General features: G+C 71.5%; 45 protein-coding genes and 3 pseudogenes. 23 read left to right on the top strand and 25 right to left on the bottom strand.

Features of this window, described 5'->3' with window-relative positions:
* Positions 1-62 precede the first annotated feature (62 nt).
* Complete coding sequence (locus AB0O67_RS09855; protein WP_365448076.1) at positions 63-266, top strand: hypothetical protein; 204 nt, start codon at positions 63-65, stop codon at positions 264-266.
* 97 nt (positions 267-363) lie between these two features.
* On the opposite strand, the gene AB0O67_RS09850 is transcribed toward AB0O67_RS09855, so the two are convergent.
* Positions 364-1,011 carry a biliverdin-producing heme oxygenase gene (locus AB0O67_RS09850; RefSeq protein WP_365448074.1) on the bottom strand — a complete coding sequence of 216 codons (648 nt, stop codon included), beginning with the start codon at positions 1,009-1,011 and terminating at the stop codon, positions 364-366.
* 153 nt (positions 1,012-1,164) lie between these two features.
* Positions 1,165-2,022, bottom strand: a complete 858-nt coding sequence (gene map, locus AB0O67_RS09845; protein WP_365448072.1) for a type I methionyl aminopeptidase — start codon at positions 2,020-2,022, stop codon at positions 1,165-1,167.
* Positions 2,023-2,081: 59 nt separating this feature from the next.
* On the opposite strand from map, the gene AB0O67_RS09840 reads away from it, so the two are divergent.
* Positions 2,082-2,315: a hypothetical protein gene (locus tag AB0O67_RS09840; protein WP_365448070.1), complete on the top strand. Its 234-nt coding sequence runs from the start codon at positions 2,082-2,084 to the stop codon at positions 2,313-2,315.
* Here AB0O67_RS09840 and AB0O67_RS09835 read toward each other — a convergent pair whose 3' ends face one another.
* Positions 2,316-3,623: an MFS transporter gene (locus AB0O67_RS09835; protein ID WP_365448068.1), complete on the bottom strand. Its 1,308-nt coding sequence runs from the start codon at positions 3,621-3,623 to the stop codon at positions 2,316-2,318.
* 111 nt (positions 3,624-3,734) lie between these two features.
* A complete protein-coding gene (locus AB0O67_RS09830) occupies positions 3,735-4,337 on the bottom strand; it encodes a hypothetical protein (RefSeq protein ID WP_365448066.1) in 603 nt (200 codons plus the stop codon).
* 176 nt (positions 4,338-4,513) lie between these two features.
* Here AB0O67_RS09830 and AB0O67_RS09825 point away from each other — a divergent pair, with 176 nt between their 5' ends.
* The 3 genes from AB0O67_RS09825 to AB0O67_RS09815 all read left to right on the top strand — a co-directional run bounded on the left by AB0O67_RS09825 (position 4,514) and on the right by AB0O67_RS09815 (position 6,638).
* Positions 4,514-5,587 carry a sialidase family protein gene (locus tag AB0O67_RS09825; protein WP_365448064.1) on the top strand — a complete coding sequence of 358 codons (1,074 nt, stop codon included), beginning with the start codon at positions 4,514-4,516 and terminating at the stop codon, positions 5,585-5,587.
* A 38-nt stretch (positions 5,588-5,625) separates the two neighbouring features.
* Positions 5,626-6,348: an NADPH-dependent F420 reductase gene (gene npdG / locus AB0O67_RS09820; RefSeq protein ID WP_365448062.1), complete on the top strand. Its 723-nt coding sequence runs from the start codon at positions 5,626-5,628 to the stop codon at positions 6,346-6,348.
* Positions 6,349-6,425: 77 nt separating this feature from the next.
* Positions 6,426-6,638 carry a hypothetical protein gene (locus AB0O67_RS09815; protein WP_365448060.1) on the top strand — a complete coding sequence of 71 codons (213 nt, stop codon included), beginning with the start codon at positions 6,426-6,428 and terminating at the stop codon, positions 6,636-6,638.
* On the opposite strand, the gene AB0O67_RS09810 is transcribed toward AB0O67_RS09815, so the two are convergent.
* A complete protein-coding gene (locus tag AB0O67_RS09810; RefSeq protein ID WP_365448058.1) occupies positions 6,628-7,428 on the bottom strand; it encodes a site-2 protease family protein in 801 nt (266 codons plus the stop codon). The two genes, AB0O67_RS09815 and AB0O67_RS09810, sit on opposite strands and share 11 nt — an antisense overlap.
* Before the next feature lie 164 nt (positions 7,429-7,592).
* Here AB0O67_RS09810 and AB0O67_RS09805 point away from each other — a divergent pair, with 164 nt between their 5' ends.
* Positions 7,593-11,129 carry a BTAD domain-containing putative transcriptional regulator gene (locus AB0O67_RS09805; protein WP_365448056.1) on the top strand — a complete coding sequence of 1,179 codons (3,537 nt, stop codon included), beginning with the start codon at positions 7,593-7,595 and terminating at the stop codon, positions 11,127-11,129.
* Positions 11,130-11,149: 20 nt separating this feature from the next.
* On the opposite strand, the gene AB0O67_RS09800 is transcribed toward AB0O67_RS09805, so the two are convergent.
* The 3 genes from AB0O67_RS09800 to AB0O67_RS09790 all read right to left on the bottom strand — a co-directional run bounded on the left by AB0O67_RS09800 (position 11,150) and on the right by AB0O67_RS09790 (position 14,474).
* Positions 11,150-11,995 carry an ABC transporter permease gene (locus tag AB0O67_RS09800; protein ID WP_365448054.1) on the bottom strand — a complete coding sequence of 282 codons (846 nt, stop codon included), beginning with the start codon at positions 11,993-11,995 and terminating at the stop codon, positions 11,150-11,152.
* The gene (locus AB0O67_RS09795; RefSeq protein WP_365448052.1) at positions 11,992-13,011 is read right to left on the bottom strand and encodes an ATP-binding cassette domain-containing protein; all 1,020 of its coding nucleotides are present in this window, start codon (positions 13,009-13,011) and stop codon (positions 11,992-11,994) included. The genes AB0O67_RS09800 and AB0O67_RS09795 overlap by 4 nt, the downstream gene beginning before the upstream one ends.
* A gap of 101 nt (positions 13,012-13,112) precedes the next feature.
* On the bottom strand, positions 13,113-14,474 hold the full coding sequence (locus tag AB0O67_RS09790) for a glutamine synthetase family protein (RefSeq protein WP_365448050.1): 1,362 nt from the start codon (positions 14,472-14,474) through the stop codon (positions 13,113-13,115).
* 301 nt (positions 14,475-14,775) lie between these two features.
* Here AB0O67_RS09790 and AB0O67_RS09785 point away from each other — a divergent pair, with 301 nt between their 5' ends.
* The 3 genes from AB0O67_RS09785 (at position 14,776) to AB0O67_RS09775 (ending at position 17,960) form a co-directional block, all read left to right on the top strand.
* Positions 14,776-15,438, top strand: a complete 663-nt coding sequence (locus tag AB0O67_RS09785) for a DUF3105 domain-containing protein (protein ID WP_365448048.1) — start codon at positions 14,776-14,778, stop codon at positions 15,436-15,438.
* Positions 15,439-15,460: 22 nt separating this feature from the next.
* A complete protein-coding gene (locus AB0O67_RS09780; protein WP_365448046.1) occupies positions 15,461-16,087 on the top strand; it encodes a DUF305 domain-containing protein in 627 nt (208 codons plus the stop codon).
* 118 nt (positions 16,088-16,205) lie between these two features.
* Positions 16,206-17,960: an NAD+ synthase gene (locus AB0O67_RS09775; protein ID WP_365448044.1), complete on the top strand. Its 1,755-nt coding sequence runs from the start codon at positions 16,206-16,208 to the stop codon at positions 17,958-17,960.
* Positions 17,961-18,164: 204 nt separating this feature from the next.
* Here AB0O67_RS09775 and AB0O67_RS09770 read toward each other — a convergent pair whose 3' ends face one another.
* From AB0O67_RS09770 to AB0O67_RS09755, 4 genes are all read right to left on the bottom strand, one after another.
* Positions 18,165-19,379: an MFS transporter gene (locus AB0O67_RS09770; protein WP_365448042.1), complete on the bottom strand. Its 1,215-nt coding sequence runs from the start codon at positions 19,377-19,379 to the stop codon at positions 18,165-18,167.
* 134 nt (positions 19,380-19,513) lie between these two features.
* Positions 19,514-20,566, bottom strand: a complete 1,053-nt coding sequence (locus tag AB0O67_RS09765; protein ID WP_365448040.1) for an endonuclease/exonuclease/phosphatase family protein — start codon at positions 20,564-20,566, stop codon at positions 19,514-19,516.
* A gap of 184 nt (positions 20,567-20,750) precedes the next feature.
* On the bottom strand, positions 20,751-21,383 hold the full coding sequence (locus AB0O67_RS09760) for a TetR/AcrR family transcriptional regulator (protein WP_365448038.1): 633 nt from the start codon (positions 21,381-21,383) through the stop codon (positions 20,751-20,753).
* 200 nt (positions 21,384-21,583) lie between these two features.
* On the bottom strand, positions 21,584-23,188 hold the full coding sequence (locus AB0O67_RS09755) for an MFS transporter (protein WP_365448036.1): 1,605 nt from the start codon (positions 23,186-23,188) through the stop codon (positions 21,584-21,586).
* A 198-nt stretch (positions 23,189-23,386) separates the two neighbouring features.
* Here AB0O67_RS09755 and panB point away from each other — a divergent pair, with 198 nt between their 5' ends.
* A complete protein-coding gene (gene panB, locus AB0O67_RS09750; RefSeq protein WP_365448034.1) occupies positions 23,387-24,262 on the top strand; it encodes a 3-methyl-2-oxobutanoate hydroxymethyltransferase in 876 nt (291 codons plus the stop codon).
* Between the two features lie 82 nt (positions 24,263-24,344).
* Here panB and AB0O67_RS09745 read toward each other — a convergent pair whose 3' ends face one another.
* Both AB0O67_RS09745 and AB0O67_RS09740 read right to left on the bottom strand, forming a co-directional pair.
* On the bottom strand, positions 24,345-24,794 hold the full coding sequence (locus AB0O67_RS09745) for a VOC family protein (protein ID WP_365448032.1): 450 nt from the start codon (positions 24,792-24,794) through the stop codon (positions 24,345-24,347).
* The gene (locus AB0O67_RS09740; RefSeq protein ID WP_365448030.1) at positions 24,794-25,318 is read right to left on the bottom strand and encodes a pyridoxamine 5'-phosphate oxidase family protein; all 525 of its coding nucleotides are present in this window, start codon (positions 25,316-25,318) and stop codon (positions 24,794-24,796) included. The genes AB0O67_RS09745 and AB0O67_RS09740 overlap by 1 nt, the downstream gene beginning before the upstream one ends.
* Before the next feature lie 132 nt (positions 25,319-25,450).
* On the opposite strand from AB0O67_RS09740, the gene AB0O67_RS09735 reads away from it, so the two are divergent.
* A complete protein-coding gene (locus tag AB0O67_RS09735) occupies positions 25,451-28,444 on the top strand; it encodes a bifunctional [glutamine synthetase] adenylyltransferase/[glutamine synthetase]-adenylyl-L-tyrosine phosphorylase (protein ID WP_365448028.1) in 2,994 nt (997 codons plus the stop codon).
* A 32-nt stretch (positions 28,445-28,476) separates the two neighbouring features.
* On the opposite strand, the gene AB0O67_RS09730 is transcribed toward AB0O67_RS09735, so the two are convergent.
* Together AB0O67_RS09730 and AB0O67_RS09725 are read right to left on the bottom strand one after the other, a co-directional pair.
* Positions 28,477-29,328 carry a phosphatase PAP2 family protein gene (locus AB0O67_RS09730; protein ID WP_365448026.1) on the bottom strand — a complete coding sequence of 284 codons (852 nt, stop codon included), beginning with the start codon at positions 29,326-29,328 and terminating at the stop codon, positions 28,477-28,479.
* A gap of 130 nt (positions 29,329-29,458) precedes the next feature.
* The gene (locus tag AB0O67_RS09725) at positions 29,459-30,493 is read right to left on the bottom strand and encodes a LacI family DNA-binding transcriptional regulator (protein WP_365448024.1); all 1,035 of its coding nucleotides are present in this window, start codon (positions 30,491-30,493) and stop codon (positions 29,459-29,461) included.
* A gap of 380 nt (positions 30,494-30,873) precedes the next feature.
* On the opposite strand from AB0O67_RS09725, the gene AB0O67_RS09720 reads away from it, so the two are divergent.
* From AB0O67_RS09720 to AB0O67_RS09670, 11 genes and pseudogenes are all read left to right on the top strand, one after another.
* Positions 30,874-32,142: an extracellular solute-binding protein gene (locus AB0O67_RS09720; RefSeq protein WP_365448022.1), complete on the top strand. Its 1,269-nt coding sequence runs from the start codon at positions 30,874-30,876 to the stop codon at positions 32,140-32,142.
* 123 nt (positions 32,143-32,265) lie between these two features.
* A pseudogene (locus AB0O67_RS09715) lies at positions 32,266-33,201 on the top strand (sugar ABC transporter permease); the annotation flags it as partial.
* A 13-nt stretch (positions 33,202-33,214) separates the two neighbouring features.
* The gene (locus AB0O67_RS09710; RefSeq protein ID WP_365448020.1) at positions 33,215-34,123 is read left to right on the top strand and encodes an ABC transporter permease subunit; all 909 of its coding nucleotides are present in this window, start codon (positions 33,215-33,217) and stop codon (positions 34,121-34,123) included.
* A gap of 165 nt (positions 34,124-34,288) precedes the next feature.
* The gene (locus tag AB0O67_RS09705; protein WP_365448018.1) at positions 34,289-35,971 is read left to right on the top strand and encodes a glycoside hydrolase family 13 protein; all 1,683 of its coding nucleotides are present in this window, start codon (positions 34,289-34,291) and stop codon (positions 35,969-35,971) included.
* Between the two features lie 152 nt (positions 35,972-36,123).
* Positions 36,124-37,509 carry an alpha-amylase family protein gene (locus AB0O67_RS09700; RefSeq protein WP_365448016.1) on the top strand — a complete coding sequence of 462 codons (1,386 nt, stop codon included), beginning with the start codon at positions 36,124-36,126 and terminating at the stop codon, positions 37,507-37,509.
* 200 nt (positions 37,510-37,709) lie between these two features.
* On the top strand, positions 37,710-37,988 hold the full coding sequence (locus tag AB0O67_RS09695; RefSeq protein WP_365448014.1) for a polyprenyl synthetase: 279 nt from the start codon (positions 37,710-37,712) through the stop codon (positions 37,986-37,988).
* The gene (locus tag AB0O67_RS09690; protein ID WP_365448012.1) at positions 37,978-39,033 is read left to right on the top strand and encodes a polyprenyl synthetase family protein; all 1,056 of its coding nucleotides are present in this window, start codon (positions 37,978-37,980) and stop codon (positions 39,031-39,033) included. The genes AB0O67_RS09695 and AB0O67_RS09690 overlap by 11 nt, the downstream gene beginning before the upstream one ends.
* Before the next feature lie 17 nt (positions 39,034-39,050).
* The gene (locus AB0O67_RS09685) at positions 39,051-40,214 is read left to right on the top strand and encodes an oxygenase MpaB family protein (protein WP_365448010.1); all 1,164 of its coding nucleotides are present in this window, start codon (positions 39,051-39,053) and stop codon (positions 40,212-40,214) included.
* Positions 40,215-40,231: 17 nt separating this feature from the next.
* Positions 40,232-40,546: pseudogene (locus AB0O67_RS09680) on the top strand (GNAT family N-acetyltransferase); the annotation flags it as partial.
* Positions 40,547-40,729: 183 nt separating this feature from the next.
* The gene (gene pulA, locus AB0O67_RS09675; protein ID WP_365448008.1) at positions 40,730-46,129 is read left to right on the top strand and encodes a pullulanase-type alpha-1,6-glucosidase; all 5,400 of its coding nucleotides are present in this window, start codon (positions 40,730-40,732) and stop codon (positions 46,127-46,129) included.
* Positions 46,130-46,179: 50 nt separating this feature from the next.
* Complete coding sequence (locus AB0O67_RS09670; protein ID WP_365448006.1) at positions 46,180-46,536, top strand: 5-carboxymethyl-2-hydroxymuconate Delta-isomerase; 357 nt, start codon at positions 46,180-46,182, stop codon at positions 46,534-46,536.
* On the opposite strand, the gene AB0O67_RS09665 is transcribed toward AB0O67_RS09670, so the two are convergent.
* The 3 genes and pseudogenes from AB0O67_RS09665 to AB0O67_RS09655 form a co-directional block, all read right to left on the bottom strand.
* Positions 46,533-47,222 carry a TetR/AcrR family transcriptional regulator gene (locus tag AB0O67_RS09665; protein ID WP_365448004.1) on the bottom strand — a complete coding sequence of 230 codons (690 nt, stop codon included), beginning with the start codon at positions 47,220-47,222 and terminating at the stop codon, positions 46,533-46,535. The two genes, AB0O67_RS09670 and AB0O67_RS09665, sit on opposite strands and share 4 nt — an antisense overlap.
* A gap of 173 nt (positions 47,223-47,395) precedes the next feature.
* Positions 47,396-47,643, bottom strand: a pseudogene (locus tag AB0O67_RS09660) (oxidoreductase); the annotation flags it as partial.
* A gap of 57 nt (positions 47,644-47,700) precedes the next feature.
* Positions 47,701-49,620, bottom strand: coding sequence for a hypothetical protein (locus tag AB0O67_RS09655; protein ID WP_365448002.1), 1,920 nt, complete (start codon positions 49,618-49,620; stop codon positions 47,701-47,703).
* A 163-nt stretch (positions 49,621-49,783) separates the two neighbouring features.
* On the opposite strand from AB0O67_RS09655, the gene AB0O67_RS09650 reads away from it, so the two are divergent.
* On the top strand, positions 49,784-50,212 hold the full coding sequence (locus tag AB0O67_RS09650) for a hypothetical protein (RefSeq protein WP_365448000.1): 429 nt from the start codon (positions 49,784-49,786) through the stop codon (positions 50,210-50,212).
* 74 nt (positions 50,213-50,286) lie between these two features.
* Here AB0O67_RS09650 and AB0O67_RS09645 read toward each other — a convergent pair whose 3' ends face one another.
* The 6 genes from AB0O67_RS09645 to glnII all read right to left on the bottom strand — a co-directional run bounded on the left by AB0O67_RS09645 (position 50,287) and on the right by glnII (position 57,206).
* Positions 50,287-51,837: a DUF1996 domain-containing protein gene (locus tag AB0O67_RS09645; protein ID WP_365447998.1), complete on the bottom strand. Its 1,551-nt coding sequence runs from the start codon at positions 51,835-51,837 to the stop codon at positions 50,287-50,289.
* A 203-nt stretch (positions 51,838-52,040) separates the two neighbouring features.
* Positions 52,041-52,694: a response regulator transcription factor gene (locus AB0O67_RS09640; RefSeq protein WP_365447996.1), complete on the bottom strand. Its 654-nt coding sequence runs from the start codon at positions 52,692-52,694 to the stop codon at positions 52,041-52,043.
* Positions 52,679-53,956, bottom strand: coding sequence for a sensor domain-containing protein (locus tag AB0O67_RS09635; RefSeq protein ID WP_365447994.1), 1,278 nt, complete (start codon positions 53,954-53,956; stop codon positions 52,679-52,681). The genes AB0O67_RS09640 and AB0O67_RS09635 overlap by 16 nt, the downstream gene beginning before the upstream one ends.
* Positions 53,957-54,057: 101 nt before the next feature.
* Positions 54,058-55,077, bottom strand: coding sequence for an NAD-dependent epimerase/dehydratase family protein (locus AB0O67_RS09630; protein WP_365447992.1), 1,020 nt, complete (start codon positions 55,075-55,077; stop codon positions 54,058-54,060).
* 78 nt (positions 55,078-55,155) lie between these two features.
* Positions 55,156-55,776: a winged helix-turn-helix domain-containing protein gene (locus AB0O67_RS09625; protein WP_365447990.1), complete on the bottom strand. Its 621-nt coding sequence runs from the start codon at positions 55,774-55,776 to the stop codon at positions 55,156-55,158.
* 392 nt (positions 55,777-56,168) lie between these two features.
* Positions 56,169-57,206, bottom strand: coding sequence for a glutamine synthetase (gene glnII / locus AB0O67_RS09620; RefSeq protein ID WP_365447988.1), 1,038 nt, complete (start codon positions 57,204-57,206; stop codon positions 56,169-56,171).
* Between the last annotated feature and the right edge of the window lie 252 nt (positions 57,207-57,458).

Here is a 57,458-nt window from a genome sequence, read left to right as displayed (position 1 = left end):
GTGCGCGGTGTGGTGAGCGGGGACCGATGGGCGTGACCACTCAGCATCGCGAGAGGAGCCCCATGCGCATCCGATCTGCCCTGGCCGCGACCTTCCTGGCCGCCGCCCTGACCGCCACCGGCGCCGCGACGGCCACCGCCCTCGACCCCCGGGTCGCGACCGACGAGACCGTTCCGTGCAGCCCGTACGCGGGCTCCGTCGACGCGGAGACCGCCGACATCGAGTTCGCGGGCGCGGTCTGCCACAACGGGGTCTTCGACTTCTGAGCGGCACACGCCAGGCACGCCGGGTTCCGTCCCGAGCCGGGCCCCGGGTCCCTCTCGCACGACGCGAGGGGGACCCGCTCCGTTGCCGCGGCCCCGCTCAGGCGGACAGCGGGAACTCCTCGCCCAGCGCCCGGAACACGGCGGTGTTCAGCGCGAAGGCCTCTTTGCACTCGGCCACGACCCGCTGCCGCTCCAGCTCGTCCGCGTCGATCGCGTCCAGCAGTTCGCGGTAACCCCGCTTGAACGCCGCCGGGTTGCCGATCTCCTCGAAGACGTAGAACCGGACGCCGTCGCCCTTCTTCGCGAAGCCCCACGTCCGCTCGGCCTTGTCGCGGATGATCTGACCGCCGGACAGGTCGCCGAGGTAGCGGGTGTAGTGGTGGGCCACGTAGCCCGCGGGCCACTCGCGCGCGCACCGCGCGACCCGGTCCGCGTACGCCCGCGTGGCGGGCAGGGCGGTGAGCGTCGCCCGCCAGCCGGCGCCCCGCAGATGTGCGAGGTCCCGCTCCAGGGCGGGCAGCCGGAACAGCCCCGGCTGGATGAAGGGGCCCGCCACCGGGTCCGAGGCCAGCCGGTCCGCGCCGGCCTCCAGGGCCTCGTACACGAACCACAGTTGCTCCGTGTAGCGCGCGTACGCGTCCACCCCCAACCGGCCGCCCAGCAGATCGCTCATGAACGTCGAGGTCTCCGCCTCCACGTGCTGCTCGTGGGAAGCGGTGCGGATGAGGGTCGAGAAGGAGTCCATGAGCCCAGTTTCTATGGTTAGGTTTACCTAAGTCAAAGCCCTTTCCGACATCCTGTCGGTAACTCTGTACCCCTCATCCTCACCGGCCGCACACCCGCCCGCACACGAAAGAGGCCCGCCCCCGGAAGAGGGCGGGCCTGGACAGGAGGGGGCCTACGGCAGCGTGAGGATCTCCGCGCCGGAGTCCGTCACGACCAGCGTGTGCTCGAACTGCGCCGTCCGCCTGCGGTCCTTCGTGACGACCGTCCAGCCGTCGTCCCACATGTCGTACTCGTGCGTCCCGAGCGTCAGCATCGGCTCGATGGTGAAGGTCATGCCGGGCTGCATCACGGTGGTCGCGTGCGGCGCGTCGTAGTGCGGGACGATCAGACCGGAGTGGAACGACGAGTTGATGCCGTGTCCGGTGAAGTCGCGGACCACGCCGTAGCCGAAGCGCTTGGCGTACGACTCGATGACCCGGCCGATGACGTTGATCTGCCGGCCCGGCCGGACGGCCTTGATCGCCCGGTTCAGCGACTCCCGGGTGCGCTCGACGAGCAGCCGGCTCTCCTCGTCCACGTCGCCGACCAGGTACGTGGCGTTGTTGTCGCCGTGCACCCCGCCGATGTACGCGGTCACGTCCAGGTTGACGATGTCGCCGTCCCGCAGGACCGTCGAGTCGGGGATGCCGTGACAGATCACCTCGTTGACGGAGGTGCACAGGGACTTCGGGAAGCCCCGGTAACCGAGCGTGGAGGGGTAGGCGCCGTGGTCGCACAGGAACTCGTGCGCGACCCGGTCCAGCTCGTCCGTCGTCACGCCCGGCGCGATGGCCTTCGCCGCCTCGGCCATCGCCCGCGCGGCGATCCGCCCCGCGGTCCGCATCGCCTCGACGGTCTCCGGCGTCTGCACCTCCGGCCCGGTGTACGGCGTCGGCGCGGGCCTGCCGACGTACTCGGGCCGCCGGATGTTTCCGGGCACGGAACGGGTGGGAGACAGCTCCCCTGGTACGAGCAGCGACTGGCCAGACATGCCAGCGAGTCTAACCAGCGGGCATACGAGACCATGTCCCCTGGCGAAAGGAGCCGGTCATGGCCCTGTTCAAGAAGCGCACCGTCGGCAAACCGGGCGAGTGGTACTACTGCCTGGAACACAAGAAGGTCGAGGAGGGGCCCGAGTGCCCCAACAAGGACCGCTTCGGCCCGTACACCAGCCGCGCGGAGGCCGAACACGCGATGGAGACGGCCCGCGAGCGGAACCTCGAATGGGAGAACGACCCGCGGTGGCACGACACCGTGGGGCGCGGGGAGCGCGACGAGGACTGATCAGGCCGCCGTCGACGCGGCTGCGCGCTGGTCGCGCAGTCGCGTCGCGTGCTCGTTCGTCCGCACGTCGTACGTCATCAGCTTCGGAAGGCAGAGCGCCAGCAGCCCCACCGCGCCCGCGCACAGCAGCCCGCCGGACCACACCGACGCCCGCACCCCCGCCCACGCCGCCATGCCACCCGCGCGGACCTGGCCGAGCTGCGGTCCCACCGAGTACGACAGCAGTTCGATGCCGGCCAGCCGGCCGCGCAGCGCGTCGGGGATCGTCTGGTTCCACATCGCCGCCCGGAAGATGCCGCTGACCATGTCGAAGGCGCCACCGAGCGCCAGGCACAACAGCACCAGCCACACGTTCCCGGCGATGCCCGCGGCGGCCATGGCGAGCCCCCAGCCGGCCGCCGCCAGCACCACCATCCGCCCGTGCCGGTGCACCCGTGACGTCCAGCCGCTGGTCAGGCTCACCACCAGGGAACCCGCCGGGATCGCCGCGTACATCAAACCCAGCGACCACTCGGCGCGCAGCTCGTCCGCGAGGAACGGCAGCACGGCGAGCGGCATCGCCAGGAACATCGCCGCGAGGTCGATCGTGTAGGTGCCGAGCAACTCCTTGCGGCTCCACGCGTACCGGGCGCCCTCCGCGATCGACGTCCAGGACGGCTTGGCCGCCTCGTGGGACGCGGGGGAGGCGGCGAGGCCGAGCGCCAGCGCCACCGAGACGGCGAAGGTGACGAGGTCCAGCGCGTAGGCCCAGCCCAGCCCGGCGTACGCCACGACGACGCCGGCCAGCGCCGGGCCCGCGATGCCGCCGACCTGCCAGCGCAGCGCGTTGAGCGAGGCGGCGGCCGGCAGGTGCTGGTGGGCCACGATCCGGGGCGTCAGCGCGTCCAGCGCGGGCCGCTGGACCGATATCAGCGCGGAGGACAGGGCGGCGACCACGTACAGCGGCCAGATCGCCGGGTTCGGCAGCAGCGCGTTCACCAGCAGCACCGCGCACAGCAGGCCGAGCCCGGCCTCCGTCCACAGGATCAGCTTCCGCTTGTCCCAGGCGTCGGCGAGCGCGCCGCCGTACAGCCCGAACACGACGAGCGGCACCAGCTCCACGGCCCCGATCGCGCCCACGGCCACGGCCGACCCGGTGAGCTCCTTGATCTGCACCGGCAGCGCCACGAAGGTCAGGAAGCTGCCGAAGTTGGTGATCAGACCCGCGACCCACAGCCTGCGGAAGTCGGGTGAGGTCCGCCACGGGGCGAGGTCGGGCAGGAGGGCGCGCGGGCCGGTGGGGGGCTGGGGTGGGGCGTCGTCGTTCACGACAGGCCATGTTCGGACGGGGCCGGGGCCTGGGGCAACTGCTTTACGCGGGGGTGGCCGCCGTCCCGTGCGGGACCGGGCAGGGGCCGGGCAGTGGCGGGCCCGGGCCGGTCACCAGCGGGGCGGCGGCGGGGAGGTCAGTTCGTCGGCCAGGCGCGACAGGCGGTCCCGGAACCGGCGCCGGCCGCGCACCGCCGGCAGCGCGTTCTCGCCCGCCGCCGCGCTCACCAGGTGCTGCACGGCTTCCAGGTCGAGCTCCGACCCCGCCCCGACGGCCAGCGCGTCGTGCGCCATCGTCGCGAGGTCCCCCTCGGCGGCGCCCAGCGCCAGCACCGTCGCCCCGGCCCGCCGCGCGTCGTGCACCCGCTCCAGCAGTGTGTCGCCGGGCCCCTCCGGCGACACCACCAGCAGCGTCTCGCCCCGCCGGGCCGCCTCGATCCGTCCCAGGCCGACCGCGAGGTGCGCCGGGTCCGAAGGGCGCGCGTCATGGCGTACGAGCGTCGGCGCCAGCTCCGGCGTGCCGGACCACGCCGCCTCGTCCACGAGGTGCGCGGCCAGATGCCACGGCTCGTACTCCCGGGTGCCGACCAGCAGCAGCCCGCCCCCGTGCGACACCACGGACCCCCGCAGCACCCCGGCGAACCTGCGCGTGGCCCCCAACCACTCGGTCCCGGCGAGCACTTCGCGCAGCAGCGCGACCCGTACGGCATCCATGCCACGGCATCCTGCCGTAACCCGCCACCCTTGGCCCTCAGTTCACCGCGAAATCCCCCAGGCGGGGCACGGGACCGCATGACCGCCCCGCACCGGAGATCACCGGCGGGGCGAACGGGGAAGCAGTAGGGCGAAGCGCACCGGCAGAGCAAGGCGAAGCAAAAGGAGAGCCGTCCATGTCCGCAGCCACCGTCCCCTTCCGCGCCGGCCAGGAGGGGTACGCCAGTTACCGGATCCCGGCCGTCGTCCGCACGCACGAAGGCACGCTCCTCGCCTTCTGCGAGGGCAGGGCCGACTCCGCGAAGGACTGGGGCCACATCGACATCGTGCTGAAGCGCTCCACCGACGGTGGCCGCACCTGGGGCCCGCTCCAGGTCGCCGCCGACAACGGCACCGACCTGGCCGGCAACCCCGCGCCCGTCGTCCTCGACACCGGCCGCGTCCTCCTCGTCCACGTCCGCTCCGCCGCGTCCGCCTCCGAACACCTCATCCTGCGCGGCGAGGTGAGCGAGGCCGACGGCAGAAGGGTGTGGGTGCAGCACAGCGACGACGACGGCCTGACGTGGTCGGCGCCCAGGGAGATCACCGAACAGGTCAAGCAACCCGGTTGGCGCTGGTACGCCACCACACCCGGCCACGGCCTCCAGCTCGGCACCGGGCGGGTCGTCGTCCCCGGCAACCACACCCTCCCGCCGACCGGCACCGACGTCGGTGACGAGGCGAAGTACAACAGCGGCCACTGCCTGCTCAGCGACGACCGCGGCGAGAGCTGGTACCTGGGCTACCTGGAGCAGAACACCAACGGCTACATCAACGCCAACGAGACCACCGCCGCCGAACTCCCCGACGGCCGCGTCTACTTCAACACCCGCAACGACTCGCCGTCCCCCGGCAACCGTGCCGACGCCCACTCCGAGGACGGCGGGAGGACGCTGCGGCGGCCCTTCCGCCCGCAGGCGGGCCTCGCCGGACCCGTCTGCCAGGCCGCTCTCCTGCACCTCGGCGAGCCCGACGTGCTGCTGTTCTCCGGCCCCGCCTTCCCCGGCGGCCGCGGCCTGATGACCCTCCGCGCCTCCACCGACCACGGCACCACCTGGCGCGACGCCCACACGATCGACGGACTCCCCGCCGCCTACTCCGACCTCGTCCGCGTCGACGACCACACGGTCGGACTCCTGTACGAGACAGGCGACTTCGGGGCGTACGAACGGATCGCCTTCCGGCGGCTGCCCGTGACGCGCCTCACCTGAGCCCGCGGGCCGGTGGAGGCGGACGTAGAGTCGGGCCCATGACCTCTACGGACAGTGCTGCTGCTGAGAAGCAGCCCGCGAAGGCCCCCGCCAAGGACCCCTGGGACCTGCCCGACGTCTCCGGGCTGGTCGTCGGTGTGCTCGGCGGGACCGGGCCGCAGGGCAAGGGCCTCGCCTACCGGCTCGCGCGGGCCGGCCAGAAGGTGATCATCGGCTCGCGCGCCGCCGAGCGCGCCCAGGCCGCCGCCGGGGAACTGGGGCACGGCGTCGAGGGCGCGGACAACGCCGAGTGCGCCCGGCGCAGCGACGTCGTGATCGTCGCGGTGCCGTGGGAGGGCCACGGCAAGACGCTCCAGGCGCTGCGCGCGGAACTGGCGGGCAAGCTCGTCGTCGACTGTGTCAACCCGCTCGGCTTCGACAAGCAGGGCGCCTACGCGCTGAAGCCCGAGGAGGGCAGCGCCGCCGAGCAGGCCGCCGCCCTGCTGCCGGACTCGCGGGTCGCCGCCGCCTTCCACCACCTGTCGGCCGTGCTGCTCCAGGACCCCGGGATCGCGGAGATCGACACCGACGTCATGGTCCTCGGCGAGGAGCGGGCGGACGTGGAGATCGTCCAGGCGCTGGCCGGCCGCATCCCCGGCATGCGCGGCATCTTCGCCGGACGGTTGCGCAACGCCCACCAGGTCGAGTCCCTCGTGGCCAACCTGATCTCCGTGAACCGCCGCTACAAGGCCCACGCGGGCCTGCGGGTCACGGACGTATGACCCCATGGGGGACACTGGTGGGCAGCACACACCGCACCACCGTGACCAGCAGTGTCCCCCGACAGGAGCCGACCACCATGCCTCCCGTGCCCCCACCCAGCCAGGCCCGGCGACTCGCCCTCTACGCCCTCGCCGTCTGCCTGCTCGCGGTCGCCGCTGCCGTGATCTCCTTCGCGCAGGGCAGCTGGCTGGGCATCGTGTGGGTGCTGCTGGCGGGCCTGTCGTCGAACATGGCCTGGTACTACGGGAAGCGCGGCAGGGCCGCCCGGGGCGACTCCGTCACGGGCTGACCGAGCAGTACTCGTTCGTCCCGAGCCAGAAGCGGTACAGCTCGTACCCGCAGTAGGTGTCCGCTTCGCTGACGCCGAGGCCTCGCAGCACCGCGTCGACGACGTCGAAGAACGCGCCGTTCAGCGCCGGGATCCACAGCAGCGCGAAGACGAACAGCAGCCCGAACGGCGCGAACGGCTCCACCTGCCGGCGGACGCCGTACGACAGCCAGGGCTCGACCACGCCGTAGCCGTCCAGGCCCGGCACCGGCAGGAAGTTCAGGATCGCGGCCGTCACCTGGAGCAGCGCGAGGAACGCCAGCGCGTACCGGAAGTCCCGCGGCACCCCGTCCAGCGCGTCCAGCCAGAACGGCGCCGTGCACACCATGGCGAAGAGCACGTTCGTCAGCGGCCCGGCCGCCGAGATCAGGCTGTGCTTCCAGCGGCCCCGGACCCGCCCCCGCTCGATGAACACCGCCCCGCCCGGCAGACCGATCCCGCCCATGATCACGAACAGTACGGGCAGCACGATGCTCAGCAGCGCGTGCGTGTACTTCAGCGGGTTGAGCGTGAGGTATCCCTTCGCGCCCACCGAGATGTCCCCGCCATGCAGCGCGGTCCGGGCGTGCGCGTACTCGTGCAGGCACAGCGACACGACCCACGCGCCGGTCACGAACAGGAACACGGCCACCCCGGGCTGCGCCGCGAACCCGGTCCAGGTGGCCCACCCGGTCACCGCCGTGACGGCCAGGATCCCGAGGAAGACGGGACTGATCCGCCGTTCGGCGCGACGGGAGGCGGCGGTGGTCATGGGAAGGCTCCTGGGGCGAGGCGGGCGGTGCGGGGTCGACCGTACCGGTGGTGCCGGAGGAACGGCACCGGGCGGTGGGAGGTTCCTGCGCGGCTCCCGGATCCGGCACGCGCGGTTCGTGCCCGCGTAAACCTGGAGGCGGTCCCTTGGCCGGAGCAGTGACAATGGGTTCCGTGCGCTATCGCATCCTCGGCACCACACAGGCGGTTCGCCCCGACGGTTCGGTCCTCTCGATCGGCGGGGCGCGCTTGCGTGCGCTGCTCACCGTGCTGGCGCTCAGGGCCGGACGGGCCGTGCCCGTGGGGCTGCTCGTCGAGGAGGTGTGGGACGGGGACCCGCCCGCCGACGCGGCCGGGGCACTCCAGGCGCTCGTCGGACGGCTGCGGCGGGCACTGGGGGCCGAGGCCGTGGCCTCGGCCGACGGCGGGTACCGGCTGGCCGCCGCGCCCGACGACGTCGACCTGCACCGGTTCGAGCGGCTCGCCGACGAGGGCGCGCGGGCGCTCGCCGACGGGGACCCCGCCAAGGCCGCCGTCCTCCTCGACGACGCCCTCGCCCTGTGGCACGGCCCCGCGCTCGCCGACCTGCCCGACCGCGCCGCCGAGGCGGCCCGCTGGGCCGCCCGCCGGCTCGACGCCAGGCGTGCCCGGCTCGCCACCGCCCTCGCGCTCGGCCATGCCGAGCAGGTGCTGCCCGAGCTGACCGCCCTGTGCGGGAACCACCCCCTCGACGAACCCCTCCAGGCCCTGCGCCTGCGCGCCCTGCGTGACGCGGGCCGCACCGCCGAGGCACTGGCCGCCTACGAGGACGTACGACGACTGCTCGCCGACCGGCTGGGGGCCGACCCGGGCCCTGAGCTGCGCGCCCTGCACGCGGACCTTCTTGTCCACCCGGGCGCGGACCCGTCAGTCCCCGTTTCCGGCGCGGACCCGACTTCCCCGGCGCCCGGCGTCGATCCGTCGGCCTCCGCCTCCGGTGCCCCGTTCGGTCCCGGGTCCGGCGCGGACCCCGCGACCCGCGTCCCGGGTGCCGCCGCATCGCCCCATGCCCCCCGCGTGAATCCGTCGGCCTCCGCCTCCGGTGCCGGCCAGTCGCCTCATGCTCCCGGTGCCGCCCGGTGGGGCTTCGTGCCCGGCGTGGACAACGCGGTCGTTGCGTCCGGGGCCGCCGCCGCGGTCGGTGACCGCACGTCGCCCCCGGGCAATCTGCGGGCCCGTCTCACCTCGTTCGTAGGGCGGGCCGACGACATCGAGGCCATCCGTGGTGATCTCGCCACCGCGCGGCTCGTCACGCTGCTCGGGCCCGGCGGGGCGGGCAAGACCCGGCTGTCGCAGGAGGCCGCCGAGAACGTACGGGACACGGCCCCCGACGGTGTGTGGCTGGCCGAGCTGGCGCCGGTCGAGGACCCCGCCGCCGTCCCCGAGGCCGTGCTCACCGCGATCGGCGCCCGCGAGACCGTGCTGCACGGCGCCGGCGCCGAGGAGTTCCGCGCCGCCGTCGCGGACCGGCACGACGACCCCGTCGCGCGTCTCGTCGAGCACTGCGCCCGGCGCCGCATGCTGCTCGTCCTCGACAACTGCGAGCACGTCGTCGACGCCGCCGCCCGCCTGGCGGAGGAACTGCTGGCGCGGTGCCCGCACCTCACGGTCCTCGCCACCAGCCGGGAACCCCTCGGCGTGCCGGGGGAGGTGCTGCGGCCCGTGGAGCCGCTGCCGGAGCCGTACGCCCTGCGGCTGCTCGCCGACCGCGGCTCCGCCGCCCGTCCCGGGTTCCGCGTCGGCGACGACCCCGAGGCCTGCGCCGAGATCTGCCGCCGCCTCGACGGCCTGCCCCTCGGCATCGAGCTCGCCGCCGCCCGGCTGCGGATGCTCACCCCCCGCCAGATCGCCGACCGGCTCGACGACCGCTTCCGCCTGCTCACCTCCGGCAGCCGGACCGTCCTGCCTCGCCAGCAGACGCTCCGTGCCGTCGTCGACTGGTCCTGGGACCTTCTCGACGAGGGCGAACGGGAGGTACTGCGCCGCCTTTCCGTGTTCGCCGGCGGCTGCGACCTCGCCGCCGCCGAGGCCGTGTGCGGGCCCGCCGCCCTGGACGCGCTCGGCTCCCTCGTCGACAAGTCGCTCGTCGTCGCCACCCCGACCGCGGACGGCGAGATGCGCTACCGGCTCCTGGAGACCGTCGCCGAGTACGCCGGCGAACGCCTGGACGAGGCCGGCCGGCGCCGCGCCACCGAGCGCGCCCACCTGACGCACTACCGCGAACTCGCCCGCACCACGGACCCGTTGCTGCGCGGCCCCGGCCAGCTCGCCGCCATCGAGCGGCTGGAGCGCGAGTACGAGAACCTGCGCACGGCGCTGCGGCACGCCGTCGCCGAACACGACGAGCAGGAGGCGTTGTGCCTGGTGCTGTCGCTGGTCTGGTACTGGCAGATGCGCGATCTGCGCATCGAGGCCCGCACCTGGTGCCGCGCGGCCATGGACCTCGGCCCCGACCCCTTCGCCGAACCGGTCTCCAAGGCCGCCCCGGTGCGGGAGCGCTGCACCGCCGAACCTCCCCCCATGACCGGGGAGGTCCTCGAGGAGGCCCGGCGCGGCGTCCACCTGGGGCACCTCGCCTGCATGGACACCGAACTGGACACCTGGCAGACCCCCGAGGCCCAGCGCAAGCTGCGGACCATCGCCGAGGTCTACGAACCGGGGCTGCCGCAGACCTGCCGCAGCCCCGGCATGCTGTCCTTCTACGCCGTGATGCTGACCGGCGACATGGAGCGGCTGGCCACGCTCATCGACGCCGCCGTCGACACCTGCCGCAGCACCCCCGACTTCGACTGGGAACTGGCCGCCAGCCTGCAGATCCGCGCCAACATCCTCGCCAACCGTCCCGACCGGGCGACCGAGGCCGGCCGGGACGCCGACGAGTCGCTGGCGATCTACGACCGCCTCGGCGACGCCTGGGGCAGCGCCGAGGCGTTGTCCGCGCGCGCCGAGACCCTCGAACGCAAGGGGCGCCATCTGGAGGCCGCCGCCGACTACGAGGCCGCCATGGAACACGCCCAGCGACTCGGCGCCCGTGCCCAGCACGCGATCCTCACCGCCCGGCTGGGCAGCGCGCTGCTGGAGGCGGGCGAGGCGGAGCGGGGCGAGCGGTTGCTGCGCGAGGTGCTCGCCGCCGGGAAGGGCGCGCACAACGAGGCGATGCCGTTCGGCCGGCTCATCCTCTCCGGGTGGCTCAGCATCACCGGTCGGACCGCCGAGGCGCGCGAGCACCTGCGGATGCTGCGCGAGGAGTTCGTCATCGCCCACTTCGTCGTCTTCGACGCGTTCATCCTCGGCCAGGAGGCCTGGGTGGACGCCGCGGAGGGGCACTACGAGGCGGCCAGGGAGAAGATCCGGGGCGCCCTCGCGCAGGCCGACGACCCGCTGTCGAAGGCGATGGCTCCGCACTTGTTCTCCTCGTACCTGGTCGTCGCCGCGCTGGTGCTGGCCGGCTCCGACGGCGGACGGGAGGCCCGCGACGCCGCCCGCTGCCTGGGTGCGGCCGACGCGCTGCTGCCCCCCGGCCATCTGTGCTCCTCCCTGGAGCGCCGGGCGCGTGAGCGCGCCACGGCCGCCGTACGCGAGGCCCTGTCTGCCGGGGAGTTCGCGGCGGCGTACGCCGAAGGCGGCGGCCTCTCCCCGCAGGAGGCCGCCGCCCTGGTGTGAACGGTCGTGGCGCGACCGGTTCAGTTCTTCGTCTTGAACTTGTGGATCGCGACCGGCGCCATCACCGCCGTGATCGCCGCCGACCAGCCCAGGGTCACCCACAGGTCCTGCGCGACCGGGCCGCCCACCATCAGGCCGCGGGCCGCGTCCGCCAGCGTGGACAGCGGGTTGTAGTCGGTGAACGCCTGGAGCCAGCCCGGCATCGACGCCGTCGGCGCGAAGATCGACGAGCCGAACTGGAGCGGGAACAGCACCAGGAAGCCCATCGCCTGCACGGACTGCGCGTTCTTCAGGATCACGCCCAGGGTGAGGAACACCCACATGATCGACGAGGCGAACGCCGTCGACAGACCGACGGCCGCGAACAGCCCGAGCCAACTGGTGATGTCGAACCCGACCAGAACGGCGACGATCATCAGCACGGTCGTCGCGAACAGCATCCGGACCAGCTCGACCGAGATCTTCGCGAACAGCACCGAGCCGCGCCCGATCGGCAGGGACCGGAAGCGGTCCATGACACCGGAGTTGAAGTCCTGGCTGAAGCCGGTGCCGACGCCCTGGGACAGCGTCATGCTCATCATCGCGATCATGCCGGGGATCACGTACTGCACGTACCCGTCCTGCCCGCCGCCCAGGGCCTGCCCGATCGAGCCGCCGAAGACGTAGACGAACAACAGGGTGAAGACGACCGGCATCAGCAGCGCGTCGAACATCGACTCGGGGTCCTGCCGGATCCACAGCAGGTTGCGGCGGACCAGGGCCCCGGTGTGCCGCAGATGCCCGCGCAGCGTGATCCGCGCGTCGTCCTTCAGGCCGGGGACGGCGGTGGTCGCGGTGGTGTCGGTGGCGGCTGTGGCGGCGCTCATACGGCGACCTCCTCGCGGTCGTCGGCGGGCACGGTGTCCTGCGGGGCACTGGCGCGATGGCCGGTGAGGGACAGGAACACCTCGTCGAGGCTGGGCAGTTCGGTGCTGATGCCGGCGAGCGTGATACCGCGCGCCGTGACGGCGCCGACCACGGCGGTCAGCTGCTCGTCGCTCAGGATCGGCACCAGCACGGTGCCGCCCTCGGTGTCCACGGTGGTCGTGGCCAGCCCGGTGATGCCCAGCTCGTCCAGGGCGCCGGCCAGCGGCCGCAGCTGCGCCGGATCGGTCGGCCGCACCCGCAGCGTCCGCCCGCCGACCTTGGCCTTCAGCTCCTCGATCCCGCCGCTCGCGATGACCTTCCCCCGGTCCACGACGGTCAGCTCGGAGGCGAGCTGCTCGGCCTCCTCCATGTACTGCGTGGTCAGCAGGACCGTGACACCGTCCCCGACCATGGCCTTCACCTCGTCCCACACCTCGTTGCGGGTGCGCGGGTCGAGGCCGGTGGTGGGCTCGTCGAGGAAGAGCACGGCGGGCCGCCCGATCATCGACGCGGCAAGGTCGAGCCGCCGCCGCATGCCCCCGGAGTACGTCGACGCCGGCCGCTTGGCCGCGTCCGTCAGCGAGAACCGCTCCAGCAGCTCGTCGGCACGGGAGCGGGCCTCCTTGCGGGGCAGGTCGAGCAGCCGCCCGATCATGTACAGGTTCTCCCACCCGGGGAGCTTCTCGTCGACCGACGCGTACTGCCCGGTGAGCCCGATCACCCGGCGCAGCTGCCGGGGCTGCCGTACGACGTCGTAGCCGGCGACGGTCGCCTGGCCGGCGTCGGGCGCCAGCAGTGTGGACAGGATCCGCACGAGGGTGGTCTTACCGGCCCCGTTCGGCCCCAGCACCCCCATCACGGTGCCCTCACGCACCTCCAGGTCGACACCGTCCAGCGCCCTGGTCTCGCCGTAGTGCTTGACCAGCCCCCGCACGGTCACGGCCGCGCTGCTGGGTTTCTTGTCGATTCGTGTCATACCGCAGACACTCCCAGCCCCCACCGACAAACGCCCGACAGCCGACCGACAACAGACCGACGAACAACCGACGGCCGCCCCGGACAGCCCCCGCGGCCGGCCTACAGCACCGGCAGGCTCTTGCGCAGCTCGAACGCCGTCACCTCGGAGCGGTACTCGTACCACTCCTGGCGCTTGTTGCGGAGGAAGAAGTCGAACACGTGCTCGCCGAGGGTCTCGGCGACGAGGTCGCTGCGCTCCATGAGGGACAGAGCCTCGCCCAGGTTCTGGGGCAGCGGCTCGATGCCCATGGCGCGCCGCTCCGCGTCCGAGAGCGCCCAGACGTCGTCCTCGGCGCCCGGCGGCAACTCGTAGCCCTCCTCGATGCCCTTGAGGCCGGCGGCCAGCAGCACGGCGTAGGAGAGGTAAGGATTCGCCCCGGAGTCCAGCGACCGGACCTCGACCCGCGCCGAGCCCGTCTTGCCCGGCTTGTACATCGGGACGCGGACCAGCGCGGAGCGGTTGTTGTGGCCCCAGCAGATGTACGACGGCGCCTCACCGCCCGCCCCCGCGGTCCGCTCCGAGCCGCCCCAGATGCGCTTGTACGAGTTCACCCACTGGTTGGTGACCGCCGAGATCTCGCCCGCGTGGCGCAGCAGCCCGGCGATGAAGGAGCGGCCGACCTTGGACAGCTGGAACTCGGCTCCGGACTCGTAGAACGCGTTCCGGTCCCCCTCGAACAGGGACAGGTGGGTGTGCATCCCCGAGCCGGGGTGCTCGGAGAACGGCTTCGGCATGAACGTCGCCTGGAGGTTCTGCTCCAGCGCCACCTGCTTCATGACCAGGCGGAACGTCATGACGTTGTCGGCGGTGGACAGCGCGTCGGCGTACCGCAGGTCGATCTCCTGCTGGCCGGGGCCGCCCTCGTGGTGGGAGAACTCGACCGAGATGCCCATCGACTCCAGCATGGTGATCGCCTGGCGGCGGAAGTCCATGCCGACGTTGGTCGGGGTGTGGTCGAAGTAGCCGGAGTTGTCGGCGGGGATGGGCACCGTACCGTCGACCGGCTTGTTCTTCAGCAGGAAGAACTCGATCTCGGGGTGGGTGTAGAAGGTGAAGCCCAGGTCGGAGGCGCGGGCGAGGGCGCGCTTGAGGACGTAGCGGGGATCGGCGAAGGAGGGGGAGCCGTCCGGCATCAGGATGTCGCAGAACATACGGGCCGTGCCCGGCGTCTCCGCGCGCCACGGCAGGATTTGGAAGGTGGACGGGTCCGGCTTGGCGATCATGTCGGACTCGTAGACCCGGGCGAAGCCCTCGATCGCGGAGCCGTCGAAGCCGATGCCCTCGTCGAAGGCCTGCTCCAGCTCGGCCGGGGCCACGGCCACGGACTTCAGGAAGCCCAGCACGTCCGTGAACCACAGGCGTACGAACCGGATGTCGCGCTCCTCCAAGGTCCGGAGCACGAACTCCTGCTGCTTGTCCATCTTCCGATTCCCCATCCTTGCTGGTCAGGCGGTCCGTCTCCCGTCCGCGCACGGCACGGTCGGGCACCTGAGCATCCCACCACAACACCGTTTCGTGCGCGTTGCGCACCTTGATCGCCCGGCTGATCCCGTCCTGAACGCCTCCGGTACGGCAGGTGTACGGCTGTTGAGCCCATCTTGCCTGCTCGGCCCGGCATCCGTAATGCCCGGCCAATTCTGTGCCCTCCCTACGAGATCGTCGGCCTCGCCCACTACGATCAGCGCACCCGTCCGTCACCCGTTTCCCAGAAGGGCCAGCCCCATGGGTTCCGCCAAGAACAAGACCAGTGCCTCGCGCAAGGCGCGCATAGAGGAGATGCGGCGCGCGGAGCGTGCCCGCGAGCGCCGCAGCCGGATCCTCACCATCGTGGCCAGCGTGGTCGTCGTCGCCGGTCTGGTCGTCGGTGGCGTGGTGCTGCTCCGGTCGCAGTCGGACGACTCCGACACCGCCGGTGACTCCAAGAACCCCGGCAAGTTCGTCGCCGGCGCGGACGGCGTGCAGACGTGGCAGGGCAAGCTGGCCCAGAACCACGTCACCAAGAGCGTGAGTTACCCGATGAAGCCCCCGGTCGGCGGCGACCACAACCAGGTGTGGATGAACTGCAACGGCGACGTCTACACCGACGAGATCCCCAACGAGAACGCCGTGCACTCGCTGGAGCACGGCGCGGTCTGGGTGACGTACACGAGCAAGGCCGACAAGGCCGACGTGGACGCGCTGGCGGCGAAGGTGAAGAAGACGCCGTACACGCTGATGAGCCCCATGGAGGGGCAGAAGGCCCCGATCATGCTGTCGGCGTGGGGCCACCAGCGCACGGTGACCGGCGCGGACGACGCGGACGTCGACAAGTTCTTCCAGACCTACGTCCAGGGCAAGCAGACCCCCGAGCCGGGGGCGGCCTGCACGGGCGGGCTGGCGAAGTGACGGCGGCAGTGAGGCGGGAACCGTGAGGCACGCGCGGGCCGGATGGATCGCGGGGGCCGCGGCGGCGCTGCTCGTCGCGGTCGGCGGGATCACGTACGCGGTCGCCCAGGACGGCGGCTCCGAGGCCGGCGCGCCCGCGGCCGACTCCGCGGACGCCGGCTTCGCGCGGGACATGGCGGTGCACCACCAGCAGGCCGTGGAGATGTCGTACATCGTGCGGGACCGCACCGAGGACGAAGAGGTGCGGCGGCTGGCGTACGACATCGCGCAGACGCAGGCCAACCAGCGCGGCATGCTGCTGGGCTGGCTGGACCTGTGGGAGCTGCCGAAGGTGTCGCCCCAGCCGATGGACTGGATGGGCATGGGCGGCATGGCCTCCGGCGAGGACGGCGCGCTGATGCCGGGGATGGCGACCGACACCGAGATGGAGCGGCTCGGCAGGCTGAACGGCAGGCAGGCCGAAATCTTCTACCTGCAACTCATGACGGACCATCACAAAGGCGGCACACACATGGCCGAGGGCTGTGCGGACAGGTGCTCGGTGGACGTGGAGAAGCGGCTCGCGCAGGGGATGGTCGAGGGGCAGCAGTCGGAGATCGGGCTGATGGCGGACATGCTCAAGGAACGGGGCGCGACGGCCAGGCGGTAGCACGGCGCCGCGTGGGGCCGCCGGGGCCCGGGGGCGTACGGCGCCCGGTGGCGCCGCGTGGGGCGGCCCACACCCCCGCGACCCCCCATCGCGTCGCTCTGACGATTACACTGGCCCCGTGCCTCAACTACGTCTCGCCCTGAACCAGATCGACTCCCGCGTCGGCGACATCGCCGGGAACTCGGAGACGATCCTCACCCGGACCCGGCACTGCGCCGAGCGCGGAGCGCATCTCGTGGCGTTCCCGGAGATGGTGCTGACCGGGTATCCCGTCGAGGACCTGGCCCTGCGTTCCTCCTTCGTCGAGGCCTCCCGCGCGGCGCTGCGCTCGCTCGCGGCGCGCCTGGCCGAGGAGGGCCTCGGGGGACTGCCCGTGGTCGTCGGCTACCTCGACCGGAGCGAACGCGCACAGCCGAGATTCGGTCAGCCGGCCGGCGCCCCGCAGAACGCGGCGGCGGTGCTGTACGGCGGCGAGGTGGCGCTCACCTTCGCCAAGCACCACCTGCCGAACTACGGCGTCTTCGACGAGTTCCGCTACTTCGTGCCCGGCGACACCATGCCGGTCGTGCGGGTGCACGGCGTCGACGTGGCGCTGGCCATCTGCGAGGACCTCTGGCAGGACGGCGGCCGTGTGCCGGCGGCGCGTTCGGCGCGAGCCGGGCTGCTGCTGTCCGTCAACGCCTCGCCGTACGAGCGCGACAAGGACGACACCCGGCTGGAACTGGTCCGCAAGCGCGCCCAGGAGGCCGGCTGCACCACCGCCTACCTCGCCATGATCGGCGGGCAGGACGAGCTGGTCTTCGACGGCGACTCGATCGTGGTCGACCGGGACGGCGAGGTCGTGGCGCGGGCGCCGCAGTTCGCGCAGGAGTGTCTGATCCTGGACCTCGACCTGCCGGCCGCCGACCCCGATGCCCCGGTCGGCGTGGTGGACGACGGGCTGCGCATCGACCGGCTGGTGCTGTCCGAGGAGCCGCTGCCGGCGTACGAGCCGGAGCGGACGGGCGGGTACGCCGAGCGCCTCGACGACGACGCGGAGGTGTACTCGGCGCTGGTCACGGGCCTGCGGGCCTATGTGACCAAGAACGGCTTCCGGTCGGTGCTCATCGGACTGTCCGGCGGTATCGACTCCGCCCTGGTGGCGGCGATCGCCTGCGACGCGGTGGGCACGGAGAACGTGTACGGCGTGTCCATGCCGTCGAAGTACTCCTCCGACCACTCCAAGGGGGACGCGGCGGAGCTGGCACGGCGTACGGGGCTGAACTTCCGCACCGTCGCGATCGAGCCGATGTTCGACGCGTACATGGGGTCGCTGGGGCTGACCGGGCTGGCGGAGGAGAACCTCCAGTCCCGGCTGCGCGGCACGCTGCTGATGGCCCTCTCCAACCAGGAGGGCCACATCGTGCTGGCGCCCGGCAACAAGTCGGAGCTGGCAGTGGGGTATTCGACGCTGTACGGCGACTCGGTGGGCGCGTACGGGCCGATCAAGGACGTGTACAAGACGTCGGTGTTCCGGCTGGCCCGGTGGCGCAACCGGGCGGCCGAGGAGCGGGGCGAGACGCCGCCGATCCCGGAGAACTCCATCAGCAAGCCGCCGAGTGCGGAGCTGCGGCCGGGGCAGGTCGACACGGACTCCCTGCCGGACTATCCCGTCCTGGACGCGATCCTGGAGCGGTACGTGGACCGGGACGAGGGGGCCGACCTGATCGTGGCGGCCGGGTTCGACCGGGAGCTGGTGACGAAGACGCTGCGGATGGTGGACACGGCCGAGTACAAGCGGCGGCAGTATCCGCCGGGGACGAAGATCTCGCCGAAGGGCTTCGGGAAGGACCGGCGGCTGCCGATCACCAATGGGTGGCGGGAGACGGCCTGACGCGCGGGACGGCGTGACGCCGGGGCGGTGCGCGGCCGTTCGGGGTGCGGTGCGTGGCCGGGTGCGGATGGTCCGTGGCTGGTCGCGCGGTCCCCGCGCCCCTTCACGGCGCCTCAGCCGCCGTCGGCCCCCAAGGCCCCGAGCCCCTGATCTCCAGAGCCTCCGAGCACTCAGGCCTCAGGGCCCCGGCCCACGCCTCGTCGTTCAGTGGTGTGCGGCCTCCGCGGGTCGGGGGACGTGGGATGCCACCAGGCGCTCGTGGGTCACGCCGGTGTTCCGTCGGTCCACCGCGTACGCCGTGGCCGCCACCGCCAGGCCCAGCACCGCCAGCGCCGCGCCCGCCGTCGCCGGGGACGTCGTGCCGAAGCCCGCGGCCAGGGCGAGGCCGCCGATCCAGGCGCCGCCGGCGTTGGCCAGGTTGAAGGCCGCCTGGTTGGCGGAGGAGGCCAGGGACGGGGCGGCCGACGCCTTCTCCATGACCATCAGCTGCAACGGCGAGCCGGTGACGAAGGCCGCCGTACCGAGCAGGACCACGGCCAGCGCGGCGCTCCACTGGGCGGACATGAGCACCGGGAAGGCGGCGAGCACCACGACCAGCGAGGCCAGGCCGCCGAAGAGGGTGGCTCGCATGGCGTGGTCGGCGAGCCGGCCGCCCAGCAGGTTGCCGATCGTCGCACCCACGCCGAACAGCGCCAGCAGCAGCGTCACGCTGGTCCCCGCGTACCCGGCGGAGCCGGTGAGCATCGGCGTGATGTAGCTGTACGCGGCGAAGAGCGCGCCGAAGCCCGCGACCGTCGTGCCGAGGGCCAGCCACACCGGCACCGACTTCAGCGCGGCCAGCTCGCCGCGCAGCCCGCTGGTGGCGGCGTGCGTGTGGTCGTGCGGGATCAGCAGGGCCAGCGAGGCGATCGCCGCCAGGCCGATCACGCTGACGCCGAGGAAGGTCGCCCGCCAGCCGAGGTGCTGCCCCACGAGGGTGGCGACCGGGACGCCCGCGACGTTGGCGACCGTCAGGCCGAGGAACATCAGCGAGACGGAGCGCGCCTTGCGCTCGGGCGTGACCATGCCGGTCGCGACGACGGCGCCCACGCCGAAGAAGGCTCCGTGCGGCAGACCGCTGAGGAAGCGGGCGGCCAGCAGCCAGTGGTGGTCAGGGGCGAACGCCGACAGGGCGTTGCCCACGACGAACAGGACCATCAGGCCGATCAGGACGGTGCGCCGGGACATCCGGGCGGTGACCGCGGCGAGCAGCGGGGCGCCGATGACGACGCCCAGCGCGTACGCGGAGACCAGATGGCCGGCGGAGGGGATCGAGATGTCCAGGTCGCCCGCGACATCGGGCAGGAGCCCCATCATCACGAACTCGGTCGTACCTATGCCGAAGGCGCCCACGGCGAGGGCGAGCAGGGCCAGGGGCATGGAAGGGCCTTTCAGAGCGGAGTTCCGTACATCGTATGTTCATTCTCGGAACAAAGGCTCGCAGGCCGAGTATTCCAGCAGGTTAAGGCCGGGTTGCGGTGACCTCGCCCACAGCGTGAGCCCGCCCACACCGCTCAGCCGGTGGACTCGTCCATCCGCACCCGCGCCGCGATCGGCAGATGGTCGCTGCCGGTCTGCGGCAGGGTCCACGAGGTCATCGGCTCCACGCCCTTGACCATGATCTGGTCGATCCGGGCCATCGGGAACGACGCCGGCCAGCTGAAGCCGAAGCCGCTGCCCGCCGCGCCCTGCGTGGAGCGCATCTGGGCGGTCACGGCGTTGAGGGCACGGTCGTTCATGGTGCCGTTGAGGTCGCCGAGCAGCACGACCCGGCTCACCTTCTCGTGGGAGATGGCCTCGCCGAGAGCGTCGGCGCTTGTGTCGCGCTGCCGGGCCGTGAACCCGGCCTCCAGCTTGACCCGCACCGAGGGCAGGTGGGCGACGTAGACGGCGAGCTGTCCGCCGGGCGCGGACACCGTGGCGCGCATGGCGCGGATCCAGCCGAGCTTGATGTCGACGGGCCGGACGTCGCCGAGCGGGTACTTGCTCCACAGCCCGACCGTGCCCTGCACGGAGTGGTACTTGTACGTCGACGCCATGGCCGCCTCGTACGTCGGTACGGCCGACGCGGTGAGCTCCTCCAGCGCCACCACGTCCGCGCCGGACGCGGCGACGTCGCGGGCGGTGCCGGACGGATCGGCGTTGTCGGCGTTGACGTTGTGGGTGGCGACGGTGAGGTCGCCGCCGGTGCCGGCCTTGTCGGTGAGCAGCCCGCCGAAGAGGTTGAGCCAGACGATCGCCGGGACCAGTACCGCGATCAGCGCGACGACCGACCTGCGGACCAGCGCCAGCAGGAGCAGCACCGGGACGAACAGGCCGATCCAGGGCAGGAACGTCTCTGTGAGGCTGCCGAGGTTGCCCACGCTGTTCGGGATGTACGCGTGGCCCACCATCACGCCGGCGAGCAGCACCGCGAGCACGGCCACGACGAGACCGCGCCGCCAGATGCCGGGGTCGCCGCGCCAGCCGCCGGTCACACGGACCGCCACGCGCCGAAGCCGAGTTCCGGGGCGCTCGGGTTCCGAGCCACCGTCCGCCGTCTCCGTCACGTACGCCTGCTGCGCCATACCGTCGCCTCGCTACCTGCCGTGCACACCGTCGTCCCCCTTGCACAAGACCCTAGGGGATGTCCGGCTCCGATCCTGCCGTCACATGACGGCCGTACGGGCACTTAGGACGAACAAGTCCGCGCGCGGAGTTCCGTTTTCGGGGGACGTGAGGGGCCTCTGTGACAAAACGCGCACATTCGGGTTACCCGGTGGGTGAGCTGACGGGCCGTAGTCCTTCGAGCAGGGTGTCGACGAGCTGTTCCGCGAGGCCTTCGGGGAGTTCGGCGTCGGGGTGCAGCAACGAGCGCACGAGCATGGGGCCGATGACGATGTCGTGGACGAGTTCCAGGTCGACGTCGGCGCGGAGTTCGCCGTCCTGCTGTCCGCGCCGCAGGACCTCCAGGCCGAGACGGCGGCGGGGTGCGATGACGGCGTTGTGGTACGCGGCCCAGATGCGGGGGCTGGTCTTCATCTGCGCGTGCGCGTTGTGCAGGATCGCCGAGGTGCGATTGGCCAGACCGCGCCGGCGCAGGGCTTCGAGCAGGACGACGAGGTCGTCGCGCATGGAGGTGCCGGGGAGTTCGGGGTCGGCGGGTTCGGCGGAGCGGACGACGTCGACGAAGAGCTCCTCCTTGCCGCGCCAGCGGCGGTAGATGGTCGCCTTCCCGACGCCCGCGGTACGGGCGATGCGCTCGATGGACAGCTCGGCGAGCGGGACGCCGTCCTCCAGGAGTCTCATCGTGCCGTCGATGATGGCGCGTTCCACGGCCTCGCTGCGAGGACGGCCCCTGACGGGGGCCGCGGGCGGGGGGTGGCTTGCGGCGAGGGGGTTCACTGGGGTGCGTCCTTTCCGTGCGTTGCGCTGATTGTCCCGGGTCCAAGGCGCCTGCGGCCGCCGTCCGGCGTCGCGCCTGGTGCCGGGGCGTTGCGCGCCGCGCCCCGGCGGGGGTGCCCTCGCGCCGTCGCCCGCACGCCGCCCCTGCCGCTGCCCGGGGTCGCAGGCGCCGGCACCCGGGTGTCGCGACCGCGCCGGGCTCAGGCCGTGCCGTCCGCCCCCGCGTGGGCCTGCTGCGGAACCCGGGGGGTGCCCGGCGGTGTGCCGGGTGTTCTGCCCGGCAGGAACGCGGCCACCACCGCCGCGCCCACCAGCGCCACCCCCGCTCCGCACAGCGCCGTGACATGCATGGCGTCGAGGAAGGCCTGGTGGGCCGGGGCTGTCAGGGAGGCGCCCTTGGGGCCCAGGTGGGAGGCGGCGGCCAGGGTCGCCTCGATCGACTCGCCGGCCGTGTGGCGCGCTGAGGCGGGGAGTGCGGTCAGGTGGTCGTCGATCGAGTTGCGGTAGGCCGTGGAGAGGACCGAGCCGAGGACCGCGATGCCGAGGGCGCCGCCGACCTGGCGGAAGGTGTTGCTGAGGGCTGAGGCGGAGCCGGCCTTCTCGCGGGGCAGGGCCTGCATGATGACGACGCTGGTCGGGGTCATGATGTGCGCCATGCCGGTGCCCATGAGGAAGAAGACGACCTCCAGGATCCAGATCGGCGTGTTCTCGTCCAGCGTGGCGAACGCGCCGAGCATCGCCGCGATGATCAGCATGCCGCCGGTGGTCGTGGCCCTGTTGCCGAAGCGGTCGACGAGCAGCCGGGCGCGCGGCGCGAAGATCATCTGGGCGGCGGCCAGCGGCAGCATCAGCAGGCCGGTCTCCAGCGGCGAGTAGCCGCGCACGCTCTGGGTGTAGAAGACGGCGAAGAACGTCACACCCATCAGCGCGAAGAAGACCAGCGCGATGACGGTGATCGCGGCGGAGAACACCTTGTTCCGGAAGTAGCTGATGTCGATGGAGGGGTGGTCGCTCCGCTTCTCGAAGATCACGAAGGCGGTCAGGACGGCGAGCCCCGCCCCAATGGCCGCGAGCACGACCGGGTCCGTGAAGTCGGCCAGCTGGCCGCCCTTGATGATGCCGTAGACCAGCAGGACCAGGCCGACGACGGACAGGGTGACGCCCACGGGGTCGATCCGGCCGGGGTGGGGGTCCCGGGAGTCGGGGACGAGCCACAGCATCAGGCCGACGGCGAGGACCACGATCGGTACGTTGACCAGGAAGACCGAGCCCCACCAGAAGTGGTCGAGGAGGACGCCGCCGGTGATCGGGCCGATGGCTATGGCGAGGCCCACGCCGCCCGCCCAGATGCCGATGGCCTTGGGCTGCTCGTCCCGCTCGAAGACGTTCATGAGGACGGCGAGCGTGGCCGGCATGACGAAGGCCGCGCCGAAGCCCATCACCGCGCGGTAGGTGATGAGTTCACCCGGTGAGCCGGAGAAGGCGGCGAGCGCGGAGCCGATGCCGAACATCACGAGGCCGCCGAGCAGGATCTTCTTGCGACCCAGCCGGTCACCTAGCAGGCCGGCGCTGAACAGCAGGCCCGCGAAGACCAGGGTGTAGGCGTTGATCGCCCACTCCAGCTCGCTCTGGGTGGCGCCCAGCCCGGTCGGCGCGGGGGTCGAGATCGTCTTGACGGCGACGTTGAGGATCGAGTTGTCGAGCACCACGATCAGCAGGCTCAGCATGAGCACGCCGAGTATGGCCCAGCGGCGCCGGTGCACCGCTTCCGGGACACGGGTGCCGGGAACGGCGGGAGTGGTCATGCCGACGAGCCTAGGGATTTACGATACGAGACGGTACCGTATCGAAAAGTCTTTACCTGTCTCTGGTGCGATCCTCACGTGCGGTGCATGCCGTGCGTGACGCGGGCCCCCCTAGCCGTCCCTGGCACGAGGTGCCACCATGGAACCGGTCCGGGGACGCCGTCAGGGCGCCTCGAGATGACGTAAGGAGCCGTTGCCATGACGCAGCTTTCGGCTGCCCAGAGCGCACCGCAGAAGTCCTCCGACGGCAGCAAGGCGCTGTACGGAGGGAAGGGCACCCGCCGCATCACGGTTCGTGACATCGCCCTCGCCAAGGAACGCGGCGAGAAGTGGCCCATGCTCACCGCGTACGACGCGATGACCGCGTCCGTCTTCGACGAGGCCGGTATCCCGGTGATCCTCGTCGGCGACTCGGCGGGCAACTGCCACCTCGGGTACGAGAGCACCGTGCCCGTCACCCTGGAGGAGATGACCATGCTCTCCGCCGCGGTCGTACGGGGCACCACGCGCCCCCTGATCGTCGGCGACCTGCCGTTCGGGTCCTACCAGGAGGGGCCGGTGCAGGCGCTGCGCTCGGCCACCCGGCTGGTGAAGGAGGCCGGTGTGCAGGCCGTGAAGCTGGAGGGCGGTGAGCGGTCGCACGAGCAGATCCGCCTGCTGGTCGACTCCGGCATCCCGGTCATGGCCCACATCGGCCTCACCCCGCAGTCCGTCAACGCCATGGGCTACCGGGTGCAGGGGCGCGGCGAGGAGGCGGCGCAGCAGTTGCTGCGGGACGCCAAGGCCGTGCAGGACGCGGGCGCGTTCGCGGTGGTGCTGGAGCTGGTGCCGGCGGAGCTGGCCGCCGAGGTGACGCGCACGCTGCAGATCCCGACGGTCGGGATCGGCGCCGGCGCGGAGACCGACGCGCAGGTGCTGGTGTGGACCGACATGCTCGGCCTGACCGCCGGGCGGGTGCCGAAGTTCGTGAAGCAGTACGCCGACCTGCGTGAGGTGATGGGGAACGCGGCGAAGGCGTTCGCCGAGGACGTCGTCGGCGGAACGTTCCCGCTGGAGGAGCACTCCGTCCACTGAGCCACCGCCGCACCACGGGCAGCCCGCCGATCATCCCCCGTCGGCGGGCTGCCGTCATTCCGGCCGCGCGAGCGGCCCGGCGTCACCCCTGACCGGCCGCCAGGTCCCGAAGGACCTTGTGCAGCGGGGCCGTGGCGCGTTGGCGGTACTCCTGGACGGACCAGCCGTTGCCGTCGGGGTCCTTGAAGTACATGAACGTGGCGCCGTCGTCGGGGGCGTACTGCACGGGCTCGGAGATCTCCAGGCCCCGCTCGACCAGTTCCGCGCGGGCCGCCTTGATGTCGGCGACACAGAGCTGGAGGCCCTGGTAGGAGCCGGGCTCGGGCTTCGTCTGGCCCTGGGTCATGTCCCAGATGCTGTCGCCGAGGGCGATCGAGCAGCCGGAGCCGGGGGGAGTCAGCTGGACGATCCGCATGCCCGGCATGACCTCCTGGTCGATGTCGACGTGGAAGCCGACCTTGTCCCGGTAATAGTCGCGGGCCCGGTCGATGTCGCTCACCGGCAGCGGGATCACTTCGAGAGTGAAGTCCATCAGTGCTCCTCCAGGTCGAATCGCCAACGCGTCTGGCTGAACGGCTCACCCTTACCGAAGCCGAAAACGGTACGCGGCGCCACCGAGAACACATAAGCGTGACCTGGCCCGTGGTGGAAGCAGCCGCCGCGCACCTCGAAGTGCCAGAACTCGCCGTACTTCGCCTCCCAGGCCGCCGCCAGCTCGCGCAGCCGGCCCTCGTCCCGCACGCGGACGGCCTCGCCCTCGACCACCAGGTCGTAGCCCTTGTCCCAGGTGTTGGTGCCGGTGGTCAGGACGACACGCGCGTTCCCCGCCAGATTGCGGGCCTTGCGCTCCTGAGGTCCGGTGCAGAAGTGCAGCGCGCCGTCGGACCAGACCGCGGGCAGCGGCGTCACATGCGGCCGCCCGTCCGGACGTACCGTCGAGATCCAGAACAGCTCCGCGTCCCTGAGCAGTGCCTCGGCCTCGGGCCAGGGCGTCGCGGTGGCCGTCCCGTCGCTGTACCGCGTGTCGAGCCGGGTCCGGGGTCGGCTGCCGGTCATGAGCTGCCTCCTGCCGTGGATGTCCCTGCGGCAGTGCAGACCCCGTACGGCGGCCGAACTCATCGGCGCCTGTCACCGGCGGGCCGGTTAGGCTCGGCTCGTACCACGTTGATCCCGACGGGAGGGCGAAGGATGACGCCGGGGCGCAGAAGCAGTACCTTCACGCGGCTGCTGCGACACGGCTTCACCGACCCGTCCGGCGCCGAGCGGCTGCTGGACAGCGCCGGGCTCGACGCCGTCCGCGACGATCCGGTGCTGCTGGAGGCGCTGGGCGCCACCGCCGACCCCGACCTCGCGCTGCACGGCGTGGTGCGGCTGCTGGAGGCGCAGCCCGACCCCACCGCGCGCCGCGAACTGCTCGACACCCTCACCGCCTCCAAGCCCCTGCGCGACCGGCTCCTCGGGGTGCTCGGCGCCTCCGCCGCCCTCGCCGACCACCTCGCCCGCCACTCCGGCGACTGGCAGGCGCTGGTCACCTACGAGCCGCGCGACCTGCACCGGGGGGTCGCGGAGTTCGAGCGGGGGCTCGCCGAGGCGGCCGACCCCATCGCGCTGCGCGTCGCCTACCGGCGCTGTCTGCTCTCCATCGCCGCCCGCGACGTGTGCGGCACGATCGACATCGAGGAGACCGCGGCCGAGCTCGCCGACCTGGCCACCGCGACCCTGCGCCGCGCCCTCGCCCTGGCCTCGTCCGACGCGCCCGGCGACGCCGCGATGTGCCGGCTCGCGGTGATCGCGATGGGCAAGTGCGGGGGGAACGAGCTGAATTACGTCTCCGACGTGGACGTCATCTTCGTCGGGGAGGGCGTCGAGGGCGCCGACGAGGGCAAGGCGCTCCAGGCCGCCACCCGGCTCGCCTCGCACATGATGCGGATCTGCTCGGAGACCACCGTCGAGGGCTCCATCTGGCCCGTCGACGCCAACCTCCGCCCCGAGGGCAGAAACGGTCCGCTGGTGCGCACGCTCAGCAGCCACCTCGCCTACTACCAGCGCTGGGCCAAGACCTGGGAGTTCCAGGCCCTGCTCAAGGCCCGGCCGGTCGCCGGCGACCTCGAACTCGGCGAGGAGTACGTCGCCGCCGTCGGCCCCCTGGTGTGGCAGGCCGCCGAGCGCGAGAACTTCGTCGCCGATGTGCAGAAGATGCGGCGCCGGGTGATCGAGAACATCCCGGTCGCCGAGGTCGAGCGCGAACTGAAGCTCGGCCCGGGCGGGCTGCGCGACGTCGAATTCGCCGTGCAGCTCCTGCAGTTGGTGCACGGGCGGGCGGACACCTCCCTGCACAGCGGCTCCACCCTCAAGGCCCTGCGGGCGCTGGCCTCGGGCGGGTACGTCGGCCGCGCCGACGCCACGCAGCTGGAGGACGCGTACCGCTTCCTGCGCTCCATGGAGCACCGCATCCAGCTCTCCCGGCTGCGCCGCACCCACCTCGTCCCCGAGGCCGAGGCCGACCAGCGGCGCCTCGGCCGCTCCCTGGGCCTGCGCGCCGATCCGGTCGCCGAGCTGAACCGGGAGTGGAAGCGGCACGCCGCCGTCGTACGCCGGCTGCACGAGAAGCTCTTCTACCGGCCGCTGCTCGACGCGGTCGCACAACTCACCCCGGGCGAGACCCGGTTGAGCGCCGAGGCGGCGCGCGAACGGCTCGTCGCGCTCGGGTACGCCGACCCGGCGGCGGCGCTGCGGCATCTGGAGGCGCTGGCGTCCGGCGTCAGCCGCAAGGCGGCGATCCAGCGCACCCTGCTGCCGGTCCTCCTCGGCTGGTTCGCGGACTCCGCCGACCCCGACGCCGGACTGCTCAACTTCCGCAACGTCTCCGACGCGCTGGGCAAGACGCCCTGGTATCTGCGGCTGCTGCGCGACGAGGGCGCGGCGGCGGAGAACCTCGCCCGCGTGCTGTCCGCCGGCCGGCTCGCCCCCGACCTGCTGATGCGCGCCCCGGAGGCCGTGGCCCTGCTGGGCGACGGGGACGGCGGGGGACTGGAGCCCCGCCCGCGTGCCCATCTGGAGCAGGAGATCCTCGCGGCGGTCGGCCGCGCCGACGGCGGCGAGCAGGCGGTCGCGGCGGCCCGCGGCGTACGCCGCCGGGAGCTGTTCCGGACGGCCGCCGCGGACATCGTCGGCTCCTACGGCACCGAGGCCCACCCCACCGGGGCCGACCAGGGCGCCCTGGTGGACCTGGTCGGCGGGGCCGTGTCCGACCTCACGGCGGCCACCCTGGCGGGCACCTTGCGGGCGGTCGTGCGGGACGGCTGGGGCGACACCCTGCCGACCCGGTTCACCATGATCGGAATGGGGCGGTTCGGCGGGCACGAGCTGGGCTACGGCTCCGACGCGGACGTGCTGTTCGTGCACGAGCCCCGGGAGGGCGCCGACGAGCGGGAGGCGTCCGACGCCGCGAACCGGGTCGTCTCCGAGATGCGCCGGCTGCTGCAACTGCCGAGTGCCGATCCGCCGCTGCTGATCGACGCCGATCTGCGCCCGGAGGGCAAGTCCGGACCGCTGGTGCGCACCCTGAAATCGTACGAGGCGTACTACCGCCGCTGGTCCCTGGTCTGGGAGTCGCAGGCCCTGCTCCGCGCCGAACCGGTCGCCGGCGACGAGGACCTGGGCCGCCGCTTCGTCGAGCTGATCGATCCGCTGCGCTACCCGGAGCGGGGGCTCGGGGACGAGGCCGTACGCGAGATCCGGCGGCTGAAGGCCCGCATGGAGTCGGAGCGGCTGCCCCGGGGCGCCGACCCCAAGCTGCACACCAAGATCGGTCCGGGCGGGCTGTCCGACGTGGAGTGGACCGTCCAACTGATGCAACTGCGGCACGGGTACGAGGTGCCGGGTCTGCGCACCGCCCGGACCCGCGAGGCCCTGGGGGCGGCGCGGGAGGCCGGGCTGATCTCCGCGGAGGACGCCGGGACCCTGGACGAGGCGTGGGTGCTCGCGACCCGCGTCCGCAACGCGGTGATGCTGGTGCGCGGCCGGGCCGGGGACACCTTCCCCTCGCACGCGAGGGAGCTGGCGGCGGTGGGGCGCTACCTGGGGTACGGGCCGGGCCACGTGGGCGACATGCTCGACGCGTACCGGCGTACGGCCCGGCGGGCCCGGGCCGTGGTGGACACGCTGTTCTACGGGGGGTAGCGGGTGGCGGGGGAGCTGGGCGGTACCCCCCGCTACGCCTGCCTCGGCACCAGTGGTCTGCCGTGCGGGGCCACACGCGGCAGCGCGTGCGGCAGCCTTCCGTACCAGGCGCGTGCCACGCCGTAGCCGAAGGCGAGACAGAGCATGCCGCCGACCGCGTCCAGCCAGAAGTGGTTGGCGGTGGCGACGATGACGACGAGGGTGAGCGTCGGGTAGAGCAGGCCCAGCACCCGGACCCACGGCACGGTAGCCAGCGCGAAGATCGTCAGCCCGCACCACAGGGACCAGCCGATGTGCATGGACGGCATCGCGGCGTACTGGTTGGACATGGTCTTCAGGTCGCCGGAGGCCATCGACCCCCACGTCTGATGGACCATGACCGTGTCGACGAAGTGGCCGCCGTTCATCAGCCGAGGCGGGGCGAGTGGATACAGGTAGTAACCGACGAGCGCCACACCGGTCGTCGCGAAGAGCACCGTGCGGGTCGCCGCGTAGCGCCCGGGATGGCCTCGGTAGAGCCACACGAGGACACCGAGGGTGACGATGAAGTGCAGCGTCGCGTAGTAGTAGTTCATGCCGACGATGAGCCAAGTCACCGAGTTCACGGCGTGGTTGACGGACTGCTCGACAGCGATGCCCAGCTGCTGCTCGGCCTGCCAGATCCAGTCGGCGTTGCGCAGCGCCTCGGCCTTCTGCTCCGGGACCGCGTTGCGGATCAGGGAGTAGGTCCAGTAACTCACCGCGATCAACAGGATCTCGAACCACAGCCGAGGCCGGCGCGGAGCCCGCAGCCGGCGCAGGAAACCCGCCCCCATGTCGTCCGCGACGGGTTGCGGAACGGCCTCTTCCCGGCCTTCCGGTGTCGTCACGGTCGTCTCACCCATGGGCACAGAGTCTGCCAGAAAAGCCTTCCCCCTCCGATCATCCCCTGGTGGGGTTCAGCACGTCCGTTCTACGGCTGCGGAAGGCGTCCGCCTCGTCCCGGCGTACCAGGCGCGGCGGCGGTTCTCCGACCTAGGGACGATTCCGCTCCCCAGGGGCCGAAGCGGTGGAACCGCGCACCACCAGCTCCGGCATGAACACGAACTCGCTGTGCGGCGCGGGCGTCCCGCCGACCTCCTCCAGCAACGTACGCACCGCTGCCTGACCCATGGCCGGGACCGGCTTGCGGACGGTCGTGAGCGGCGGGTCGGTGAAGGCGATCAGCGGGGAGTCGTCGAAGCCCACGACGGAGACGTCCGTCGGGACCTCCAGGCCCTGCTGGCGGGCCGCGCGTATGGCGCCGAGGGCCATCATGTCGCTGGCGCACACCACCGCCGTGCAGTCCCGGGCGATGAGAGCCGAGGCGGCGGCCTGGCCGCCCTCCAGGGTGTACAGCGAGTGCTGGACGAGCTCCGTCCCGACGGTCTCCTGGCTCAGGCCGAGCTGGTCCTGCATCGCCCGGACGAAGCCCTCGATCTTGCGCTGCACGGGGACGAACCGTTTCGGGCCGAGGGCCAGGCCGATCCGGGTGTGGCCGAGGGAGACGAGGTGGGTGACCGCCAGGGTCATCGCCGCCCGGTCGTCCGGCGAGATGAAGGGCGCCTGCACCTTCGGGGAGAAGCCGTCCACCAGCACGAAGGGCACGCCCTGCGCGCGCAGCTGCTCGTAGCGCTGCATGTCGGCGGTGGTGTCGGCGTGCAGCCCTGAGACGTAGATGATGCCGGCCACGCCGCGGTCGACCAGCATCTCGGTCAGCTCGTCCTCGGTGGAACCACCGGGAGTCTGGGTGGCCAGCACCGGGGTGTAGCCCTGACGGGTCAGCGCCTGGCCGATGACCTGCGCCAGGGCCGGGAATATCGGGTTCTCCAGCTCCGGGGTGATCAGGCCGACCAGACCCGCGCTGCGCTGGCGCAGCCGCACCGGGCGCTCGTAGCCGAGCACGTCGAGTGCGGCCAGCACGGACTGGCGGGTGGTGGAGGCGACGCCGGGCTTCCCGTTGAGGACGCGGCTGACGGTCGCTTCGCTCACCCCCGCCTGAGCAGCGATGTCGGCAAGCCGTGTGGTCACGGCACTGGACTGTACCGGCCGTATGTCGCCTTGCACACCAATCGGACGCCGGGTGCGGGCGGTTGACCGGCGCGCTGGCGGTTGCTGCGGCATGGCGTCCCTTCGGGTAACGGATGGCAAGAGCTTGCAGAGTCTTGCACAACACGGTCCGTGCCCGCTCAACCCCGTAGAACAACGGTCTCACAGCGGTCGACGGCGGGTCACGTGCGGATAACTTCAGTGAGCCCTTGCACTTTTTTTCTGCAAGGTCTTTCGCAACGCTTACATCGCTGTTACGTTCACGGTCGCCCGGCGGCGGCAACGGCGCAGTCGGTAAGTCGACAGGGGTGGTGGACGGGACCACCCCTGGTAACACGGGCTTTCACCCTCAAGGAGAACTCATGCGGCGTGGCATAGCGGCCACCGCGCTGGTGGCGTCCCTCGCCCTCGCGGCGACGGCCTGCGGCGGAGACGACAGCGGCGACTCGGCCGACGGCCCGGTCACCATCACCTGGTGGGACACCTCCAACGCCACCAACGAGGCACCGACGTACCAGGCCTTGGTCAAGGAGTTCGAGGCCGCCAACAAGGACATCAAGGTCAAGTACGTCAACGTGCCCTTCGACCAGGCGCAGAACAAGTTCGACACGGCCGCCGGCTCCAAGGGCGCCCCGGACATCCTGCGCTCCGAGGTCGGCTGGACGCCCGCCTTCGCCAAGAAGGGCTACTTCCTGCCGCTGGACGGCACGGACGCCCTCGCCGAGCAGGACAAGTTCCAGTCCAGCCTGATCGAGCAGGCCAAGTTCGAGGGCAAGACCTACGGTGTGCCCTTCACCACGGACACGCTGGCGCTGGTCTACAACAAGGAGCTCTTCGCCGAGGCCGGCGTCGAGGCCCCCAAGACCTGGGACGACCTGAAGAAGGCCGCCGCCACCATCAAGACGAAGACCGGAGTGGACGGCTACTGGGGCTCCACCCAGGCCTACTACGCCCAGTCGTTCCTCTACGGCGAGGGCACGGACACCGTCGACGCCGACGCCAAGAAGATCACCGTCAAGTCGCCCGAGGCGCAGAAAGCCTACGAGACCTGGCTGGGTCTCTTCGAAGGCAAGGGCCTGCACAAGGCCGACACCACCGCCGACGCCTACGCCCACATCCAGGACGCGTTCGTCAACGGCAAGGTCGCCGCGATCATCCAGGGCCCCTGGGAGATCACGAACTTCTACAAGGGTTCCGCGTTCAAGGACAAGCAGAACCTGGGCATCGCCACCGTCCCGGCGGGCTCCACCGGCAAGGCGGGCGCCCCGACCGGCGGCCACAACCTCTCCGTGTACGCCGGCTCCGACGAGGCCCACCAGAAGGCCGCGCTGAAGTTCGTCAACTTCATGACCTCGGCGAAGGCCCAGGAGACCATCGCCCTGAAGAACTCCACGCTGCCCACCCGCGACGACGCCTACACCGCCGCGGTCAAGGCTGACCCGGGCATCGCCGGCTACCAGGGCGTCCTCGCCGCCGCGCAGCCGCGCCCGGCGCTGCCCGAGTACAGCTCGCTGTGGGGTCCGCTCGACACCGAGCTGCCCAAGGTCGCCGGTGGCAAGGAGTCCCTGGACAAGGGGCTGAGCAACGCCGAGACCGCCATCGCCAAGCTGGTGCCGGACTTCGCCAAGTGATCACCGCGTGGCCGCCGGGTCCGCCGTCCCAGGGGGGACGGACCCGGCGGCCACCGGCCTGTGCGTCACGCCCCTTGATCCGCAGACCCATACGAAGGTTGTCGAACCATGACAGTCGCCGTCCAGCGCCTGAGGCGCAGCTACCAGAAGCACTGGTACGCCTACGCGATGATCGCCCCCGTGGTCGTCGTGCTCGGCGTCCTGGTCCTGTATCCGCTGGCATACGGTCTCTACCTCACGCTCACGGACGCCAACAGCCTCAACACGGGGCGCACGATCGGCGTCAACGAGATCGAGGCCACGTACAAGTTCATCGGCTTCGACAACTACGCGGACATCCTGTGGGGTGAGACCGCCTACGAGCGCTTCTGGTCGCACTTCATCTGGACGATCGTGTGGACGGCGACCTGCGTCGGGCTGCACTTCTCCATCGGCCTGGGCCTGGCCCTGCTGCTCAACCAGAAGCTGCGCGGCCGCACCCTCTACCGGCTGATCATGGTCCTGCCCTGGGCCGTGCCCACCTTCGTCACCGTCTTCGGCTGGCGCTTCATGCTCGCCGACGGCGGCATCATCAACTCCGCCCTGGAGTTCCTGCACCTGCCGGCCCCGCTGTGGCTGGAGGACACCTTCTGGCAGCGATTCGCCGCGATCATGGTCAACACGTGGTGCGGTGTGCCGTTCATGATGGTCTCGCTCCTCGGCGGCCTGCAGTCCATCGACACCACGCTCTACGAGGCGGCGGAGATGGACGGCGCGAGCGCCTGGCAGCGCTTCCGGTACGTCACCCTGCCGGGCCTGCGCTCGGTCAGCTCCACCGTCGTGCTGCTCGGCGTGATCTGGACCTTCAACCAGTTCGCGGTGATCTTCCTGTTGTTCGGCACCACTGCTCCGGATGCCCAGATCCTCGTCACCTGGGCGTACTACCTGGGCTTCGGACAGCAGCCACGCGACTTCGCACAGTCCGCCGCCTACGGCATCCTGCTGCTGGCCATCCTGATCGTCTTCACCTCCGTCTACCGCCGCTGGCTGAACCGCAATGACCAGCAGCTCGCGATCTGAGGCAGGAGTCCCCATGAGCACCACGACCGTTCAGAAGTCCGCCGCCGCGGACCAGGCCCCCTCTCCCGCCCCGGCGCGCCGGACGCGCCGGCGCGGCGAGCCCGGCCTCCTCGGGACCCTCGCCTCGCACGGCACGCTGACCTTCGCCAGCCTGATCGCGCTGTTCCCGATCGCCTGGCTGGTCTACCTGTCCCTCGGCCCAGACAAGGACGACTATCTGCACCCCGGGCGCATCTGGGGGAAGATGACCTTCGACAACTACTCGTTCGTCCTCACGGAGACGAACTTCTTCGACTGGCTGAAGAGCTCGCTCGTCGTCTCGCTGGGCACCACGTTCATCGGCGTGATCATCGCCGCCACCACCGGCTACGCGGTGTCCCGGATGCGCTTCCCCGGCTACCGGAAGTTCATGTGGGTGCTGCTGGTCACCCAGATGTTCCCGATCGCCGTGCTGATCGTGCCGATGTACCAGATCCTGTCGGAGCTCCAGCTCATCGACACCTACCTCGGCCTGATCCTCGTCTACTGCTCGACCGCCGTGCCGTACTGCGCATGGCTGCTCAAGGGGTACTTCGACACCATCCCCTTCGAGATCGACGAGGCGGGACGCGTCGACGGACTGTCCCCGTTCGGCACCTTCCTGCGGCTGATCCTGCCGCTCGCCCGGCCGGGCCTCGCGGTGGCGGCGTTCTACAGCTTCATCACCGCGTTCGGCGAGGTCGCCTTCGCCACCACGTTCCTTCTGGACGACGAGAAGTACACGTTCGCGGTCGGTCTGCAGAGCTTCGTCAGCGAGCACGACGCCCAGCGCAACCTGATGGCCGCCACCGCCGTACTGATCGCGATACCGGTCTCGGCGTTCTTCTACCTCGTGCAGAAGAACCTGGTGACCGGTCTCACCGCAGGTGGCACGAAGGGCTGACGCCCCTCACCTCGAGACCCCCGCGCCCTGTTCGGCGCGGGTGGCGGCCGCGGTGCCTCTCCGACCCCGCCGGCACCGCGGCCGCCTCGTCACCCCACCCCACCCCGCCCTCGCCGCCGTACCCACGCCTCCATGACCTCAAGTCGGTTACACATCAAGGACGCCATGAGCCAGCACACTGCCGACCCGGCACCGAACTCCGCCGTCGCCACCGTCGCCAAGCGCCGCGACTGGTGGCGGGACGCGGTGATCTACCAGGTCTATCCGCGCAGCTTCGCCGACAGCAACGGCGACGGCATGGGCGACCTGGAAGGCGTACGCTCCCGCCTCCCGTATCTGCGCGACCTCGGCGTGGACGCCGTGTGGCTGAGTCCCTTCTACGCCTCCCCGCAGGCCGACGCCGGATACGACGTCGCCGACTACCGCGCCGTCGACCCCATGTTCGGCAACCTCCTGGACGCCGACGCGCTGATCCGCGACGCGCACGGGCTGGGCCTGCGCGTCATCGTCGACCTGGTGCCCAACCACTCCTCCGACCAGCACGAATGGTTCAAACGCGCCGTCTCGGAGGGCCCCGGCTCCCCGCTGCGCGAGCGCTACCACTTCCGCCCGGGCAAGGGGAAGAACGGAGAACTGCCGCCCAACGACTGGGAGTCCATCTTCGGCGGCCCCGCCTGGACGCGGGTTACCGAGCCGGACGGCACGCCCGGCGAGTGGTACCTGCACCTCTTCGCGCCCGAGCAGCCGGACTTCAACTGGGACCACCCGGCGGTCGGCGACGAGTTCCGCTCCATCCTGCGCTTCTGGCTCGACATGGGCGTGGACGGCTTCCGCATCGACGTGGCGCACGGCCTGGTCAAGGCGGACGGCCTGCCGGACCTCGGCGACCACGACCAGCTGAAACTGCTGGGCAACGATGTCATGCCGTTCTTCGACCAGGACGGTGTGCACGAGATCTACCGGCAGTGGCGACTGGTCCTCGACGAGTACGCGGGCGAGCGGATCTTCGTCGCCGAGGCCTGGACGCCGACCGTCGAGCGCACCGCGCACTACGTCCGCCCCGACGAGCTGCACCAGGCCTTCAACTTCCAGTACCTGAGCACGGACTGGGACGCGAAGGAGCTGCGCACGGTCATCGATCGCACCCTGGAGGCGATGCGCCCGGTCGGGGCCCCCGCCACCTGGGTGCTGTCCAACCACGACGTCACCCGGCACGCCACCCGCTTCGCCAACCCGCCCGGTCTCGGCACCCAGATCCGCGAGGCCGGTGACCGTGACCTGGGGCTGCGGCGGGCCCGGGCGGCCACGCTGCTGATGCTGGCGCTGCCCGGGTCGGCGTACATCTACCAGGGCGAGGAGCTGGGCCTCCCGGACGTCGTCGACCTGCCGGACGAGGTGCGCCAGGACCCGGCGTACTTCCGCGGCGCGGGGCAGGACGGTTTCCGCGACGGCTGCCGGGTGCCGATCCCGTGGACGCGCACCGGGTCGTCGTACGGATTCGGCAGCGGGGGCAGCTGGCTGCCGCAGCCGCCCGAGTGGGGCGAGCTGAGCGTGGCGGCGCAGGAGGGCGTGGCCGGTTCGACGCTGGAGCTGTACCGGGCCGCGCTCGCCGCGCGCCGCGCGCAGGCCGACCTCGGCGCGGGGGAGGCGGTCGAGTGGCTCAAGGCGCCGGAGGGCGTGCTCGCCTTCAGACGCGGGGAGTTCGTGTGCGTCGCCAACACCGCTGGGGAGTCGGTGACGACTCCGGCCTACGGCCGGCTGCTGCTCGCCAGCGGCGCGGTGGACGAGGTGCACGACGAGGTGAAGGTGCCGGCCGACACCACGGTCTGGTGGACGACGACCTCCTGAGGCCGCCGGCTCCCTGAAAGTCCTCTCGCAAGATTTTTCATTCAACTTGGCTCGGCCCGCTGCCCATTCGGGCGGCGGGCCTTTAACATCTCCGTCACCGCAAGATGGTTGAAAGTTTTCAGCAAGAGCCTTCAACGGTGAAGGAACCCCACATGGCACGCAGAACCCTCCCCTGGGCGGCCGCCCTCGCAGCCGCCGTCACCGCGTCCACCCTTGTCATGCACCCGACCGAGGCGCAGGCCTCCCCGCCCGGCACCAAGGACGTCACCGCCGTCCTGTTCGAGTGGAACTTCGCCTCGGTCGCCCGCGAGTGCACCACCACCCTCGGCCCCGCCGGGTACGGCTACGTGCAGGTGTCCCCGCCCGCCGAGCACATACAAGGCCCGCAGTGGTGGACCTCCTACCAGCCGGTCAGCTACCGGATCGCCGGGCGGCTCGGCGACCGCGCGGCCTTCCGGAACATGGTCGACAGCTGCCACGCGGCCGGCGTGAAGGTGGTCGTCGACACGGTCGTCAACCACATGGCGGCGGGGAACGGCACGGGCACCGGCGGCTCGTCGTACACGAAGTACAACTACCCGGGCCTGTACTCGTCCTTCGACTTCGACGACTGCACCGGGCAGATCTCCAACTACCAGGACCGCTGGAACGTCCAGCACTGCGAACTGGTCGGCCTCGCCGACCTGGACACGGGCGAGGAGTACGTCCGCTCCGCCCTCGCCCGCTACATGAACGACCTGCTCTCCCTCGGCGTCGACGGCTTCCGCATCGACGCGGCCAAGCACATGCCGACGGCCGACCTGGCCGACATCAAGTCCCGGCTGAGCAATCCCTCCGTCTACTGGAAGCAGGAGGTCATCTTCGGCAGCGGGGAGGCGGTCCAGCCGACCGAGTACACCCGCAACGGCGACGTCCAGGAGTTCCGTTACGCCTACGACCTCAAGCGCGTCTTCAACAACGAGAACCTCGCCTACCTCAAGAACTACGGCGAGGGCTGGGGCTACATGAGCAGCGGCGTCTCCGGTGTCTTCGTCGACAACCACGACACCGAGCGCAACGGCTCCACGCTCAGCTACAAGGACAACGCCAACTACACCCTCGCCAACGTCTTCATGCTGGCCTGGCCCTACGGCGCGCCCGACATCAACTCCGGCTACGAGTTCACCGACCACGACGCCGGACCGCCGAACGGCGGACGGGTCGACGCCTGCTGGCAGAACGGCTGGAAGTGCCAGCACGCCTGGCCCGAGATCCAGCGCATGGTCGCCTTCCGCAACGCGACCCGGGGCCAGTCGGTGACGAACTGGTGGGACAACGGCGGCGACGCGATCGCCTTCGGACGGGGCAGCAAGGGCTTCGTGGCGATCAACCACGAGTCCGGCTCGCTGACCCGCACGTACCAGACGTCGCTGCCGGCGGGGACGTACTGCAACGTCCAGAACAACACGACGGTGACGGTGAACGGCTCCGGCCAGCTCACGGCGACCCTGGGCGGCAACACGGCGCTCGCGATCCACGCGGGCAAGCCCGGTTGCTGAGGTGACATGAGGTGACATGAGGTGAGGTGAGGGGCGGTCGGTGTCCACCGGTCGCCCCTCACCGTGCGCCGGCGATCCGTACGGTCGAGCGATCCGCTCACCCGATCGTGAGTTTCCCCTCTCCCGCTCCCGGCCTCTCGCGAAGCTGGGAAGGGCGGCGCGTGACCGGCGCCGCGCGAAGTGCTGGGGTGGGGAGTGGCATGACGCAGCATGCGGGACGAGGCGGGGGCCCCGAGGAGCGGGCGGTCCTCCTGGTGGCCGGGCTGGCCGATCTGGCGGTGAGCACGATGGGGGCCGCCCTCGGCACCGTACGGGGCCTGTTGCGCCGATCGGACGGCGCCGAGCTGGCGGCCGAGGCCGGGAACGACCTGATGGCGCGGGGACGCCTGGCGCTGGACCGGTGCGCGGCCGTGCCGCCGGCCCATCTGGAGATCCTCGCCCGGCAGGCCCTGAAGCGACGGCCCGCCGATGACGTCTGACCGGTGGGAGCCGGCGGCGTTCAAGGCCCGCGTCGACGAGGTCCTGCACCTGTTCGTCGCCGAGGAGGCCGGGCGTTTCGCGGCGATCGATCCGGCCCTCGGCCCCGTGGCCGACCAGCTGGAGGCCGTGGTCGCCGACGGCAAGCGGCTGCGGGCCGCGTTCTGCTACTGGGGCTGGCGCGCGGCGGGTCAGCCGGACAGCGACGCGCTGGTGCGGGCCGCGGCCTCCATGGAGCTGGTGCACGCCGCCGCCGTCGTCCACGACGACCTCATCGACGACAGCCCCCTGCGGCACGGCCGGCCCACCGCGCACATCGCCCTGCGTGGCGCGGTACGCCGTCGCCCACGCGCCGTCGCCGCCGCCAGGTCGCTCGCGATGCTGGTCGGGGATCTGCTGACGGGCCTGGCCGGTCAGCTGTTCACCACCAGCGGACTGCCCGCCGCGTACCTCGCGCGGGCCCGGCCGTTGTGGTCGGTGCTGGCCCGGGAGCTGATCGCCGGGGAGTGCCTGGAGATCCTGCGGACCGGAGCCGAGCCGGACACCGCGGCGTCGCTGAAGGTGATCCGGTACAAGACCGCCAAGTACACCGTCGAACAGCCCCTGCTGATCGGCGGCGCGCTGGGCGGTGCGGGCGAGCGGCTGCGCGAGGGCTGCTCCGCCTACGGCCTGCCGCTGGGCGAGGCGTTCCAGCTGCGGGACGACCTGCTGGGCCTGTTCGGTGACCCGGAGCGGACCGGCAAGGCGGGCACCGACGACGTACGCGGCCACCGGCCCACCGCCCTGCTGGCGGAGACGTGGCGCCTCGCCCGGGACGCCGACCGGGAGCGGCTGCGCGCCCTGCTGGGCCGGCGTGACCTGGACGAGGACGGCCTGCACGCCGTGCGTGAGGTGATGCGCCGGCTGAAGGCGCCCGACCGGGTCGAGAACATGATCGCCGCACGGGTCGAGGAAGCCCTCGGCGCCCTCCACGAGCTGGATGTCCCGCCGCACGCCGCCGTCGCCCTGACCGAGCTGGCGCACTCGGCCGCGGTCCGCCCGTTCTGAACTCCAGGAGCCCTGCCATGAACTGCACCGAGGCATCGATGAACGCCCTGCGGCGGGCCGGGGACGAGCTGGCCGACGCCACCGTCGCCACGCTCTTCGAGCGCGGGGAGGTGGGCAAGTTCAACACGCTGATGCGCTACGTCTCCACCGCCGGCGCCCCGCTGCCGGACGGGCTGCCCGCCGTCGCCCGGGAGTATCTGCAGGCCACGAGTGCCCCGCCGGCCTGGGTCGACTGGGGGGAGATGGAGAAGGCCCGGCTGTTCTTCATCGACAACAACGTCCACATCTCCACCGCCCTGTCCTTCGCCTCCATGCCCGCCTGCTACGTCGTCCCGCACGTGGCGCGGCTGCTGTCGGCCACGCACGGGCTGGAGTACCCCTCCAAACGGATGGCGGAGACCGGCCAGTTCACCGTCCATCTGATGCAGCCCGGCGCCTTCGAGTCCGGCAGCCGCTTCATCCCCGCCGCGCAGAAGGTCCGACTCCTGCATGCCGCCATCCGCCATCACCTGGTGCGCGAGGACCGGTGGGACGTCGGCGCGCTCGGCACGCCGATCTGCCAGGAGGACATGATCGGCGGGCAGATGTTCTTCTCCCTGCTGGTGCTGGACAGCCTGCACCGCCTCGGCATCCACATGTCGGTGGAGGGCGCTGAGGCCTACTACTACGCCTGGCGCGTCGTCGGTGCCATGCTCGGCGTCGACCAGGACGCCGTACCGAGGACCCTGTTGGATGCCCGCCGGTTCCTCGATCTCTACATGGTGCGCCACATGGGGCCGTCCGAGGAGGGCGCGCGTCTGACCCGGCAGTTGATCGACCTCTACGAGGAGGTCGTGCCCGGCACTCTCTTCGACCCGATCGTCTCCGCCCTCATCCGCCATCTCGTCGGCGACACCTGTGCCGACTGGCTCCAGGTGCCGCGCACCCCGTGGGACACCGTCGTGCGGGCCGTGCCCCATCTGCTCGGTGTTCTGGAGACGATCGAGGACCGCTCACCGCTGGGCGCCTGGGCCCTGGACCGCCTGGGCCACCTCACCACGATCCTGGAGCTGTCGTCCCTCACCCGCGGACGGGTCATGCACTACGCCATCCCCGAACAGCTGAGGAAGGACTACGGAGTCTCCGGCGCGGTGCCCCGCACCCGCCGCTGGACCCCGCCCGCCGCCACGGTCCGCACCTGACCCGGGTGAGGAGCGTCGCCGGCCTGTGCCGTGCGGACCCCCCTCCCGGCGTGCTCGCCCACGACGGTGACGTACCGGTCGGCTGGGCCGCCGTCGCGCCCCGCGCGGACACGTCCTTCGCCCGCAACCGCAAGATCCCGCACGTCGACGACCTGCCGGTCTGGTCGCTGTGGTGCGCCCGCGTCCGCCCCGGCCACCGTAGGCGGGGCATCACGCACGCCCTCGTCGCGGGCGCGGTCGACTTCGCCCGCGCCGGCTTCACCCACGCCGCCGGCACCACATCGGTCCTGGCCGGGCATCCCCGCGTCCTCATGCGTCTGGACCTGCGCTGACCGAGCCGGCCACGACGGAGGCCACTGCCGAGGGTCTCGCTGAAACTTCTTGCTAAGCGTTTCAACACTCTTGCTGTAAACCTTTCGTGAGCGATACGGTCGCGCCGGGCGCCCGGCGACGATGCCGTGCCGCGGCGCAGGGGTCGGACCCAACAGAGCCGCAATCGCAAGGAGTTCACGCTCGTGATATCGAGTTGGCCGGCGCCCCGCAGGCGCCGTACCGCCCATGCCGGACGGGTCGCGGCCGTCACCGTGGCCGCGCTTGCCGCCGCGCTCGTCCAGCCCCTCGCCGCCCGGGCGGCCACCCCGCCCCCACCGCCGTCGGACGCGAGGCTCGCCGCCGAGCCCGCCCGGCACGACCTCACCCGCGAGCAGTTCTACTTCGTGCTGCCGGACCGTTTCGCCAACGGGGACAAGGGCAACGACCGGGGCGGACTGACCGGTTCACGCCTCACGACCGGCTACGACCCCACCGACAAGGGCTTCTACCAGGGTGGCGACCTCAAGGGCCTGACCCGCAAGCTCGACTACATCAAGGACCTCGGCACCACCGCCATCTGGCTGGCCCCGATCTTCAAGAACCAGCCGGTGCAGGGCGAGGGCAGCAACGCCTCCGCCGGTTACCACGGTTACTGGATCACCGACTTCACCCAGGTCGACCCGCACTTCGGCAGCAACGAGGACCTCGAAACCCTCATCGACAAGGCCCACGCCAAGGGCATGAAGGTCTTCTTCGACGTCATCACCAACCACACCGCCGACGTCGTCGACCACGAGGAGAAGTCCTACGACTATCTCTCCAAGGGCGCCTTCCCGTACCTCACCAAGGACGGCAGGCCCTTCGACGACGCCGACCATGCCGACGGGAAGCGGGACTTCCCCGCCGTCGACCGGGACTCCTTCCCCCGCACCCCCGTCGTCCCCGCCGCCAAGCGGAACGTGAAGGTCCCGTCCTGGCTCAACGACCCGGCCATGTACCACAACCGCGGTGACTCCACCTGGGCCGGCGAGTCCGCCACCTACGGCGACTTCGTCGGCCTGGACGACCTGTGGACGGAGCGTCCCGAGGTCGTCGAGGGCATGGAGAGGATCTACCAGCGCTGGGTGCGGGACTTCGACATCGACGGCTTCCGGATCGACACCGTGAAGCACGTCAACATGGAGTTCTGGACCCAGTGGGCCACCGCCCTCGACTCCTACGCCGCCCAGCGGGGACGCGACGACTTCTTCATGTTCGGCGAGGTCTACTCGGCCGACACGTCGGTGACCTCGCCGTACGTCACCCAGGGCCGCCTCGACTCCACGCTCGACTTCCCCTTCCAGGACGCGGCCCGCGCCTACGCCTCCCAGGGCGGCAGCGCGAAGCGGCTCGCCTCGGTCTTCGGTGACGACTACAAGTACACGACCGGCACGGCCAACGCGTACGAGCAGGTCACCTTCCTCGGCAACCACGACATGGGCCGCATCGGCACCTTCCTGAAGCAGGACGACCCGGACGCGACCGACGCCGAGCTGGTGAGGAAGGCCAGGCTCGCCAACGAGCTGATGTTCCTCAGCCGTGGCAACCCGGTGATCTACTACGGCGACGAGCAGGGCTTCACCGGCGCGGGCGGCGACAAGGACGCCCGCCAGACGATGTTCGCCTCCAGCACCGCCGACTACCTCGACGACGACCAGCTCGGCACGGACCGTACGCACGCCGACGACGCCTACGACACCGGAGCACCGCTCTACCGGCAGATCAGCGCTCTCGCGGGGCTCCGCAAGGCCCACCCCGCCCTGGCCGACGGCGTACAGACCGAGCGCTACGCGGCCGACGGCCCCGGCGTCTACGCCGTCTCCCGCACGGACGCGAAGAGCGGCACGGAGTACGTCGTCGCCTTCAACAACGCCGACGAGGCCAAGACGGCCACCTTCCCGACCGACACCCCGGCCACCACGTTCGTCGCACTCCACGGCACCAGGACCTCCGCCAAGGCGGGCGCCGACGGAAAGCTCACCGTCACCGTCCCGCCCGGTTCGGCGATCGTCCTGAAGGCGGCCGGCAGGCCCGCCGCCCCCGCCACCGAACCGGTGATCACCCTTCAGGCCCCGCCCCCCGGCGCCACCGGCACCGTCGAGCTCACCGCCGGCGTCGACGGCGGCGCCCGCAACCGCGTCGTCTTCGCCGCCCAGACCGGCAACGGCAAGTGGCGCACCCTCGGCTCCGCCGACCACGCCCCCTACAAGGTCACCCACACGATCGGCAAGGACGTCGAGCCCGGCACCGCACTGCGCTACAAGGCGGTCGTCGTCGACTCCGAGGGCCGCACGGCGAGCGCCACGGCGACCGGCACCACCGGCACCCCGGCCACCGAGCAGCCCCCCACCGCCACCTCGCGCGACCATGCGATCGTCCACTACAACCGCCCCGACGGGAACTACGCCGACTGGGGCCTGTACGCCTGGGGCGACCTCGCCGACGGCGAGTCGACCACCTGGCCGGACAGCCACCCCTTCACCGGCCGCGACGCCTACGGTGCCTTCGCCTACGTCAAGCTCAAGCCCGGCGCCTCCAGCGTCGGCTTCCTCGTCATCGACAAGGACGGCGACAAGGACGTCGCCGCCGACCGCACCATCGACCTGACGAAGACCGGCGAGGTCTGGATCGAGCAGGGCAAGGAGACCGTCCGCAGCGAGCGCCCGGAGTACCCGGCCCAGGACAAGTCCAAGGCGGTGCTCCACTACCACCGCGCCGACGGCGCCTACGACGGCTGGGGACTGCACGTCTGGACGGGCGCCGCACAGCCCACCGACTGGTCGAAGCCCCTGATGCCGGTGAAGACTGACTCCTATGGCGCGGTCTTCGAGGTACCGCTCACCGAGGGTGCCACCAACCTCAGCTACATCATCCACAAGGGCGATGAGAAGGATCTGCCCACCGACCAGTCGCTGGACCTCAAGGCGAACGGCCACGAGGTGTGGCTCTTGAGCGGCCAGGAGAAGTACCTGCTGCCGCAGCCGGCGGGCAGCGCCGCCGCGCTCGACCTGATGACGTCCAAGGCGATCTGGATCGACCGGAACACGGTCGTCTGGAACGGCTCCGACGCGGCCGCGTCCACCCAGCTGCTCTTCTCGCGCGACGGTGCGATCAAGGCGGAGAACGGCACGCTCAGCGGCGACGCGCAGTGGCTCCGGCTGTCCAGGACCGCCCTCACCGACGCCCAGAAGGCCAAGTTCCCCCATCTGAAGGACCACACGGCCTGGTCTGTCGACCCACGGGACCGCGACCGGGTCCGTGACGCCCTGCGCGGCCAGCTCGTCGCCGCCCAGCGCGCCGCGAACGGCGCCGTGCTCGCCGCCACCGGCGTCCAGATCGCCGGCGTGCTCGACGATCTGTACGACGCGACGAAGGCGACGCTCGGCCCGACGTTCCACAAGGGCCGGCCGACGCTGTCCGTCTGGGCGCCCACGGCGCAGACCGTCTCCCTCGAACTGGACGGCTCGCTCAAGCCGATGCGGCGCGACGGCACCACCGGAGTCTGGTCCGTCACCGGCGCCGCGTCCTGGAAGAACAAGCCCTACCGCTACGTCGTGAAGGTCTGGGCCCCCGGCGTCCGCGAGATCGTCACCAACAAGGTCACCGACCCCTACTCGCTCGCCCTCACCGCCGACTCCCGGCGCAGCCTGCTCGCCGACCTCGGCGACCGTTCCCTCACGCCCGCCGGGTGGACGTCACTGCGCAAGCCCAAGGCCGTCCCGCTGAGGGACGCGCAGATCCAGGAGCTGCACATCCGGGACTTCTCCGTCGAGGACAGGACGGCCGGGCACCGCGGCACCTATCTCGCCTTCACCGACAAGTCGAGCGACGGCAGCAAGCACCTGCGCCGCCTCGCCGAGTCCGGCACCTCGTACGTCCATCTCCTGCCCGCCTTCGACATCGCCACCATCCCCGAGAAGAAGTCCGACCAGGCGAGCGTCGACTGCGACCTCGCCTCGTTCCCGGCGGACTCCGAGCGGCAGCAGGCGTGCGTCGCCGCGATCGCAGCGAAGGACGCCTACAACTGGGGCTACGACCCCTTCCACTACACGGTCCCGGAGGGCTCCTACGCCACCGACCCGGACGGCACGGCCCGTACCGTCGAGTTCCGCAGGATGGTCAAGGCGCTCAACGACGACGGCCTGCGGGTCGTCATGGACGTCGTCTACAACCACACGGCCACCAGTGGCCAGGCCGACACCTCGGTCCTCGACCGGATCGTGCCCGGCTACTACCAGCGGCTCCTCGCGGACGGCTCGGTCGCGAACAGCACCTGCTGCGCCAACACCGCCCCCGAGAACGCCATGATGGGCAAGCTGGTCGTCGACTCGATCGTCACCTGGGCCAAGCAGTACAAGGTGGACGGCTTCCGCTTCGACCTCATGGGCCACCACCCGAAGGCCAACATCCTCGCCGTCCGCAAGGCCCTCGACGCGCTGACGCCGGAGAAGGACGGCGTCGACGGCAAGGAGATCATCCTGTACGGCGAGGGCTGGAACTTCGGGGAGATCGCCGACGACGCCCGCTTCGAGCAGGCCACGCAGGAGAACATGGCCGGCACCGGGATCGCCACCTTCTCCGACCGGGCCCGTGACGCCGTCCGCGGCGGCGGCCCCTTCGACGAGGACCCCGGCGTCCAGGGCTTCGCGTCCGGTCTCTACACGGAACCCAACTCCTCGGCGAGCAACGGAACTTCGGCCGAGCAGAAGGCCCGCCTCCTGCACTACCAGGACCTCATCAAGGTCGGGCTCGCCGGCAATCTCGCCGGTTACCGCTTCACGGACACCAGCGGCAGGCAGGTCAAGGGCTCCGAGGTGGACTACAACGGCCGGCCCGCCGGATACGCGGCGGCACCCGGTGACGCTCTCGCCTACGCGGACGCCCACGACAACGAAACCCTGTTCGACGCACTCGCCTTCAAGCTGCCGGCCGGCACCGGCGCGGCCGACCGGGCCCGGATGCAGGTCCTCGCCATGGCCACGGCCACCCTCTCGCAGGGCCCGTCCCTCTCCCAGGCGGGCACCGACCTGCTGCGCTCCAAGTCGCTGGACCGCAACTCGTACGACAGCGGTGACTGGTTCAACGCCATCCACTGGAACTGCGCCGACGGCAACGGCTTCGGCCGCGGGCTGCCGCCGGCCGCCGACAACGGGCCGAAGTGGCCGTACGCCAAGCCGCTGCTGGGCTCGGTCGGCGTCGGGTGCGCCCAGATCGAGGGGGCCTCGGCGGCGTACCGGGATCTGTTGAGGATCCGTACGACGGAGCGGGCCTTCTCCCTCCGCACGGCCGGGGAGGTCCAGGAGCAGCTTTCCTTCCCGTTGTCCGGCACCGGCGAGACGCCCGGTGTGATCACCATGCGCCTCGGTGACCTGGTCGTCGTGTTCAACGCGACGCCGCAGCGCCAGGAACAGCGCATCGCCGCGCTCGCCGGGAGCGGCTACCGACTGCACCCGGTACAGGCCAAGGGCGCCGACGCGGTGGTCAAGGGAGCGTCGTACGAGCCCGACGGCGGCACGTTCGCCGTACCGGGCCGGACGGTGGCCGTCTTCACCCGGACGGGCTGACCCGACGCTGCGGCTAGGGTGCTCCTGTCCCACGCAGAACAGGAGCACCCATGCCGCAGATCACCGTCGACCACTCCGCGACCCTGGCGGACGACTTCGACCGGCCCGCGTTCGCGCGGGCCCTGCACACCGCTGTCGTGGAGATCGCCGCCGCGAAGCCGCCGGCGTGCAAGACGCAGTTCCGCCCGACCGAGGTCACCACGGTCGGGGACGAGACCGAGGGGCACGCCGTCGTGCACGTCACGGTCGGACTGCTGGCCGGCCGCAGCGACGACACCAAGGCGCGGCTGACCGAGGCCGTACTGGAACTCCTGCGGCAGCACGTGAAGCCGGCCGCGAGCCGCACCCTGCACGCCTCCGCCGAGGTACGCGACCTCGACCCGTCGTACCGCAAGTTCGAGAGCTAGGACGCCAGGGCGATCAGGCGGGCGGCCAGGTCGGTGAAGGGGCCGTCCACCGGCTCGTCCTTCAGGACCTGGCGGATCAGCGTCGCCGTCTCCTCGTCGTAGGTCGCGCTCACCGCGGCCAGCGCGGCGAAGTCGTTGACGAGCTGGGACTCCAGTTCCTCGCGCGGGATGCGCCGGCCGTCCAGCCAGATCAGCGCCGTCGACTCGGCCAGCGAGATCCAGGAGCGAACGACCAGTTCCAGCCGCGCGGGCGGGTCCGTGACGCCCAGATGCGACATGATCTGCTCGTACGCCGCCTGCCGCACCGCGTCGATGAGCGCGTTGGTCCGCGACGAGCCGCCCGCCGGGCCGCCGCGCATCAACGCCGAGAAACCGGGGCCGTGGTCGTCCACGAAGTCGAAGAAGCGGTGCATCACCCGCCGCAGCCGGGCACCGAGGGGACCCTCGTGCGGTTCGACGAACCGGCCCGCCAGATCGTCCGCCGCCCGCTGCAACGCGGCCTCGTACAGGCTGAGTTTCCCGGGGAAGTAGTGGTAGACCAGCGGGCGCGAGATGCCCGCGGCGGACGCTATCTCGTCGATGGAGACCTCGTCGGGCGAGCGGCGGCTGAACAGTTCGAGGGCGACGCCGATCAACTGCTGCCGCCGCTCCTCGACACCCATCCTGCGGCGAACCCCGGTAGACATACGGACACCTTACCGATCGGATCCGGCCTCGAACGGACAGGACTGATCCAAGTGCCCTGCCGAACCGTTCACATATCCAGCACAAGTCTCTCACTTCGTGCCCGCGACACCCAGATCAGCATCGAGTCGCCCCTCCCCGTCGGTCAGCGGCTCGTCCCGGTGGTTCGGCCTCGCCCTCCGGCACCCGCCGCCACCAGCCGGGTGGCGACGGTGTACGACGAGGTGTCCTCCGGGTCCTCGCACAGGGGGATTACTGCCGCACCAGCGCCGACGGCAGCAGCAGGTCCAGATGCGCCCCGGGCCCCCAGCGCGGCAAGTCGTACCCTTCGGGTCGCAGTTGCACGACGCCCTCGGTGGCAGTCTCCCGCGAGGTGACCAGGAGCCGCAGTGCCCGCGACCGCGGCCGCCCGGAGACCGGCTCAAGACGGGCAAGTCGCCGTGGAAGCCCTGTGCGGGGACTTGTTGACGCCGATGTCAGCTAACGCAGGCCGTTGATGGTGCGGCCGTCCTTCAGGGTCCCCTTCAGCCCTGCCTCCGCGCCCTGCTTCGCCTTCGCCGCCAGGAGGTTGCCCTGCGCGGTCTGCCGCACTCCGCCCGTGGCACTGATCGACGCGGTGTCCCGGCTGCCCGCCGCCAGCAGGTACCAGGACCCGGCCTCGGACTTCCACAGAACTCCGGCCAGCACCTGCGGATCGCGGGCCCCGCACGCCGCCACGTTCTCGGCCTTCGCGGCGACCGCCCCGTACGTCCCGCCCGGCGTGTGGAACTGCGCCAGCACCCGCTCGCCGCCGCCCCGCCAGGTCTCCCCGCGTGTGCACACCCACGCGGCCGTGCCGCTCGCGTCGGGCAACGGCTGCTCGGCGTACTGCCAGGCGTTCACCGACCGTACGCCCTGCCCGCGCAGGCCGCCCAGCGAGCAGCCGAGCGGCGCCCAGCTGCGCAGCGCCTCCGCCCCCGCCGCGTCGTGCGGCGCGCCCGGGCGGCCGTTGGTGAGGCGGGCCGGGACCAGTTCGCCGAGGTCGGTCATCAGCCGCGTGCCGGAGTCGTCGGTGAGCTGGAGGACGTTCCAGGAGGTGCAGGTGCCGGACTGGGTGGCGGGGCTGGCCAGCGGTGCGGTCATGCCGCCCGAGACGGCGAGGTCCATCGCGCCGGCGGCTGGCTTCATCAGGTCCCGCTCGGCCGCCTTCTTCACCCACGGCGCCGTCAGGTAGCGGACGTTGCCGTCGGTCCGGTTCAGCACCACCGCGCTCGCCTCCACCCGGCTCGCGCCGTCGGCCCGGGCGAAGTCGAGGGCGGCGCCCGCCGTGCCGTCCTTCGGCTCGGCGTAGCGGGCGATGCGCAGACCGTCGTAGAAGATCACCACGCGGGCGTTGTCGACGTGCCCGGCGTACAGCAGCTGCGGCGGTCCGGCCGGACCGCCGGACGGGGTGCCGGGGGTCGCCGAGACCTGAACCGTCTCACCGGGGCGGGCCCAGACGGCGAGCGCCCGGCGCAGCAGCGTGCTGTCGGTGGTGAGATCACCGCGGGCGGGCCAGACGGAGAAGTCCGTGCGGGTGGCGGACCGCCAGGCGAGGGGGGAGACCTTCAGCAGCCTGCTTGGGTCGAGGGCGGCCTGGGCCGCCGGGTTCTGCGCGTACGGCGGCGCGGCGGCACCGTCCGGGCCCCAGCCGTCGCCCGGCAGTGCGAGCAGCGCCCCGCACACGGCGACGGCCGCGGCGGCGGCGAGCGCGGCCTTCAGATGCTGGCGGCGGCGCATGAGATCGGTGGGCCGGGCCTGGAGCGAGCAGGGGTCGAACTCGGGGGAGTCGAGCAGCGTGTACTGCACCGGGACGCCGTCGGCCTCCTGGAGCGCGGCGTCCGGGTCGGCGACATTCGCGGTGCGCAGGATGTGGTGGACGTCGCTGTCGGGGAGCCGTTCCAGGCCCCGCAGGACGTAGGCGGCGCGGGCGGCCGCGGAGAGGGCGGACAGGTGCTGGTCCAGCGCGAGTTCGTCGGCGCCGCCCGAGCGCGGGAACAGCCGCAGGCCCCACACCTGGGGGAGCAGCGGCGGCAGCTGGGACCGCTTGGGCCACGCCTTGCGCCGGAGCGGCAGGCCCGCCTCCAGTGCCGTACGCAGCACCTGGAGCCGGACGAAGGCGTAGCCCGGATCGCCGTCGCGGCCGGTGGACTGGGCCGGGATGACCGACGCCGCGGCGCGGCCGCGGGGCAGCGCGCGCTGGGTGAGGGCATGCGCGGTGAGCACCCGCCGGTTGCGGCCCAGGGCGGGCGGCAGCACCAGGTAGGCGAGACGGACCAGCCGCGGATAGTGCTCGACGAGCGCGGCCTCGGCCTGCTCGACGTCGACGACCGGGTCGGAAGCGGAAGACGTGGGGTGCGGGGCGACATCCTGTGACTGCACGTTCAGCAGAACGAGCGAATCGACGGTTGGTCACCGCCACACAGGTGAGTGGGCTGCTCGGGTTGACGAACGGGTGGGGCGGCCTCATTGAGCACAGCGCCTGCCGCAGCCGTATCGAACTGAGGCGCAGGTGCGTCCGCTCCAAGACCGACCGGAGGAACAGATGAGGCTGACCCGACCGATGCTCGCCCTGAGCGGTGCCGTGGCGGCGCTGGCGCTGGCGGGCTGCGGCTCGGACGGCGACCAGGCGGCCGTACCGGAGACGGCGACCGGCAGCCTGGAGCACCTCGCCGCCGAGGTGAGGTGCGAGCCGAACATGCAGACCGACGCGGACGAGATCCGGCAGGCCATCTGCAAGAACACCGACGGCAAGTTCGTCCTCGCGACCTTCGCCACGGACCGGGGTCAGCGGGAGTGGATCAATGGGGCGAAGGACTACGGCGGTCACTACCTGGTCGGCCGCAAGTGGGTCGCCGTGGGTGACACACCGGTGGTGCGGGCGTTGCAGACCACGCTCGGCGGGGAGATCGAGGAGGGCACCGACCACTCCGTGCACGAGAAGTCCGGCGGGGCCACGCACGCCGGTCACTGACCTTCCGCACTCACACGAAAAGACCGGCGGCGGGACATTCCCGCCGCCGGTTTTTTCGTGGTGCTATCGGCGCGTCACTGGCACTTACGGCCGCTGTTGATGCAGTTGACCATCTTGTTCATCGTCCTCTGGGAGAAGAAGTTGATGAAGTCGTTGTGGTCGGTGATCGGCTTGTGCAACTGCTCCGGGAAGGTGTCCACCGCGAAGGGGTTCTGAACCACCCCGTTCTCGATGGTCGGCGTCGGAACCTCGTACACCAGGCGGACCTGGAGCTGGGGGATCGCCTGGAAGCCGTTCGGGCAGGCCCCGTTGGCCTGGACGAACGCCACGTGCGTGCGGTGGTTGGCGCTGTCGGTGTTCTGGCCGTCCCAGCAGCTCTGGAACTTGGACAGCCGCACGACGTCGCTGCCGTCGGGGCAGAGCGGGTACTTGTCCGTCAGCTGGCGGTCCTCGAAGCCGGTGCAGGTCCACGCGGTGTTGGCGTTCGCGAGGCCGTTGACGAAGGCCTTGGCGTCACCGGTGATGATGCGCAGGGCCCGCGGCATCGCGACGACCCGGCTGGTCCTGTTGCCGACGAACTTGAGCTCGGCGGCCTTGGGCTCCAGGATCTTGCCCACGTTGCCCTCGGTGCCGCCGCCGGCGTTGTTCTGGTCGAAGTCCTGCGAACCGTCCTGCAGACGCAGCACCGGCCAGAAGTACGACGACCTGTCGCCCTGGTTCTGGCAGGTGGTGTCGGCCGCCGCCAGGTCCTCGTCGCTCGCGAACGCGTCGTTGTTCTGGTTGCCGACGTAGTCGTGCAGGTGGTGGGCGCCGTTGGTGACACCAGGGGCGACGATCACGTTGTCGGTGTTGTGGTTGTCGTTCGAGTTCGTGCCGCACTTCGTGGTGAAGCTGCCCCTCGAACCGCCCCTGCCGTTCGCGGCGAGCCCGTTCGGAAGGTTGCGGGAGTTCGGCTGGACGGTGGTGATGTCCTGGAAGTCCGCGGCCACCGGACCGTTGCCGGCCTGGCCGCCGTTGCCCTGCTGGCCGTCGCCGCCCTGGTTCTGGTCCCCGCCGTCCTGCTGGCCGTCGCCGTTCTGGTCCCCGCCGTCCTGCTGGCCGTCACCGTTCTGGCCGTCGCCCTGCTGACCGTCACCCTGCTGGCCGTCGGTGGTCTCGGCGGGCTTTCCGGTGCAGGGGGACAGGTTGTCCAGCTGCTCGGAGGCGCTGCCGCCGGCCCGGTTGATCTCCAGCTGGATGCGGTCGATGATCACCTGCCGCCGGTCCTTGAGCGGGCCGAGGATGGTGTTCTGGACGTAGCTCCCGTCCCTCACCTGCGCGTCCCGCGTGGCCGCGAGTCGCTGGTAGGCCTCGGTGATCTGCTGGTCGAGCGTCGCGAGTTCGCCGTCCACCTCCCCACGGGCCTGGTCCGGCACCTCGGAGATCTCCTGGCCGACGTCGGGGCAGTCGATCGTGGCCACCTGGGCCGCGGTCGCCTTCGTCCGGTTCGACCAGCCGTCGTCCTCGTGAGCCGAGGCATAGAAGTTGGCCCAGACAAGCCCGCCCCCACCGAGCGCTAGGGCCGCCGATGCGGCAATGGCCTTGGTGGCCAGCGGCGTACGGCGTTTTCGTGTGTTGCGTCCCATGGAACTCCTCTGACTTCCTTGCGGGGCAGCATCGAGGCGCCCGACAGGAGTGAAGCGGCTCCCTCAGATACGTGGCGCGACCCACGGGTGTTCAGCCGTCCCGGAAATAGTTGAGAAGTTCGTGAGGACTCCGTGCGACCAACAGCCCCTGGAGCACCAGGAGTTGCGGGCCGTCCACGGCGAGTGAATGAGCGCGACCGCTTTCAGCGACCGTGGTCGAGATACGCGAGAACCGCCAGCACGCGGCGGTTGTCGTCGTCGGACACCTCCAGGCCCAGTTTGGCGAAGATGTTGGAGGTGTGCTTGGCGATCGCCCGTTCCGTCACCACCAGATGCGCCGCGATCGCCGCGTTGGACCGGCCCTGCGCCATCAGCTCCAGCACCTCCCGCTCGCGCGGCGTCAGCCGGCCGAGCGGCCGGTCGTCGGCCGCCCGCCGGGCCAGCAACTGCTGGATGACCTGCGGGTCCATCGCCGTGCCGCCCGCCGCGACCCGTCGTACGGCGTCCACGAACTGGTCCGCGTCGAACACCCGGTCCTTCAGCAGGTAGCCCACCCCGCCGCTGCCGTCCGTGAGCAGCTCGCGGGCGTACAGCTGCTCCACGTGCTGCGAGAGCACCAGCACCGGCAGCCCGGGCCGGTCCCTGCGGGCCCGCAGCGCGCACTGCAGGCCCTCGTCGCTGTGCGTGGGCGGCAGCCGGACGTCCACCACCGCCACGTCCGGCTTCAGCTCGGCCAGCGCCCGGTCCAGCTCGGGCCCGCTCTCCACGGCCGCCGCGATCTCGAAGTCGTAGGCCTCGAGCAGCCGGACCAGCCCGTCGCGCAGCAGGAACAGGTCTTCGGCTAGGACAACGCGCACGGGAGCTCCAGGGTGACCATGGTGGGGCCGCCCGCCGGAGAGCTGACGGCCAGGACACCGTCGAATGTACCGAGCCGCTGCTCCACCCCGGCCAGCCCCGAACCCGCCCCGATCACCGCGCCGCCCTTGCCGTTGTCGGTCACCGCGATCCGCAGCATCCCGTCGGCGTGGTGCACGTCGATCCAGACCCGGTCGGCGTCCGCGTGCTTGACGGCGTTGGTGAGCACCTCACTGACGGCGAAGTACGCCGCCGACTCGACCGGTGGCTGCGCGCGCCCTTCCAGTTCCACCGTGACCTCCGTGGCGACGGGCAGCCGCAGTGCCAGCGCCCGCACCGCGTCCCCGAGCCCGCGCTCGGCGAGCACCGGTGGATGGATGCCGCGCACCAGGTCGCGCAGCTCCGCCAGGGCTTCGGCGGAGGACCGGCGGGCCGCGGCGAGCAGCTCCTTCGCCTTGGCCGGGTCCTTGTCCAGCAGCATCTCGACGGTCCCCAGGTCCATGCCCATCGCGACGAGCCGGGCCTGCGCGCCGTCGTGCAGATTCCGCTCGATACGGCGCAGCTCGGCGGCCGAGGAGTCCACGGCGACCTGCCGGGTCTCGGTCAGCACCCGCACCCGCTCGGCCAGTTCGCCCTGCCGGGAGCCGAGGACGGCCCGGGTGAGCGCGAAGTGCGCGGCCAGCAGGCGGGGCGTGAAGTGATGTCCGAACAGCAGCAGTACGGCGGCCAGGGCCGCGGCGCCGAACGCGGAGGCCTGGCCGGTCACCGGCACGAACCCGTACCAGTAGCCGTCCGGGAAGACCCGCCACAGCCCGATCGCGAGGGCGAACCCCTCCAGCGGATAGAGGAACAGCGCGGCCGGCAGCAGCGCGGTCACGAACCCCGCCGTCATGTCCACCGGCAGCCACCGCAGATCCCGCCAGGTCGCCGGATCGCCCAGCATCCCGAAGGTGCGGGCCCACGGATTGGCGTCCTCCGGCAGCGGCCGGTACGCCGGCGGGATCCGCACGCCGCCCCACTCGGCCGCCAGCACCCGCCGCCAGTCCGCGAACGCCCGCACGCCGGTGAGGACCCAGGGGGTGGTGACGATGCCGACGCCGATCGGTATCAGCGCGATGGACACGAGGGAGAGGGTGAAGCAGAGCACCGCGCCCGGCAGGGACACGAGGGCCAGCGCCAGCCCGCGCACCGCGGCCCGCACGACCGCGCCCCCCTGCCCGATCCCCTCGGTGCCGCCACGGATGTCGCTGGTCTCGATGGTCATGGCGCCAGTCTGGAGGAGCCGAGCACGACGGTCACTGGCCCGAGCCCCCCGGCCGGGGGGTGTACCCAGATACACCCTCACCCACCGCCCCCCCCCCGGGCCTACACCCCGTCGCCCGCCAACACCTTCGCCTCCGTTTCCGGATCGAGGCCAACCGGTGGCCGGTCCGGGCGGTGGGGGGCCGTTCCGCCGATCCGCCGCAGCCAGCGCCAGGTATCGGTCACGGTCTCGCCGGCCGGACGGCAGCGCAGCCCGGCGGCCAGCGCGCGGGACACGTCCGCGCTGTGCAGGGCGTCGTGCAGCTCGCTGCCCGGCGGCACCCACACCGGCAATCCGCTCCACGGCTCGATCCCCGCCCCCAGCACCACCTCGGGCGCGGTCCAGCGCAGTTCGGCCGCGACGCCGGTCACCCGCACGCACGCGTCAAGCAGCTCACCCATGGTGGTGTGCCCGCGGGGACCGGTCAGGTTGTACGGGCCGCGGCGCTCCCCCTCCACCCCGTCCAGGATCCACTCGGCGAGGTCACGGACGTCGACGAACTGCACCGGCAGCTCGCGCGCCCCCGGCGCCAGCACCGGCCCGCCACGGGCGATCCGGGTCAGCCACCAGGGCAGGCGGCCGACGTTCTCGTACGGCCCGAGCAGCAGGCCGGCCCGCACCAGCAGCGAGCGCTCCGCGCCGAAGGACTCCACGACGGCCAGCTCACCGCCCCGTTTGTCGCGGGCGTAGTCGGTGTGGTCCGCGCCGGCCCCGGCGCCCTCGACGAGCGGCGCGTCCTCGGTGTACCCGGCGGGCGGGGCCCAGGCGTACACCGAGCAGCTCGACACGTACACGTACCGCCCGGCGCGGCCCCGCAGCAGTCGCGCGGCGTCCCGCACAGCCCGGGGCGCCGCCGACCAGGTGTCGACGACGGCGTCCCAGACGCCGTCAGCCAGTCCGCCGAGCCCGCGGGGTCCGTCGGGACCCTGTGGCGCGGTGCGGTCGCCCAGCACCTCGCGGACGCCCGGCGGGGCCGCGTGCCTGCCCCGGTGGAAGACGGTGACGTCCCAGCCCCGCCCGAGGGCTGCCTCCACGACGGCCCGCCCCGCGAACTCCGTACCACCCAGTACCAGCAGTCTCATGGGGTGACTCTGTCCCGGGGAGCGGGCACCGGGGAAGCGGGATCTGCCGAGGGCAGACGCGGACGGCGCGCCGGGCCGTCAGCCCTGGTTCGGCGGCGCGTACTTGTAGCCCACCCGGCGCACCGTGAGGATCGCCCGCCGGTGTTCCGCGCCCAGCTTGCGGCGGAGGCGGGCGATGTGGACGTCGACCGTGCGGCCGTCGCCGACGTGCCGGTAGCCCCACACCGTGGTGACCAGCTGGTCGCGGGTGTGCACCCGGTGCGGGTGCGCCACCAGGTGGGCGAGGAGCTCGAACTCCAGGTAGGTGAGGTCGAGTTCCCGCCCGGCCACCTCGGCGGTACGGCGCTGGGGGTCGACACGGATGAGGGGGGCGGTGTCCGTGCCGGTCTCGGTGAGGTCCGCCGCCCTCGCGGGGCCGGTCACCGGCACCGGCGGGAAGGGCGGCTGCTGGTCGGCGGGGACGAGCACCAGGTACCCGACCATGGGCGGCCGGCCCGGCAGGGAGGGCAGTGTCTCCTGTGGTGCGGGCAGCCACGTGGCACCCGGCGGGAGGAGGTCCGCGACCCCTCTCACCTCGTCCGGGTCGACGGCTCGCAGCCGGTGCCGGGAGTCCCGGGAAGCCGGAGCCGGAGCAGCGGGGGTCGGGGCGGGGGAGAGGGGGCGGGACACGGAACGGGGCACAGAACCAGGGGTCGCCATGGGAGGTCAGCTCTTCTCGCGCGAGAGGTCCGTCAGGGGAGGTGCTCGTGTCGCGCTGGCCGAAGGCCGGTGTGTACGGCGTCAGAGGGCCGGCGCGGTCGTCGCGCGGCAACACACCCGGTCGAAGTCGTGGTGCTGACGAGAGGGCCAGAAGGGCTCGAGGTCATGGCGACCCGTCGCGGAGAACTTCTGGAAGCCGACCATGGCTCCCATTGAAGCAGACCGTCGCCGGGAACCCGACCCTCTTCCTACCCCTCGGACCTACCCTTCCTCGCACATCCGTGAGGTCCGTGTCCAAGAACGTGTCAGGGGGCGCCCACCGGTTCGGCGGGCGCCCCCTGACGGAGCTGCGAACGCGACCGCGGCGGAGCCGCCACGGAGGCGCGGACGGATCAGACCTGGCCGGCCTTCTCCAGGGCGGAGCAGCAGGTGTCGACCAGCAGCCGGGTCACCACGTAGGGGTCGACGTTGGCGTTCGGGCGGCGGTCCTCGATGTAGCCCTTGCCGTCCTTCTCCACCTGCCACGGGATACGGACCGAGGCGCCGCGGTCGGAGACGCCGTAGGAGTACTTGTCCCACGGGGCGGTCTCGTGCAGGCCGGTCAGCCGGTCGTCGATGCCGGCGCCGTAGTTCTTGACGTGGTCGAGCGGCTTGGAGCCCTCGCCGAGCGACTCGCACGCGGTGATGATCGCGTCGTAGGTCTCGCGCATCGCCTTCGTGGAGAAGTTGGTGTGCGCACCGGCGCCGTTCCAGTCGCCCTTGACCGGCTTGGGGTCGAGGGTGGCGGAGACGCCGAAGTCCTCGGCGGTGCGGTAGAGCAGCCAGCGTGCCACCCACAGCTGGTCGGAGACCTCCAGCGGGGACAGCGGGCCGACCTGGAACTCCCACTGGCCGGGCATGACCTCGGCGTTGATCCCGGACAGGCCCAGGCCCGCCTTCAGACAGTTCTCCAGGTGGGCCTCGACGATGTCACGGCCGAAGATCTCGTCGGCGCCGACACCGCAGTAGTAGCCGCCCTGCGGGGCCGGGAAGCCGCCCTCGGGGAAGCCGAGCGGGCGGGTGCCGTCGAAGAAGGTGTACTCCTGCTCGATGCCGAAGATCGGCTCCTGCGCGGCGAACTTCTGGGCGACCTCGGTGAGCGCCGCGCGGGTGTTCGACGGGTGCGGGGTCATGTCCGTGTTGAGGACCTCGCACAGCACCAGGACGTCGTCGCCGCCGCGGATCGGGTCGGGGCAGGAGAAGACCGGCTTGAGCACACAGTCCGAGGCGTGGCCCTCGGCCTGGTTCGTGGAGGACCCGTCGAAGCCCCAGATCGGAAGCTCCGCGCCGTTGGCACCCTTGTCCGAGTCCGCCATGATCTTCGTCTTGGAACGAAGCTTGGCCGTCGGCTGGGTGCCGTCGATCCAGATGTACTCAGCCTTGAAGGTCACGGGCCACTTCCTTCGGGGGTGGGTCTGGGCGCGCTTGCGGGTGCTGGGGCGCTACGGCACCTGGGCGCCGCGTCCTGCATGTCCAAAAGCCTGTCAACAGGCGATTTCCCGATCATTGCCCGGTTGTGAACCCCGTGTTACCTGGCGGTGCCGCGGCCCACCTCATCGTGTGAGGCCCGCCGGGTGCGCGCGGTCGGCTCGTATGCGATGCGCCGCGGACGCGCCGGTCCTGCCGCTCGTGGCCACGAGCGG

The sequence above is a fragment of the Streptomyces sp. NPDC086077 genome (assembly GCF_040686175.1).
Classification (GTDB): Bacteria; Actinomycetota; Actinomycetes; order Streptomycetales; family Streptomycetaceae; genus Streptomyces.
The sequence above is the reverse complement of the archived record's forward strand: the minus strand, read 5'-3'. Positions and strand labels throughout refer to the sequence as shown.

Excerpts from the sequence above, each read along its gene's own strand:
- AB0O67_RS09805 (WP_365448056.1), top strand. The coding sequence starts at position 7,593 with ATGGGTTCCGTGCGCTATCGCATCCTCGGCACCACACAGGCGGTTCGC.
- AB0O67_RS09670 (WP_365448006.1), top strand. The coding sequence starts at position 46,180 with ATGCCGCAGATCACCGTCGACCACTCCGCGACCCTGGCGGACGACTTC.
- AB0O67_RS09765 (WP_365448040.1), bottom strand. The coding sequence starts at position 20,566 with ATGGCGCAGCAGGCGTACGTGACGGAGACGGCGGACGGTGGCTCGGAA.
- AB0O67_RS09645 (WP_365447998.1), bottom strand. The coding sequence starts at position 51,837 with ATGGGACGCAACACACGAAAACGCCGTACGCCGCTGGCCACCAAGGCC.
- AB0O67_RS09800 (WP_365448054.1), bottom strand. The coding sequence starts at position 11,995 with ATGAGCGCCGCCACAGCCGCCACCGACACCACCGCGACCACCGCCGTC.
- npdG (WP_365448062.1), top strand. The coding sequence starts at position 5,626 with ATGACCTCTACGGACAGTGCTGCTGCTGAGAAGCAGCCCGCGAAGGCC.
- AB0O67_RS09665 (WP_365448004.1), bottom strand. The coding sequence starts at position 47,222 with ATGTCTACCGGGGTTCGCCGCAGGATGGGTGTCGAGGAGCGGCGGCAG.
- AB0O67_RS09810 (WP_365448058.1), bottom strand. The coding sequence starts at position 7,428 with ATGACCACCGCCGCCTCCCGTCGCGCCGAACGGCGGATCAGTCCCGTC.
- AB0O67_RS09700 (WP_365448016.1), top strand. The coding sequence starts at position 36,124 with ATGGCACGCAGAACCCTCCCCTGGGCGGCCGCCCTCGCAGCCGCCGTC.
- AB0O67_RS09840 (WP_365448070.1), top strand. The coding sequence starts at position 2,082 with ATGGCCCTGTTCAAGAAGCGCACCGTCGGCAAACCGGGCGAGTGGTAC.
- AB0O67_RS09635 (WP_365447994.1), bottom strand. The coding sequence starts at position 53,956 with ATGACCATCGAGACCAGCGACATCCGTGGCGGCACCGAGGGGATCGGG.
- AB0O67_RS09825 (WP_365448064.1), top strand. The coding sequence starts at position 4,514 with ATGTCCGCAGCCACCGTCCCCTTCCGCGCCGGCCAGGAGGGGTACGCC.
- AB0O67_RS09695 (WP_365448014.1), top strand. The coding sequence starts at position 37,710 with ATGACGCAGCATGCGGGACGAGGCGGGGGCCCCGAGGAGCGGGCGGTC.
- AB0O67_RS09625 (WP_365447990.1), bottom strand. The coding sequence starts at position 55,776 with ATGGCGACCCCTGGTTCTGTGCCCCGTTCCGTGTCCCGCCCCCTCTCC.
- AB0O67_RS09855 (WP_365448076.1), top strand. The coding sequence starts at position 63 with ATGCGCATCCGATCTGCCCTGGCCGCGACCTTCCTGGCCGCCGCCCTG.
- AB0O67_RS09740 (WP_365448030.1), bottom strand. The coding sequence starts at position 25,318 with ATGACCGGCAGCCGACCCCGGACCCGGCTCGACACGCGGTACAGCGAC.
- AB0O67_RS09705 (WP_365448018.1), top strand. The coding sequence starts at position 34,289 with ATGAGCCAGCACACTGCCGACCCGGCACCGAACTCCGCCGTCGCCACC.
- AB0O67_RS09690 (WP_365448012.1), top strand. The coding sequence starts at position 37,978 with ATGACGTCTGACCGGTGGGAGCCGGCGGCGTTCAAGGCCCGCGTCGAC.
- panB (WP_365448034.1), top strand. The coding sequence starts at position 23,387 with ATGACGCAGCTTTCGGCTGCCCAGAGCGCACCGCAGAAGTCCTCCGAC.
- AB0O67_RS09790 (WP_365448050.1), bottom strand. The coding sequence starts at position 14,474 with ATGGACAAGCAGCAGGAGTTCGTGCTCCGGACCTTGGAGGAGCGCGAC.
- AB0O67_RS09850 (WP_365448074.1), bottom strand. The coding sequence starts at position 1,011 with ATGGACTCCTTCTCGACCCTCATCCGCACCGCTTCCCACGAGCAGCAC.
- AB0O67_RS09710 (WP_365448020.1), top strand. The coding sequence starts at position 33,215 with ATGAGCACCACGACCGTTCAGAAGTCCGCCGCCGCGGACCAGGCCCCC.
- AB0O67_RS09795 (WP_365448052.1), bottom strand. The coding sequence starts at position 13,011 with ATGACACGAATCGACAAGAAACCCAGCAGCGCGGCCGTGACCGTGCGG.
- AB0O67_RS09745 (WP_365448032.1), bottom strand. The coding sequence starts at position 24,794 with ATGGACTTCACTCTCGAAGTGATCCCGCTGCCGGTGAGCGACATCGAC.
- AB0O67_RS09815 (WP_365448060.1), top strand. The coding sequence starts at position 6,426 with ATGCCTCCCGTGCCCCCACCCAGCCAGGCCCGGCGACTCGCCCTCTAC.
- AB0O67_RS09785 (WP_365448048.1), top strand. The coding sequence starts at position 14,776 with ATGGGTTCCGCCAAGAACAAGACCAGTGCCTCGCGCAAGGCGCGCATA.
- AB0O67_RS09830 (WP_365448066.1), bottom strand. The coding sequence starts at position 4,337 with ATGGATGCCGTACGGGTCGCGCTGCTGCGCGAAGTGCTCGCCGGGACC.
- AB0O67_RS09735 (WP_365448028.1), top strand. The coding sequence starts at position 25,451 with ATGACGCCGGGGCGCAGAAGCAGTACCTTCACGCGGCTGCTGCGACAC.
- AB0O67_RS09630 (WP_365447992.1), bottom strand. The coding sequence starts at position 55,077 with ATGAGACTGCTGGTACTGGGTGGTACGGAGTTCGCGGGGCGGGCCGTC.
- AB0O67_RS09685 (WP_365448010.1), top strand. The coding sequence starts at position 39,051 with ATGAACTGCACCGAGGCATCGATGAACGCCCTGCGGCGGGCCGGGGAC.
- AB0O67_RS09755 (WP_365448036.1), bottom strand. The coding sequence starts at position 23,188 with ATGACCACTCCCGCCGTTCCCGGCACCCGTGTCCCGGAAGCGGTGCAC.
- AB0O67_RS09730 (WP_365448026.1), bottom strand. The coding sequence starts at position 29,328 with ATGGGTGAGACGACCGTGACGACACCGGAAGGCCGGGAAGAGGCCGTT.
- AB0O67_RS09650 (WP_365448000.1), top strand. The coding sequence starts at position 49,784 with ATGAGGCTGACCCGACCGATGCTCGCCCTGAGCGGTGCCGTGGCGGCG.
- map (WP_365448072.1), bottom strand. The coding sequence starts at position 2,022 with ATGTCTGGCCAGTCGCTGCTCGTACCAGGGGAGCTGTCTCCCACCCGT.
- AB0O67_RS09770 (WP_365448042.1), bottom strand. The coding sequence starts at position 19,379 with ATGCCCCTGGCCCTGCTCGCCCTCGCCGTGGGCGCCTTCGGCATAGGT.
- AB0O67_RS09720 (WP_365448022.1), top strand. The coding sequence starts at position 30,874 with ATGCGGCGTGGCATAGCGGCCACCGCGCTGGTGGCGTCCCTCGCCCTC.